Annotated in this window: 42 protein-coding genes; 32 read left to right on the top strand and 10 right to left on the bottom strand. The window is 40.6% G+C overall.

Annotation, left to right across the window (positions count from 1 at the left end; all coding sequences use genetic code 11):
* Positions 1-185 precede the first annotated feature (185 nt).
* Positions 186-941 carry an SDR family oxidoreductase gene (locus tag JWR87_RS19290; RefSeq protein WP_297823356.1) on the bottom strand — a complete coding sequence of 252 codons (756 nt, stop codon included), beginning with the start codon at positions 939-941 and terminating at the stop codon, positions 186-188.
* Positions 942-1,053: 112 nt separating this feature from the next.
* Positions 1,054-2,769 (bottom strand): IlvD/Edd family dehydratase, encoded by a 1,716-nt coding sequence (locus JWR87_RS19285; RefSeq protein WP_297823354.1) that lies wholly within the window; start codon positions 2,767-2,769, stop codon positions 1,054-1,056.
* Positions 2,770-3,154: 385 nt separating this feature from the next.
* On the opposite strand from JWR87_RS19285, the gene JWR87_RS19280 reads away from it, so the two are divergent.
* Together JWR87_RS19280 and JWR87_RS19275 are read left to right on the top strand one after the other, a co-directional pair.
* On the top strand, positions 3,155-3,955 hold the full coding sequence (locus tag JWR87_RS19280; RefSeq protein ID WP_297823352.1) for an alpha/beta hydrolase: 801 nt from the start codon (positions 3,155-3,157) through the stop codon (positions 3,953-3,955).
* A gap of 244 nt (positions 3,956-4,199) precedes the next feature.
* Positions 4,200-6,830 carry a PKD domain-containing protein gene (locus JWR87_RS19275; protein ID WP_297823349.1) on the top strand — a complete coding sequence of 877 codons (2,631 nt, stop codon included), beginning with the start codon at positions 4,200-4,202 and terminating at the stop codon, positions 6,828-6,830.
* 174 nt (positions 6,831-7,004) lie between these two features.
* Here the strand turns inward: JWR87_RS19275 and JWR87_RS19270 are convergent, their stop codons facing one another.
* The 3 genes from JWR87_RS19270 to JWR87_RS19260 form a co-directional block, all read right to left on the bottom strand.
* A complete protein-coding gene (locus JWR87_RS19270) occupies positions 7,005-8,033 on the bottom strand; it encodes a lysylphosphatidylglycerol synthase transmembrane domain-containing protein (RefSeq protein WP_297823347.1) in 1,029 nt (342 codons plus the stop codon).
* Positions 8,034-8,273: 240 nt separating this feature from the next.
* Positions 8,274-10,196: an acetate--CoA ligase gene (acs, locus tag JWR87_RS19265; RefSeq protein ID WP_297823345.1), complete on the bottom strand. Its 1,923-nt coding sequence runs from the start codon at positions 10,194-10,196 to the stop codon at positions 8,274-8,276.
* A 408-nt stretch (positions 10,197-10,604) separates the two neighbouring features.
* Complete coding sequence (locus JWR87_RS19260) at positions 10,605-10,739, bottom strand: hypothetical protein (RefSeq protein ID WP_297823343.1); 135 nt, start codon at positions 10,737-10,739, stop codon at positions 10,605-10,607.
* A 391-nt stretch (positions 10,740-11,130) separates the two neighbouring features.
* Here JWR87_RS19260 and JWR87_RS19255 point away from each other — a divergent pair, with 391 nt between their 5' ends.
* The 9 genes from JWR87_RS19255 (at position 11,131) to JWR87_RS19215 (ending at position 18,200) form a co-directional block, all read left to right on the top strand.
* Positions 11,131-12,702 carry an MFS transporter gene (locus tag JWR87_RS19255; RefSeq protein WP_297823341.1) on the top strand — a complete coding sequence of 524 codons (1,572 nt, stop codon included), beginning with the start codon at positions 11,131-11,133 and terminating at the stop codon, positions 12,700-12,702.
* Positions 12,703-12,721: 19 nt separating this feature from the next.
* Positions 12,722-12,940, top strand: coding sequence for a DUF6814 family protein (locus JWR87_RS19250; RefSeq protein WP_297823339.1), 219 nt, complete (start codon positions 12,722-12,724; stop codon positions 12,938-12,940).
* Positions 12,941-13,178: 238 nt separating this feature from the next.
* Positions 13,179-13,466, top strand: a complete 288-nt coding sequence (locus tag JWR87_RS19245) for a hypothetical protein (RefSeq protein WP_297823337.1) — start codon at positions 13,179-13,181, stop codon at positions 13,464-13,466.
* Between the two features lie 53 nt (positions 13,467-13,519).
* Positions 13,520-14,434: a gliding motility-associated ABC transporter ATP-binding subunit GldA gene (gldA, locus tag JWR87_RS19240; protein ID WP_297823335.1), complete on the top strand. Its 915-nt coding sequence runs from the start codon at positions 13,520-13,522 to the stop codon at positions 14,432-14,434.
* Between the two features lie 91 nt (positions 14,435-14,525).
* Complete coding sequence (gene eno, locus JWR87_RS19235; RefSeq protein WP_297823332.1) at positions 14,526-15,809, top strand: phosphopyruvate hydratase; 1,284 nt, start codon at positions 14,526-14,528, stop codon at positions 15,807-15,809.
* Between the two features lie 67 nt (positions 15,810-15,876).
* Positions 15,877-16,194 carry a septum formation initiator family protein gene (locus JWR87_RS19230; protein WP_297823329.1) on the top strand — a complete coding sequence of 106 codons (318 nt, stop codon included), beginning with the start codon at positions 15,877-15,879 and terminating at the stop codon, positions 16,192-16,194.
* Positions 16,195-16,272: 78 nt separating this feature from the next.
* Positions 16,273-16,506 (top strand): hypothetical protein, encoded by a 234-nt coding sequence (locus JWR87_RS19225; protein WP_297823327.1) that lies wholly within the window; start codon positions 16,273-16,275, stop codon positions 16,504-16,506.
* Positions 16,507-16,552: 46 nt separating this feature from the next.
* Positions 16,553-17,194, top strand: coding sequence for an endonuclease III (gene nth, locus JWR87_RS19220; protein ID WP_297823324.1), 642 nt, complete (start codon positions 16,553-16,555; stop codon positions 17,192-17,194).
* Between the two features lie 64 nt (positions 17,195-17,258).
* A complete protein-coding gene (locus JWR87_RS19215; protein ID WP_297823321.1) occupies positions 17,259-18,200 on the top strand; it encodes a DUF6089 family protein in 942 nt (313 codons plus the stop codon).
* Positions 18,201-18,222: 22 nt separating this feature from the next.
* Here JWR87_RS19215 and JWR87_RS19210 read toward each other — a convergent pair whose 3' ends face one another.
* A complete protein-coding gene (locus JWR87_RS19210; protein WP_297823319.1) occupies positions 18,223-19,458 on the bottom strand; it encodes an S-adenosylmethionine:tRNA ribosyltransferase-isomerase in 1,236 nt (411 codons plus the stop codon).
* 325 nt (positions 19,459-19,783) lie between these two features.
* Between JWR87_RS19210 and mraZ the strand changes: the two genes are divergently transcribed.
* From mraZ to ftsZ, 13 genes are all read left to right on the top strand, one after another.
* Positions 19,784-20,245: a division/cell wall cluster transcriptional repressor MraZ gene (gene mraZ, locus JWR87_RS19205; RefSeq protein ID WP_297823317.1), complete on the top strand. Its 462-nt coding sequence runs from the start codon at positions 19,784-19,786 to the stop codon at positions 20,243-20,245.
* A gap of 4 nt (positions 20,246-20,249) precedes the next feature.
* Positions 20,250-21,185 (top strand): 16S rRNA (cytosine(1402)-N(4))-methyltransferase RsmH, encoded by a 936-nt coding sequence (gene rsmH / locus JWR87_RS19200; protein WP_297823314.1) that lies wholly within the window; start codon positions 20,250-20,252, stop codon positions 21,183-21,185.
* A 600-nt stretch (positions 21,186-21,785) separates the two neighbouring features.
* Positions 21,786-22,142: an FtsL-like putative cell division protein gene (locus JWR87_RS19195; protein WP_297823312.1), complete on the top strand. Its 357-nt coding sequence runs from the start codon at positions 21,786-21,788 to the stop codon at positions 22,140-22,142.
* Positions 22,143-22,173: 31 nt separating this feature from the next.
* Complete coding sequence (locus JWR87_RS19190) at positions 22,174-24,276, top strand: penicillin-binding protein (RefSeq protein WP_297823310.1); 2,103 nt, start codon at positions 22,174-22,176, stop codon at positions 24,274-24,276.
* 48 nt (positions 24,277-24,324) lie between these two features.
* Positions 24,325-25,788 (top strand): UDP-N-acetylmuramoyl-L-alanyl-D-glutamate--2,6-diaminopimelate ligase, encoded by a 1,464-nt coding sequence (locus JWR87_RS19185; RefSeq protein ID WP_297823308.1) that lies wholly within the window; start codon positions 24,325-24,327, stop codon positions 25,786-25,788.
* Positions 25,789-25,974: 186 nt separating this feature from the next.
* A complete protein-coding gene (gene mraY / locus JWR87_RS19180; RefSeq protein ID WP_297823306.1) occupies positions 25,975-27,273 on the top strand; it encodes a phospho-N-acetylmuramoyl-pentapeptide-transferase in 1,299 nt (432 codons plus the stop codon).
* 305 nt (positions 27,274-27,578) lie between these two features.
* Positions 27,579-28,973, top strand: coding sequence for a UDP-N-acetylmuramoyl-L-alanine--D-glutamate ligase (murD, locus tag JWR87_RS19175; protein ID WP_297823304.1), 1,395 nt, complete (start codon positions 27,579-27,581; stop codon positions 28,971-28,973).
* Positions 28,974-29,048: 75 nt separating this feature from the next.
* A complete protein-coding gene (locus JWR87_RS19170) occupies positions 29,049-30,395 on the top strand; it encodes an FtsW/RodA/SpoVE family cell cycle protein (RefSeq protein WP_297823302.1) in 1,347 nt (448 codons plus the stop codon).
* Positions 30,396-30,537: 142 nt separating this feature from the next.
* On the top strand, positions 30,538-31,719 hold the full coding sequence (gene murG / locus JWR87_RS19165) for an undecaprenyldiphospho-muramoylpentapeptide beta-N-acetylglucosaminyltransferase (protein WP_297823300.1): 1,182 nt from the start codon (positions 30,538-30,540) through the stop codon (positions 31,717-31,719).
* Positions 31,720-31,790: 71 nt separating this feature from the next.
* A complete protein-coding gene (gene murC / locus JWR87_RS19160) occupies positions 31,791-33,179 on the top strand; it encodes a UDP-N-acetylmuramate--L-alanine ligase (protein WP_297823298.1) in 1,389 nt (462 codons plus the stop codon).
* A gap of 6 nt (positions 33,180-33,185) precedes the next feature.
* Positions 33,186-34,322, top strand: a complete 1,137-nt coding sequence (locus JWR87_RS19155) for a hypothetical protein (protein ID WP_297823296.1) — start codon at positions 33,186-33,188, stop codon at positions 34,320-34,322.
* Between the two features lie 221 nt (positions 34,323-34,543).
* Complete coding sequence (ftsA, locus tag JWR87_RS19150) at positions 34,544-35,929, top strand: cell division protein FtsA (protein ID WP_297823294.1); 1,386 nt, start codon at positions 34,544-34,546, stop codon at positions 35,927-35,929.
* Positions 35,930-36,080: 151 nt separating this feature from the next.
* Positions 36,081-37,913, top strand: a complete 1,833-nt coding sequence (gene ftsZ / locus JWR87_RS19145; protein ID WP_297823292.1) for a cell division protein FtsZ — start codon at positions 36,081-36,083, stop codon at positions 37,911-37,913.
* 118 nt (positions 37,914-38,031) lie between these two features.
* On the opposite strand, the gene JWR87_RS19140 is transcribed toward ftsZ, so the two are convergent.
* The gene (locus JWR87_RS19140; protein ID WP_297823289.1) at positions 38,032-38,523 is read right to left on the bottom strand and encodes a response regulator; all 492 of its coding nucleotides are present in this window, start codon (positions 38,521-38,523) and stop codon (positions 38,032-38,034) included.
* Positions 38,524-38,731: 208 nt separating this feature from the next.
* On the opposite strand from JWR87_RS19140, the gene JWR87_RS19135 reads away from it, so the two are divergent.
* The 3 genes from JWR87_RS19135 to JWR87_RS19125 all read left to right on the top strand — a co-directional run bounded on the left by JWR87_RS19135 (position 38,732) and on the right by JWR87_RS19125 (position 41,086).
* The gene (locus JWR87_RS19135) at positions 38,732-39,328 is read left to right on the top strand and encodes a GDSL-type esterase/lipase family protein (RefSeq protein WP_297823286.1); all 597 of its coding nucleotides are present in this window, start codon (positions 38,732-38,734) and stop codon (positions 39,326-39,328) included.
* Positions 39,329-39,366: 38 nt separating this feature from the next.
* A complete protein-coding gene (locus tag JWR87_RS19130) occupies positions 39,367-40,095 on the top strand; it encodes an alpha/beta hydrolase-fold protein (RefSeq protein WP_297823285.1) in 729 nt (242 codons plus the stop codon).
* A 199-nt stretch (positions 40,096-40,294) separates the two neighbouring features.
* Positions 40,295-41,086, top strand: coding sequence for a TIGR00266 family protein (locus JWR87_RS19125; protein WP_297823281.1), 792 nt, complete (start codon positions 40,295-40,297; stop codon positions 41,084-41,086).
* Positions 41,087-41,234: 148 nt separating this feature from the next.
* On the opposite strand, the gene JWR87_RS19120 is transcribed toward JWR87_RS19125, so the two are convergent.
* Positions 41,235-42,131 carry a TIM barrel protein gene (locus JWR87_RS19120; protein WP_297823278.1) on the bottom strand — a complete coding sequence of 299 codons (897 nt, stop codon included), beginning with the start codon at positions 42,129-42,131 and terminating at the stop codon, positions 41,235-41,237.
* A gap of 284 nt (positions 42,132-42,415) precedes the next feature.
* On the opposite strand from JWR87_RS19120, the gene JWR87_RS19115 reads away from it, so the two are divergent.
* From JWR87_RS19115 to JWR87_RS19095, 5 genes are all read left to right on the top strand, one after another.
* Positions 42,416-45,568, top strand: coding sequence for a PVC-type heme-binding CxxCH protein (locus tag JWR87_RS19115; protein WP_297823276.1), 3,153 nt, complete (start codon positions 42,416-42,418; stop codon positions 45,566-45,568).
* A gap of 248 nt (positions 45,569-45,816) precedes the next feature.
* Positions 45,817-49,359, top strand: coding sequence for a ThuA domain-containing protein (locus JWR87_RS19110; RefSeq protein ID WP_297823274.1), 3,543 nt, complete (start codon positions 45,817-45,819; stop codon positions 49,357-49,359).
* Positions 49,360-49,855: 496 nt separating this feature from the next.
* Positions 49,856-51,154: a sugar MFS transporter gene (locus tag JWR87_RS19105; protein ID WP_297823271.1), complete on the top strand. Its 1,299-nt coding sequence runs from the start codon at positions 49,856-49,858 to the stop codon at positions 51,152-51,154.
* A gap of 84 nt (positions 51,155-51,238) precedes the next feature.
* A complete protein-coding gene (locus JWR87_RS19100; protein WP_297823268.1) occupies positions 51,239-52,021 on the top strand; it encodes a PIG-L deacetylase family protein in 783 nt (260 codons plus the stop codon).
* A 166-nt stretch (positions 52,022-52,187) separates the two neighbouring features.
* On the top strand, positions 52,188-53,117 hold the full coding sequence (locus JWR87_RS19095; RefSeq protein WP_297823266.1) for a glucosamine-6-phosphate isomerase: 930 nt from the start codon (positions 52,188-52,190) through the stop codon (positions 53,115-53,117).
* Positions 53,118-53,284: 167 nt separating this feature from the next.
* Here JWR87_RS19095 and JWR87_RS19090 read toward each other — a convergent pair whose 3' ends face one another.
* Positions 53,285-53,476, bottom strand: coding sequence for a hypothetical protein (locus JWR87_RS19090; protein ID WP_297823264.1), 192 nt, complete (start codon positions 53,474-53,476; stop codon positions 53,285-53,287).
* A 157-nt stretch (positions 53,477-53,633) separates the two neighbouring features.
* A partial coding sequence (gene rpoC / locus JWR87_RS19085) for a DNA-directed RNA polymerase subunit beta' (protein ID WP_297823261.1) occupies positions 53,634-57,671 on the bottom strand: 4,038 nt, incomplete at its 5' end.

Genomic DNA, 57,671 nt, shown 5'->3' with positions numbered 1-57,671 from the left:
AGAAAAAAATCGATTCTTAAAACTTACTTCAATCATTTCATTTTAATGAACAATTTGCTTTTTTACTCTTTAGGGAAAGACAATGGTTTAAATAAGAATGCTGCAACGATCCGGGATTGTTTTATGTACCAGAACTAAAACTTTTTTTCTGCAGCCAGCTTAACTCGATTTAAAAAAGTAGCCGTCTAATAAGGTGAAGGGCTAACAGAGGTCCAGCCTCCATCCACGATTAAGGTCTGCCCGGTTATATGTCTTGAGAAAGGCGAAACTAAAAAAACAGCTGCGCGGGCAATATCCTCTACTGTAGCTGGTCGTCCCATCGGTGTTATTCTGGACCAGGTTTCGGTGTAAGAGGCATCTCCCAGGGTTCGTTCGGTAGCTGTGGCCCCAGGAGCTATGGCGTTTACAGAAATTCCGTACTCCGACAATTCTATCACAAGGCCTTTGGCAAGCATCTCCAGCCCTGCTTTTGTCATTCCATATGCAACCAGGTTTTTATGTGCCTGATGACCAGTTACAGAAGACATAAATAAAATACTACCTCCCGATTGTTGCCTTTTTATTTGTTTGGCAACTTCCTGTGCAAGAAAAAAACTTCCTCCAAGGTTCAGTTGCATCACTTTATATAAAGACTTGGGCTCGTACTCCAAAAACTCGTTGAAGAGCGTAATGCCGGCATTGGCAATAGCAATGGTAACCTGCCCCAATTCACTGGCAGTTCTTTGTACCATCTCTTTTATGAAAGCCACATCCGCGGCATCTCCAGGTATTGAAAGACATCGTCCTCCTGATTGATTTATTGCTGCGGCAGCTTCATTTGCAAGCCGTTCATCTAAGTCATTTAAGGCCACCTTCACGCCTTGTGAAGCCAGTTGTCTTGCGATTTCAAAACCTATGCCCTGTCCGGCACCGGTTATTATGGCAACCTGTTCGTTAAACATTGTTTCTGATTATAGTTATCGTGGTAAGTTGCGATTGGTGAGTTGTCAGTGGTAAGTAGCGCCTCAAAAAAGCTTTTTTCATTCACTACATACAACCCACCACTCAACAATATCAATGCGAATCCCTTGTAATTTCACTTCCCGATTTACCTCTTAAAAATTCAAAATCAGCACCCAGGTGTGCCTGCTGTACAGTGGAAGTATACAAACTAACATACCCCCTTTCGCTCGCCAATGCAGGTGCTTTCCATTGTTGTTTTCTTTCTGACAGCTCTTCGTCCGATACATGCAAATGCAAAGACCTGTTGGGAAGATCCAAGGTAATGAGGTCGCCGCTTCTTATAACACTAAAATTACCCCCTACGGCTGCTTCAGGAGAAACATGCAACACTACAGTTCCAAAGCCGGTCCCACTCATTCTGCCATCAGAAATACGAACCATATCAGTCACACCCTTCAACAATAGCTTTTTCGGCAAAGCCATATTGCCTACCTCTGGCATTCCCGGGTAACCCTTTGGACCCACATTTTTTAGCACCAATACCGATTCCTCATCAACCTCTAAGTCGTCATTATCAATTCTTTCTTTATAATCTTCAATGTCTTCAAAAACAACTGCTTTACCTGTATGCTGCAAAAGGTGTGATGAGGCGGCAGAAGGTTTTATCACAGCACCATTTTCGCACAGATTTCCATTTAAAACAACAATCCCTGAAATGGCATTAAACGGCTCATCAACAGAAGCAATAATCTCCCTGTTTACAAACTCACTCCGTTCAAAATTCTCCTTAATTGTTTTTGAGTTTACCGTTATACAGTCGGTATTTAAATGTTCTGCGAGTTCTTTTAAAACCGCCTGCAAACCACCCGCGTAGTAAAAGTCTTCCATAAAGAAATTACCAGAAGGTTGAAGATTGGCAAGAAGTGGAATTTTGGTAGAAAATGTGTCTATATCCTGCAAGGTCAAATCAACACCAACCCTACCGGCGATGGCTAACAAGTGCAGCACAAAATTGGTAGATCCGCCAATGGCTGCATTGGTAATAATTGCATTTTCAAAAGCCTTGCGGGTCAAAATATCCGACGGTTTCAAGTCTTGCTTTACCATTTCTACTATGCGTAATCCCGATAATTGCGCCAGTACTTTCCGTCGCGCATCAGCAGCGGGAATTGCAGCGTTATTTGGTAGCGAAAGTCCAAGCGCTTCAACCATACAAGCCATTGTAGAAGCTGTGCCCATCACCGCGCAGTGCCCCCGGCTGCGACACATACTTCCTTCCAGCGTTACAAATTCTTCCTGGCTCATTTTCTCTTCTTTTATGGCAGCCTGGTAGCGCCACAAATCGCTTGTACCTATTGATGTTCCTTTGTGCCTGCCCGTAAGCATTGCACCTCCGGAAACGACAATCGTTGGAATGTCTACACTGCATGCACCCATCACCAACGAAGGGGTAGTTTTATCGCAACCGCAGAGTAACACCACTCCATCCAAAGGGTTTGCCCTTATCGATTCTTCTACATCCATGCTGGCGAGGTTTCTATAAAGCATTGCGGTTGGCTTCATCAAAGTTTCGCCCAAAGACATCACAGGAAATTCTACAGGAAAACCACCAGCCTGGTAAATACCTCGTTTTACAGACTCTGCCAATTCACGAAAATGTGCGTTGCACGGCGTTAGTTCAGACCAGGTATTACAGATCCCTATAACCGGTTTACCATCAAATTCATAATCAGGAATACCCTGGTTTTTCATCCAGGCGCGGTACACAAAACCATCCTTGCCTTTACGGCCAAACCACTGTCTGCTTCTAAGATTTACTTCTTTCATTTAGTTTTAATTATGGCTGCAAATAGTTAAAGACTTCAAGATATTACAAAGAATGAAAGTAATGTGAATTTTTAAAATCGGACAACAAAAGGAAATTTTATCATTGTATATGAAAGCGTTTCTGACAACGATTAATATAGATACCAGCATTAGTATTATGTGGCAACATTGTTGCGTCGCAAGCACTTTATCTGCACCGCCATTATCAACAGCAGTTTCAATTTTACATCTCCACAAAACCTAATAATAAACGCTTAAACTTATACTTTTATAATCACGCCTGGCGAAAATTTGCGCTCTTGAAAAAGACAAAAAAATTCAGATACATATAAAAGGTATAATTTTTAGCCCTTTACCTGACTCAGGAAAAACTCAATTACAAAACATGGAAAAGCAATTTCAATATAAAGGATCAGAGATTTTTTACCAGGTATATGGAAATGGAAAACCCGTTGTGTTGTTACACGGTTTTGCAGAAGATAGCTCTATATGGGATCAGCAGGTTTCATTTCTTCAACATCACTGTTTACTCATTGTTCCCGACATCCCAGGTAGCGGCAGATCGCAATTACTGGCAAAAGAAAATGTTGGTATAGAAGACTACGCCAGGGTTGTAAAAACATTATTAGAACAGGAGAATATTAACCAATGCATTTTACTCGGGCATAGTATGGGCGGTTACATTACGCTTGCTTTTGCAGAATTATTTCCGGAAAAATTAACTGCATTTGGCTTCGTTCATTCAACAGCCTTTGCAGATAACGAAGAAAAAAAGAATACGAGAAGAAAAGCGATTAAGCTGATGGAAGAATATGGAGTATACCCTTTTCTAAAAAACAGCACTCCAAACCTTTTTTCTGAAGTATATAAAAGAGAACAACCTCAAAGAGTTTCAAATTTAATAGAGCAAGGAAGAAAGTTTTCAAAGGAAGCACTCGTTCAATATTATGCGGCCATGATCAGCCGGCCAGACCGAACAAGCATTCTTGAAAAAGCGAATGTTCCTGTATTATTCATAATAGGGTCGGAAGATGTTGCAGCTCCTTTAGAAGATTTATTAAAACAAGTGCATCTTCCTAAAATTTCATATGTGCATATTATGCAGAACGTAGGTCATATGAGTATGTGGGAGAAACCTTCAGAATTAAACAAGTACTTAATTGAATTTATTGAACATCCTTTTTAGTCTGACAAAAGATTAGTGACATTTTTTATTTAAAAAAGTAGAATTGCCATTTAAAAAGGTTGCCGGCACTTCAATAACTAACGACCTCACCAAACTCCTTCCGCCTTTTTTGCTCTATCTATTAACACACTATTATGACTACGCCACATAGATTAAATAGCTGAACCTTTCGTACTTTCACTTGCCTAACCATGCAGCATTTTTTATCGACCTGCTGTTCTGTTTTGATTAGGATAAAGCTGACATGAAGAAAATTTCGATACTTATAATTACACTCTTTTCATTTTTGCAAACTTTTGCCAGTCACATTGCTGGTGGTGAATTGTTTTATGAATACCTCGGCCCTGGCAACGGTGCAAATACAAACAAGTATAAAGTAACGATGCGGCTTTTTAGAGATTGCCACTCTGTAGGGCAAACACTGGCGACGGAAAGGGTTGTGATAGGAATTTACCGATCAAACGAACTTTCCTTGTTTACAAAACTCGACCTGGCGCTTCAATCACCGGCGCCGGTAATAGAGCTGAATACTAAAGCAATTCCCTGCCTCCTAAACGCACCAGAAGTGTGTTTTCAAATTGGCATTTTTACCGGAACCATCGACCTGCCATCTACACCCGGTGGCTTTACACTGTCGTGGATACGTTGCTGCCGGATTGAAGATATCGGGAACGTGGTAGGTGCCGGAATTGGAGGCACGTTTGTAACAAAAATACCGGGTACCGCTTTACTGTCTTCAGGAAATAACAGTAGCCCTCAATTTGCAATAAAAGACACAGCTTTGGTATGCCAGAATAAAAGTTTTGTTCTTGACTTTGGTGCATCCGATCCAGATAGTGACTTGCTCACATATTCGTTTTGCGATGCCTACTCGGGCGGTAGTTCTAACAATCCTAACCCCGGCACTTCACCGGGCGGGGTTCCATCAAGTCTCTCACTAAGCCCGTTACCTTATGGATCCACTTTTAACGGCCAAAATCCATTGGGAGCAGGGGTAAAAATTAATTCACAAACAGGTAAAATAACCGGCATTGCACCATCAGCGGGAAGGTATGTAATAAACGTTTGTGTTACTGAATGGAGAAACGGTGTGGCAATTAATGAACACCGTAAAGATTTTATTTTACAGGTGGGTAATTGTGATTATACAGCAGCAGAACCTATTCCATTCAGCGGCGCATATTGCAAAGATTTTAAAGTGACTTTTAGTAATAATAGCTTGTCTGCAGGTATACGGGGCTATTCGTGGGATTTTGGAGTACCCGGTAGCACTACTGATACCTCTTCGCTGGCACAGCCTGTTTTTACGTTTCCAGATACCGGCTTATATAAGGTACGGCTTATAGTGAGAGCTGAGGCTGGATGCGTAGATACAGGGATGACAACATTAGGCGTTTATCCAGGTTTTAAACCTGATTTTGACATAACAGGAAGTTGCTTTGAGGCACCATTTGAGTTTAAAGACAAAAGCACGGCAAACTATGGAGTTATTAATAGCTGGAGCTGGAATTTTGGCAATTTATTAACTTTGGCTGATTCCTCTGCTTTAAAAAACCCAACTTACAAATATGCTGATACAGGAAGGAGGAATGTTTCACTCATCGTAACCAGCAGCAAAGGTTGCACCGAAAGTATTACTAAAACTGTAACTGTTTTAAACAAACCTTACCTGGCTCTTTCATTTAAAGACACATTGATCTGCAGTATTGATACCCTGCAATTAAAAGCTGAGGGAACAGGCGCTTTTGCATGGAAACCTGCAAATAATATTCTTAATGCAAATACGGCTAACCCCCTGGTTTACCCCAAAAACCCTACAACGTATACAGTTACGTTAACAGAAAATGGATGCGTTGCTACGGATACAGTTAGGGTGAATGTGCTTAATTTTCTTAGCGTCAAAGCAGGTAACGATACCAGTATCTGCAGTAATGACACTGTTAGGTTGAATTCTGTAAGCGAGGCTTTGCAATATCAGTGGTCACCAACATCAGGAATATCAGGTATTGCCACTAGTAGGAACGTAGTAGCAAAACCCGCTGCAACTACAACTTATGTTATAACGGCCAATCTCGGAAATTGCCAGGCCAAAGATTCAGTCAAAATAACTGTCGTTCCTTACCCGGCAGCAAATGCAGGAGCCGATGCTACAATTTGTTTTGGGAAAGACGCACCGTTAGCGGCTAACATTACCGGCTCATCTTTTAATTGGTCACCCTCTAATTCACTTACTAATGCAACTACACTAACCCCAATAGCAAAGCCTACCCAAACTACTACGTACCTTCTTACAGTTACAGATACGGCGGGTTGCGGCAGGCCTGTGTATGATACTGTTACCATTAAAGTAGTACCGAAAGTAAATGCGTTTGCAGGTAATGATACCATTATTCTTGCCAACCAGCCTTTACAGCTAAATGCAAGTGGCGGTACTGTTTATTCGTGGAGTCCTTCAATTGGGATGAACAATCCATCTATAGCAAATCCTGTTGTTTTTTTAAGTGCGTCGTACGATTCTATAACTTATAAAGTAAGGGTGGGTGTACCGGAAGGATGTATTGAAGAAGATGAGTTAAAAGTAAAGTTATTTAAAACAGGACCCGACATTTTTGTGCCTACTGCATTTACTCCCAATCATGATGGTAGAAATGATTTTCTAAAGCCTATTGCCGTAGGAATGAAAGCCACGGGCTCCTTTAAAGTGTACAACCGCTGGGGCCAGCTAGTTTACAGTTCTGCTGTTGTTGGCCCCGGATGGGATGGAACGTTAGGTGGTAAAGAGCAGGCGCCAGGAACTTACGTATTCACTGCTGAGGGAACGGACTACCTTGGAAAATCAGTGATTAAAAAAGGAACAGTTGTACTGATCAGGTAAGGAGGTGCAGTAGCTTCAGACAAATGAAGTGGGGGCTGAATGGCCATACAAAGTAAAAAGAGTGCGACGCAACATAAGGCGAGGCGTATTTACAAGCTGGCTGCAACAAAATCTTTCTCATGTCACAACATCTCAGCAATAAACGGTGTGCTAAAAAGCTGAATTAAACTGCAATTACTTTTCCTTAAAAATAATCTTGTTGTTAGATTGGATAAATAAATGGCGAGCCTTGGAGGCATATAATAAAAGGCCAATGAAAAGCGGTAGCCAGAATTCGTAAAAGCGAAAGAGCAACATGGATTGAACAGCAATAACTGTTGGATAGTTATATTTCTGCAGAATGAAAGTAAGAGACAACTCTATGGCGCCCATTCCACGAAGAAAAGGAGAAATGATGAGGAAAATAGCAGCTACAATATAACCAATAATAGATGCTGTTAAAGAGGCATGAACACCCGAACCAAGTATAGAAATATACAGATGAACGATACCTACTACTTCAATAAGAACAGAAACTAATGTAGCTATCCAAAATTGTTTCATTGAAAGTGTAAAGGAAAAAGTGTCGGTAAGAAACTTCTCTATCTTAGGTCGTTCTTTTATAACCCATTTATATAAAGAACCTTTAGTTTGAATGGATGTGACCAATAAAACCATTACAATTAAAATAACCAAAACCGATATAAAAGCCGCCCCTGTTCCCGGAACAGTTGCATCTTGAATCCACAGATAAAAAAGAACGGGAACAGCCACGATGAAAACCGAAAAAATACCAATAAACCCGTACACCACTGAAGCATGGTGCACTTGCTGAACATCGTTTTGACTGTTGCGGATATTTGAAGGTAAATAGGCCAAAGCCGTAATACCACCTGCTGGTAGAAATACGGCAATAACATTCCGTTTTAAATATAATTCGATCGCATGGAGCAAAGAAATATGCCCGCCGATAGCCCTGAAACTGTATACATACATACCTGCCTGGGACAGGATATAGACAACTGTACCTGCAATTCCCAGCCATAACCAAAATGGATTGGTATTGAGCAACGAAGTTCCTAAAGACTGTAGCTCTCCCCTTTGTTTCCAAAAAAAGTAACAGGCAATTATTATAAAAACAATTGCAAGAAATTCTTTCCAACCGGCTTTGCGAAAAAACGCTTTGATTTTATGAGGAGCACTGGGTTCTGGTATTTTTTTCATCCTCATTACATTTTCTAAATAGAAGCCGATGATGAGTAACAACAGTAAAGTTTTGCCTGCTGGGTTATGTTCATCTAATTAAGCCCGCCGGTAAAGGCAATATTACACCTTGCACTCCAAGGCTTTTTAACTCCTGTTTTCAACATTTCCGGTATCCTATACAACGTACAAGATTTCGGCTTTTTGGTTTTACCGTATTTGCCTGTGGCAACGTAAAGAAACAGGAAACATCATTTCTTCTTATAATTTACCACTCTTAATATCTTCAACCACGGCTGGATCTAACAACGTTGAAGTGTCACCTAAATTACTCATTTCACCCTCTGCTATCTTTCTCAATATCCGGCGCATTATCTTTCCACTCCGGGTCTTAGGTAAGCCGGTTACAAACTGAATTTTGTCTGGCTTTGCAATAGCGCCGATAATACGGGTAACCGTAGCCAGAATATCTTTCCTATTGCGTTCATCACTATCCTCGCGACCATTATAAATTACGAAGGCATAAATACCTTGCCCTTTTATATCATGCGAATAACCAACTACTGCACTTTCTATTACACCAGCGTGCATATTGATGGCGTTCTCTACCTCTGCCGTTCCAATTCTATGTCCACTTACATTTAATACATCATCTACCCTGCCTGTTATTCTATAAAACCCTTCCGCATCACGTAAAGCGCCGTCTCCGGTAAAATACAAACCAGGATAGGCAGAAAAATAGGCTTGCCGACAACGTTCGTGATCATTGTACGTTGTACGCAAAATACCTGGCCACGGAAATTTTATACAAAGGTTTCCTGATGCTGCTTCTCCCTCTTTATGTACTATTTCCTCTCCTTTTTCGTCTACCAATATAGGCTGTATTCCGGGCAGTGGCAGTGTTGCCCAACTTGCCCGTGCAGGAGTAATGCCTGCAATATTTGATATTAATATACCCCCGTTTTCTGTTTGCCACCAGGTATCAACAATAGGGCATTTCCCTCTGCCAATCTTCTCGTCGTACCAATGCCATGCTTCCTCATTTATTGGCTCTCCCACTGTTCCTAAAACCCTCAGGCTACTTAAATCCGCGTCTTGCAAAGGCGTGTCTCCGTAACTCATTAAGCTTCGCAGCGCCGTTGGGGCGGTGTACAAAATGTTTACCTTAAACTTGTCAACTATTTTCCAAAACCTGCTTGCATCAGGAAACGTTGGAATGCCCTCAAACATTAGCGAACTGGCGCCGGCACTTAAAGGGCCGTATATAATATAGCTGTGGCCGGTTATCCATCCTATATCTGCAGTACAAAAATGAACTTCACGCGGCCGATATTGGAAAACGTTTATAAAAGAATAATTTGTATACACCATATATCCGCCACATGTGTGAACGACCCCTTTAGGTTTACCTGTACTACCCGACGTGTACAAAATAAAAAGAGGGTCTTCAGCATCCATTACTTCCGGCTCAAAATCATGAAGCCCTAAAGTTTCCACTTTTTTAATCTCGTCGTCCCACCATACATCTCTTCCTTTAATCATACTTACCGGCGTGTGTGTGCGGGTATACACAATCACCTTTTTCACAAATCGAATTCCAATTAATGCATCGTCGATAACACCTTTCAGCGTAATATCTTTTGCCCCTCTATAAGCTCCGTCGCAGGTAATAATATATTCAGCTTGGGCGTCTATTAGCCTGTCTGCAATACTTTGCGCGCTAAATCCTCCAAATATCACACTGTGTATTGCCCCTATCCGCGCACAGGCTAAAACAGCAATTGGCAGTTCAGGTATCATTCCCATGTATATGCACACGCGATCCCCTTTCTTAACTCCATTGTTTTTTAAGACGTGCGCAAACATGCACACTTTCTCATACAAGCGTTTATAAGTTAAAACCCTGTGATGCTCCTCAGGATCATTAGCCTCCCACAACAATGCCGGCTGATCGCCCTTTGTTTCCAGGTGTCTGTCTAAACAATTTTCTGTGATATTTAATTTTGCACCTTTAAACCATTCAATCTTAGGTTCTGTAAAATTCCAATTCAGCACACTGTCCCATTTTTTTTTCCAGGTAAAATGCTGCGCCACATCGGCCCAAAAACCTTCGGGATCTTCAATACTTTTTTTATAGTGGCTTTTATACTCGTCTAAGCTGGTAATCTGGTGGGGATATGACATAACAATAATTATAAATGAGAGACTTTAGCAAACGTATGAAAAGAGAATTTTACGAGCAAACATAATATACAACTGAAGAACTAGCCGCCTGTTTTTAGTTGGTCGGCTTTTAGTTTCCATAGCAACACCGTTGCGACGCTCCTTTTGACGGTTTGAATAAAGAGCAACGATACAACTTTTCGAAGTGCATCAACTATTCCATTCAATCGGTTTATTTAAAATATAGCCATCCGAAGCTTTTTGTATACTTGCCTTCAATTGACTATCAATTAACTTTTTTCTTCCCACAATTAAAGATCCTTTTGCGACTATTGCTACAGTATCACTATGCCTTTTAGAGCGGAAAGCAACAGATACTCTTTTTGAAGAAAAATTTCGTACACAGCTTTAATTGGAGGTACAAGGTCGCTATACCCACTTATTAATTAGCCATATCATACTTGCCCGGTAAGCGTCGACAATAAGTTGAGTTGCGATGTCAAAACTTGCAGCCACCTCAAGAGCGATTATTTCTATAGGATATTGGTAACGCTGTATCAGCATTCTTACAAATAATTGTGTACTATTTACCTTACTCTCTCTGACTACTATTGAGGTATAAAATTCTTCTCTCTCACCGGCTTTAAATTGGGTAAGGGCTTAATTGGAGTGTTTAAGAATACCGGCAATGTGGAAGGTAAAAAGGGTATTACTTATCATTGTAAGGTTTTAGAAAGGATTTAAACCTAATGATTAAAGGAAAGCTGCCGAAGGTTGTAGATAGTTTTAAAAATCAAAAGAAAGTTAGGTTGCCCCATAGTAGTATATCAAATGTTTGTATCAACCGTCTTAAAAAACATTTACTATTTTCTTAGTATTGTCTTATTACAGCTGACCACTTTAAAACTTCTATTTTTTAAACAAACTCCTATATTTATGCTTTGCGAAAATAACCATGACTAACAACAACGAAAAAAAAGGGCTTGTTTCTATCATTGCGGCATCTTCATTAGGAACACTAATAGAGTGGTATGACTTTTACATTTTTGGAAGCCTTGCTACAATTATTTCAACCAAATTCTTCCCATCCACTAACCCCACCGCTGCCTTGCTTAGCACCTTAGCAACGTTTGCGGCCGGCTTTGTTGTACGTCCTTTTGGTGCGCTTTTTTTTGGCAGACTTGGCGATCTTATTGGCAGAAAATATACTTTCCTTGTAACCCTTGTCATCATGGGGCTTTCCACCTTTTTAATTGGCTGTGTACCTGCTTATGAAACCATTGGCTTTTTAGCTCCCGTCCTTGTCTTACTACTTCGCCTGTTACAAGGCCTCGCTTTAGGCGGAGAATATGGTGGTGCAGCTACTTATGTGGCCGAACATTCTCCGGTCAATCAAAGAGGCTTTTATACCTCCTGGATTCAGACAACGGCAACCCTTGGTTTATTCATTTCGCTTTTTGTAATTATTATCACAAAAAGCTCGATGGATGACACCGCTTTTAATAACTGGGGATGGAGAATACCTTTTTGGATCTCTATATTAATGGTAGCCGTTTCTGTATTGATCAGAATGAAAATGCAGGAATCGCCCGTTTTTGCGAAAGCAAAAGCAGAAGGCAAAACTTCCACGAATCCGTTAAAAGAGAGCTTTGGAAATAAAATGAATTTCAAATTTGTTTTACTGGCGTTGTTTGGAGCTACAATGGGGCAGGGCGTTGTATGGTATACAGGACAGTTTTATGCCCTTAGTTTTATTCAGAACACGTTAAGTATAGATATTTCGCAGGCTAGTAAAATAATGATGTGGGGGTTGGGTTTAGGCACACCCTTCTTTTTAGTGTTTGGTGCTTTATCGGACAAGATTGGCAGAAAATGGATAATGCTTGTGGGAATGTTGATAGCAATTTTTAGTTACCGACCTATTTATTCAGCAATGTACGACGCCGCTAGCTTAACAGACAAACAGGAAAATGCCTCCCTGCAAAGAATTGAATCAACTGAGGAGCCCGATGCAACTAAAAGTGGGCAGACTTTAAAAACAACGGTTACAACGAAAGTTTATACAGACGGAACAAAACAAAAAGAAACCAGGAAAGAAACAATTTTTGCAGGTGTATCGGAAGTGGTTCCTGCGACAGATATAAAAACAACTAAGGCAGTTGAAGTTAATTCGGATAGTTTTTGGTTATTGGTACTACTTGTATTTGTGCAGGTAATATTTGTAACCATGGTATATGGGCCGATAGCTGCTTTTCTGGTCGAAATGTTTCCTGTAAAGATCCGGTACACCTCAATGTCTCTTCCCTACCATATTGGAAATGGAATTTTTGGAGGATTACTGCCAGCCATTGCCACCTTTCTTGCCCTTAGAGCCACTCAGGCAAATGAGGCGGCAGCAAAAGCTGGAACTACATTACCTTACGACAAACCTTTTCTTGAGGGACTTTGGTATCCCATTATAATTGCCGCTATTTGTTTTGTTATAGGAGCACTATACATACATGGAAAAGGAAAAAGGGAAGATTAAACTTTACAAAGAATAAAAAATGAATAAGCTTAGAAGAATACTTGGAATATTATGGATATTGGTGGGACTTGCGGGTGGCTATTATTTGATAATTAACCAGGCAATACCAAAATTTTACAGTGACAAAAGCGAAGACTTAATTCCAGCAATAATTTATGCTTTTATTCTAACCCCGATAATAGTAGGTGGCCTTCTTATTTTTGGGAAGTATGCCTTGCAGGGAGAATACGATCAGTAAAGCCGGGTTAGATCGAAATGAATTGCAAAACGAGTCTTTATCTCTTACTAATTGTATGCCTTTTGTATACACTAAAATGCTTTGGCACTACTACTTGCACCCTGACTTACTTTACATATTATTTAAAGTTCAAAAACAGTTTTAAGAATGACGCTAAACATCAAATAGAATTATAAACAGTAAATTTGCGAACATTATTCAACTTAAAACTTCCTCGTGAGATTGCTCACACAAGAAGATGCTGCTAGAACTGATAGCCCGATATTACACCCTTTTATGGTTAGCATTTGCTGCCATCGCTTTTATAAAAATAGTTTTGTCATATTCCTTTCATGGAACGCTTGAAGGAGTTAATGGTATTTTATACGCATTATTCAAATGGTATGGGGAGGAAGAACAGGAAATGGAAGATTTTGGACCACGAAGAACAACAATGCGTTTTCATAATATCGTGACTTTAATGTTATATGGAATGCTTTTAGTGATCCTTGTGGCTACTTTACTTCCAAAAATTTTAGGACGATAATATGAGTTAGCCTGATAAGGAGCTGAATAACTTCTACCAGAAATAAAGTAATAATGTCTATTGTAGTAAGTGAATTAACGAAAATGTATGGGGAACAAAAAGCTGTTGACAAAATAACATTTTCAGTTCAAAAAGGTGAGATTGTTGGTTTTCTTGGACCGAATGGAGCAGGCAAATCGACAACGATGAAAATGATAACCGGCTATCTTTCTCCCGACAGTGGTATTGCCACTGTTAGTAACATAAATGTATCTGCAGATCCTATTGCTGCAAAGAAGAGGATTGGTTACCTACCTGAAGCCAATCCTTTGTACTACGATATGTATATTAAAGAGTACCTGGAATTTACAGCAGGAGTTCATCAAATTAAAAATAAGAACCAACGGGTAAAGGAAGTAATTGAACTTACCGGCCTGGGTATAGAACAAAGAAAAAAAATAAGCCAGTTATCAAAAGGCTATAAGCAAAGAACCGGCCTTGCAGCCGCCCTTATTCATGATCCGGAGGTGCTGATACTGGATGAACCAACGAGCGGGCTTGACCCAAACCAGATTATAGAAATTCGAAATGTAATAAAGGAGCAGGGCCGTAACAAGACGGTTCTGTTCTCGTCGCATATTTTGCAGGAAGTAGAAGCTATTTGCGACAGGGTAATCATTATTAATAAAGGAGTGCTGGTAGCGGATGACAAACTTGCAAACCTGTACCAGAAAGGAAACAACGACCAGGTGAGAGTTTCATTTAAAGAGCCGTTAGAAGCTGAATGGCTTAAAAGATTACCTGGCGTTAGCTCTGTAAATAAGGTTGATACTTTTACATGGAAAATTTTGGGGACGGACACTAATGAGGTAAAAAAGCAATTACTGGAACTGAGTTTGCAACATAATCTTAATATCGTTTCTTTGCAAACCGAAGGCGGAAGCCTTGAAGAAATTTTTCGTTCGCTTACCAGGTCAAATAAAGAATAAACAGTACAAGAGTGCGACGCAACAGTGCTTAAAAATGATATAAAGCTGACCTCGAAAAATCAAATTTTTATATTAACACAACCAACCAGATATGAGCTACATTTCAGACATTCATGCCAGACAAATTTTAGACAGCCGTGGTAATCCAACAGTTGAAGTAGATGTAACTACCGACAATGGTATTATTGGACGTGCAGCAGTACCGAGTGGTGCATCTACAGGTATACATGAGGCGGTAGAGCTACGTGACAACGACAAAAGTATTTACTTAGGTAAAGGGGTTTTACAAGCAGTAAAAAATGTAAATGATGTAATTGCTGACCCACTTTTAGGTTGGGCGGTGAATGATCAGGCTGGTATTGATAGTAAACTGATAGAATTAGACGGCACCGAAAATAAAGGAAACCTTGGCGCCAATGCAATGCTTGCGGTAAGTATGGCTGTAGCAAAAGCGGCTGCGCAGGAGAGTAACCTGCCTTTATTTAAATATATTGGTGGAGTAAATAGCAGTGTGTTGCCAATTCCTTTGATGAACATTTTGAATGGCGGAGCACATGCGGACAACAAAATAGATTACCAGGAATTTATGATTGTTCCCGTTGGGGCTGACACTTTTAGCGAGGGTCTTCGTTGGGGAGTTGAAATTTTTCACCACCTGAAAACGGTACTGAAAAAGAAAGGTTACAGCACAAACGTTGGCGACGAAGGTGGTTTTGCGCCTAACATTCAAAGTAACGAAGAAGCTATTGAAACTGTTTTGATGGCGATTGAGTCTGCGGGTTATAAGCCAGGCGAACAAATAGGTATTGCAATTGACGCGGCATCTTCTGAAATGTTTAAAAATGGTGTTTACGAGTTCCATAAGAGTGATGGAAAAAGATTAGGCATTGATGAAATGGTAAATTATTGGGTAGAATGGGCTAACAAATATCCTATTATCAGCATTGAAGATGGTATGGCTGAGGAAGATTGGGAGGGCTGGAAGAAATTGACAGACGCATTAGGCAAAAAAGTACAATTGGTTGGCGACGATCTTTTTGTAACCAATACAAAAATTTTACAAAGAGGTATCAACGAAGGTATCGCAAACAGCATCCTGATTAAGGTAAACCAGATTGGTACATTAACCGAAACAATTAACGCGGTACAACTTGCACAAATGAACAGTTATACTACTATTATGAGTCATCGTAGTGGCGAAACTGAGGATACGACTATTGCTGACCTTGCCGTTGCTTTAAACTGTGGACAAATTAAAACAGGTAGCGCCAGCCGGACAGACAGAATGGCAAAATATAACCAGCTAATTAGAATTGAAGAAATGCTGGGTGACAGCGCGATCTATCCAAAAGGCCGCTTTAAGTTTATAAAATAATTTTCACTTTTTTATTACCTAGTCGTTAGCTGTTCGTATAACTTTACAGCTAACGATTTTTTTTATTATGTTTTTGCAAAAATTTGGAACGGTTTTTAAGGTCTTACGAAACAAGTACGTTGCTTCTGTCATCGTTTTTGTTGTTTGGATTTTGTTTTTTGACCGGAACGATTTGTGGACGCAGTGGGATAGAAAACACGAACTACAGAAACTGGAAACAAGTAAGACTTTTTACGAAAAAGAAATTGCTACTACAAAGAAAGATTTGATGGAGCTGAACAACAACCCATTCATTCTGGAAAAGTTTGCGCGAGAAAAATTCTACTTAAAAAAACCAAACGAAGAAATCTTTATAATAGATGATAGTACCCAAGAAAAAAAATGATTTAATGCAATATTTAAGTTTTAAAGCCGTTTTTAATCTTAGGCAATAAAACATAAACCGGAAAACACTTCTTTAAGCATGCCAAATTATTCAACAGAGGAACTGATACAGTACGTGTATCAAGAAACATCACCAGAAAAAACACAGGCAATAGAGAAGGCATTAGAAAATGACTGGAACCTGAAAGAGAAACTTGGTGCTTTAAAAGAATCGATGCAACAATTAGATACGGTTATTACAAGTCCTCGCGAACAGTCAATAACCGCTATTCTTAATTATGCAAAAAGAACATCAGTAGTAGAACAGCCCTAAACCCCTTTTTTACTTTTTTACCGGCCCGTATCTTTGTTCTTAATCTATGACTAAGAAAGAGAGATACGGGTTTGTTATTTCATATTTTAGCGAACACGCCCCAAATGCAGAAACCGAGCTTGTCTACGATAATCCATTTCAATTATTAGTTGCCGTTATTCTTTCTGCTCAATGCACTGACAAACGGGTTAACCTGACCACTCCTGCCCTATTTGAAAAATACCCTACTGTTTATGAGTTGTCCAATGCAACATACGAGGAGCTTTTTAATATTATTAAGAGTATCTCATATCCGGGTAATAAGACAAGGCATTTAATTGGGATGGCAAATATGCTGATTGAAAAATTTGGTGGAGAAATTCCGCTGTCAGTTGAGGAGTTGATGCAACTGCCCGGTGTTGGTCGTAAAACTGCAAACGTGATCACTTCAGTTGTAGATAACCAGCCGAATATGGCTGTTGATACCCACGTTTTTAGAGTGGCTGCCCGTATTGGTCTTACAAACAATGCAAAAACTCCTCTCGCTGCCGAATTGCAATTAATCAAACACCTGCCTAAAGATCTTATATACATCGCACACCATTGGCTGATACTACACGGACGCTACATATGTATTGCGAGAACGCCAAAATGTGAAGAATGTGGATTGAAAAGTGCCTGTAAGTACTACCAATTAATAAACAAATAACGTAAGAGGCAAATAAAACTTTCAAAATAACGTTCTTTTTAAGGACTATTTGAGACGTAATCTTATGAAAGCCTTAAAAACTATTTTTTTATTAATAGTATGTATCTTCCTTTCCAACCATTCATTCAGCCAATACTATTATTTCAACGACAAATACTATAACACCGACCTTTTATACGAGTTTGGAATTGGTGTTGGTGCAATGAACAGCATAACTGATATTGGTGGTGCAAATACAGATAACACCACTTACCTTAATGAAATCAATAAGAAAAATAACCGCTTTAGCAAGAGTATCTACGCAGGGGTGCTTTACCAGGGGCTGTTAGGTGCGAGAATTGAGGGCACTCTTGGCGAGGTTAGGTCGGATGATAGTTCGATAACAGGTAAATCGAATAATATTTACTCGAAACATGTACGAAATTTAAGCTTCAGAAGCAAGATCGCAGAAGTAAGTCTATTGTTAGAATTTCATCCATTTCTCCTACTTGATTTTCAATTAGCACCAAATGTTTCGCCGTATGTTCTTACAGGCCTGGGCTGGTATCACTTCAATCCGCAGGCAGAGTTGAAAGGTAAGTGGATGAATTTGCAACCTTTACATACCGAAGGCCAGGGGTTCTTAGAATACCCCGACCGGCAGCCTTACGCTTTATCACAATTTAACATACCAATGGGTGTGGGGCTAAAATTTGAAAGCGGTTTGTTTAATGTAAGAGTTGAATATGTGCACCGTCGGCTTTTTACAGACTATCTTGATGATGCAAGTACAAAAGTCTATATCCGTCCAGACCTTTTTGCAAAATACCTTCCTCCTGCCGATGCAGCGAATGCAAGAGCGCTATTCAACAGAACCAAAGATGGCTCTATCCCAATTTACCGGGGTCATTCAAAAAACAACGATGCCTTCATGACTTTATCTGTAAAGGTGGGGGTAGTGCTGGGTAGAGAAAGAACGGGTAACAGTACGGGTACCAGGCAATTAAGATGCGCGTTTAAATTTTAAAAGGTTTAAAAGTAAATACAGTTTATTCCCCATCAGGCCATAGTAAACAACCGTCGCCATAGCTTAAAAATCGAAAGTCATTATCCAAAGCATATTGATAAATTTCTTTCCATTTCCGGCCAACAACCGCCGAAACAAGAAGTAATAATGTTGATTGAGGTTGGTGAAAATTTGTAATTATCCCCTTTGCAATTTGTAGCTGATACGCTGGGGCAATCAATATTTGCGTTTTTGTAATTAACCTTGTCAATCCTTTTTTTAACATCCAGTCAATCAGCCCCTGCAGCGCCTCTGCAGCAGTTATACCTGCCGGGTAGACATCGTAAGGATCCCATTGATGTATTACAAGTTCGTCGAGTGTAATGTCTTTTTGAACGCAGACCTTTACGCCCATCCAGTACAGGCTTTCAATTGTTCGTAGCGACGTTGTGCCTACAGCCACTATTGTCTTGTCTAAAAAGGCAATTAACTTTTGAATGGCTTCAGCAGTCACGTCTATAAACTCTGCATGCATTTCATGCGCCTCCATCGTTGCCGCTTTTACCGGCTTAAATGTCCCGGCTCCAACATGAAGCGTCACAAATTCTTTTTGAATGTTTTTAGCAGCTAATTTTTTAAATATAGAATCCGTGAAATGAAGGCCTGCGGTTGGAGCAGCTACCGAACCGTCATTTTTCGCATAGATGGTTTGGTACCGGTTTTTATCTTCTTCTTCTACTTCGCGGTGTAGGTATGGCGGTAATGGAATAAAACCCGCCAGGTGAAGCACCTCGGCAAATGTCAGATCTTGAGGTTGCCAGCTCAGTTCAATTATAAAACAATCGCTTAACCTGCCTGCAATAGATGCTTCTAAAACAATTTTCCCGCGGTCTTCATTAACTATCTTTTGGAGCTTCATTCCGTGTTTCCATTTGCTAGCTCCGCCTACAAAGCATTTCCATCGCACTGGTCCTTTCTGCAACATTGCCGAAGCAATGTCTTTGTATTGGTCCTCCGGCTCCAGGCAGAATATTTCGATTACCCCGCCCGTAGGTTTCTGAAAAAGCAATCGCGCTTCTACAACTTTGGTGTTATTAAATATCAATAACGATCCCTCCGGAAGAAATTCCGATACATTTTTATAAGTCGAGTTAATTATGCTCCCACTTTTATACACCAGCAACTTGCTGTTATCCCGCTCTTCTAATGGGTGCTTTGCGATGCTTTCGTTTGGCAAGTGGTATGTAAAATCAGCAATCGAAAGATTTCTTGGGTGCATAAGTGGTAAAATTTTTTAAAAATAAGAAGTTTGCCGATTCAAACATTTATTGCCTACATATACTTCTTCGGGACCCCTTATCCACAAATTTCTTTTTTAAAACATCCTCTATCTATTTGATTATTAATTCCATTAACAGCTTATCCACCGCTATTCACACAAAACTGACAGAATACTAACAGAAACAGGCCAAAGCTGGTACCACAGCAGTTTTAAACACAAGGGTGCCTGTGGATAAAAAGAATAGATTATTATTTGTAATAGAAGTGGGAAAAAGTGTTATTTTGTGGTAATAAATGGTAAGACTGATAAAATTTTTCAACAAATGCCCACTTTTCTAGGTGAATACGAAGCAACTCTCGACACAAAAGGTCGCTTCCTTTTACCTGCTGGCTTTAAAAAGCAGCTTAAGGAAGGGGAAAACACTTTTGTGTTAAGCCGCGGTATTGAAAAATGCCTGACGCTATATCCTATGAGTAGTTGGCAGCCCATTGTTGACAGAATTAATGCTTTAAATGATTTTGACCCAAAAGTACGTGCATTTAGGCGTCAGTTTTTGGGCGGGGCAACAGAGGTAGAACTAGATTCGGCGGGACGGATGTTGCTTCCTCCTACATTGAAAGAGTATGCTGGCCTATCAAAGGACATCATACTGGTAGCGGCTCTTGACAAGATTGAAATTTGGGATTCACCAAAATACAAGAAGCTCTTTGACGATATGGCTCCGGAAGATTTTAGCAGCCTGGCAGCCGAAGTAATGGCAGATAAACCGGTTAATAACCCGTAAGAACATGAAAGATAACAACCCACCCGTTGATCATCATTCATCGCCTTACCACGTGCCTGTTTTGTTTTATGAAACAATGGAGGCATTACAAATAAAGCCGGAAGGAGTTTATGTTGATTGCACATTTGGTGGAGGCGGACACAGCCGTGGCATTCTTGATAAGCTTGGCCCTGAAGGAAAGTTGGTTGCTTTTGACCAGGACGCTGATGCGGTCAGCAATATTCCCGAAGACGAGCGGGTGATATTTGTGCCTAATAACTTTCGCCACTTACAGCGCTTTCTGAAGTTGCATGGTTTACCAAAGGTGGATGGAGTACTGGCCGATTTGGGTGTAAGCAGCCACCAGTTCGACGAAGGTGAAAGAGGTTTTTCTACCCGCTTTGAAGGTCCGCTTGATATGCGGATGGATCAGCGCCAGGAAAACACTGCCTCAATGGCCCTTAAGAAGTACACAGAGCAACAGTTGCACAAATTATTTGAGCAATATGGCGAAGTGACCAATTCAAAAACGCTGGCAAAACAAATCGTACAACAACGAAATAGCAGCCCGCTTCAAACCATTGCGCAGTTAAAGGCTTTGATTAGCCCGGTTGTAAAAGGAAACCCTAATAAATATTTAGCCCAGGTTTTCCAGGCGCTTAGAATTGAGGTGAATGATGAAATGGGTGCTTTAAAAGAAATGCTTGAACAAATACCTTCTATTTTGAAACCAGGGGGGCGGGCGGCAATCATTACGTTCCATTCATTGGAAGACAGGCTGGTGAAGAACTTCTTTAAAAAGGGAGCTTTTAATGAGCAGGACGAGAATCCTTTGTCAAACGAAGAACGTGAAGTGGATTTAAAAATTATTACAAAGAAGCCAATCACCGCTGGTACTGACGAGGTAAAAAGAAACCCAAGAAGCAGAAGCGCAAAGCTGCGGGTAGCGGAGAGAAAGTAGCGGGATCTGCAGCTTCTTATGGAAGCATAGAGATAAATGAATAGAAAAGTAGAAAAAGAACAATAAGGCATTCATAACGGATAGAAGCTGGGAATAATAAGAAATAGGCAAAAAATTAAAGAAAGAAAGGAAGGTGGTATAAAAAGTAAGAACTGAAGCTGCAACCAAAGCTAACGGCAGGTAGAAAAATCAGAGGGAAGGAAGAAGGATGTAACAGGCAGGAGAAGGAAAATTAGAACATCGTTGCGTCGCACTCTTGTAGGATTGGAACTAAAATGGGCAGAAATACAAAAGGCAGGAAAAAGCAAAGAATTACGAAAAATGAATGGAATGTGACGCAACGAATACTTACCCTAAACCCCTGGAGGGGTCTGGTTTAAGATCAGGAATTTGGTGAGTAGTTATAAACGGTACAAGTGTGCGACGCAACAATGTTTAATAGAAGGACAATGGCCCGGACCAAAAAAAGTAGAAAAAGACAAGGTCGAAGACAAAGTAAAAAAGATGAAGGCCTGCAATTCTAACTAAGCTTAACCCTTAGAAACTAAAACAAAACAGCTGGCAGCTAAAGGCTCGAAGCTAAAATGAGTAGCTCAATAAATGTCTGAACAAAACAACACAGGAAAAAAGAATGCGGCATTTCGTGCAGTTGGAGACTTTTTTAACTATAGCTGGATACTAAGAAATATTGGTTTTTTTCTTTTCCTGGCGGTCCTCGCGGTGGTTTATATCGCAAATGGTCATATGAGCGACAACAGGATAAGGAAGATAAATGAGACAGCAAGAAAGCTGAAAGATTTGCAATACGAGTACAAGACTCTGAAGGGCGAAATGATGTTTAAAAGCAGGGAAAGCGAAATGGTAAAAGCTGCCGAACCAATGGGTTTAATGATGGACACAACATCGCCGTCGAGGATAAAATTAATCAGCAGGAAAAAAGTTATAGAGAATAACTAGAAGCTATCGTCTTTAAAAAGTTGTAAGAAAAGTGGATGTAAAAAAAGACATACTGTGGCGGGTGTACCTGGGATTTATTCTTATGGCTATTGTAGGTACGTGCATTTTAGGAAAAGCAGTTTACATACAACAGGTTCAGGGTGCGTATTGGAGGGGAATGAGTGACAGTCTTCATCAAAGAATTATTTCGCTTGACGCAGAAAGAGGTACAATATATAGCGAGGATGGTAGCATGTTAAGTACAAGCATTCCACAGTTCGACATCTATATAGACTTTATGGCTGAGGGTTTAAGGGATAAAAACGGGAAGCGGTTTAAGGAAAATATAGACTCTCTGAGTATTTGTCTTGCAAACCTTTTTCATGATAAATCCAGTGCTGAGTATAAATACCTTTTGCAAACAGGCTATCGTGAAAAAGACAGGTATTTTTTATTGAGAAAGAAGATGTCGTTTAAGGAATACCAGCAGCTAAGAAACTTTCCGTTAGTGCGCCTTGGAAGAAATAAGAGCGGTTTTATTCCTGACAAAAGAATTATTCGGCTTAATCCATATAAGATGCTTGCTTATCGTACCATAGGATTGTTAAGAGACAGCAACAAAGTGGGCCTGGAGCTTACTTACGATAAGTATCTGCAAGGTACTGCCGGCAAAAGATTGGTTCGTTTTATTGCAGGTGGTGTAAGTGTGCCGGTAGACGATTATGAAGTAGAGGCTGAAAACGGAAAGGATGTGATTACAACATTGGATGTAAACATTCAGGACGTGACGGAGAATGCATTGATGAAGATGATGGTGAAGAATAAAGCAGACCACGGCTGTGCTATTGTAATGGAAGTAAAGACGGGCAAGATAAAAGCTATTGCAAACCTTGGCCATGAGAGAGATAGCTTGTACTGGGAAGATTACAATTATGCCATTACTCCAACAGAACCTGGTTCAACTTTCAAGTTGGCTACAATGCTTTCGCTGCTCGAAGACCGGAAGATAAATTTAAATACCAATGTAGATTTAAATGGTGGCAAGTGGCAGATTTATAAACGTACAGTGTACGATGCTGAAGAACATGGGTTGTTTAACGTAACTGCAAAGCAGGCATTTGAACACAGCAGCAATGTAGCTATGGCAAAGCTGGCGGTAACTCACTACAGCAATAACCCTAACCAGTTTGTAAATCATTTAAGAAAACTTGGACTTGATACCTTGACTGGCATTGACCTTAATGGTGAAATAAAACCTACCATATATAAACCCGGCAGCAAGCGCTGGAGCAATACAACCTTACCCTGGATGGCGTTTGGTTATAACCTAACAGTAAGCCCGCTGCAAATGCTAACCCTTTACAATGCCGTTGCTAACCAGGGCAGAATGATGAAACCTTATCTCGTAAATGAGATCAGGGAAGACGGAAGACCAATTCAGCAATTTCAACCCATTGCTTTAAAAGACAGTATTTGTACTAAATCCACTTTGCAACAATTGCAGGAATGCCTGGAAGGCGTTGTTTTAGAAGGCACAGGTAAAGGTTTAAAAAGCAATTATTACAGGATAGCAGGAAAGACAGGAACTGCACTTGTTGCAAATGGTAACCGCGGTTATGATGATAAGATTTACCAATCCACCTTCGTTGGTTATTTCCCGGCCGATAACCCTCAATATACTATAATAGTTACCATTAAAAATAAACCTCATGCTGCCAATTATTTTGGAGCCTCTGTTGCCGGGCCAGTCTTCAAAGAAATCTCCGACCAGATATTTCTTTTAAAAGTCAATCAAAAACACAATGTCATTGACACTTTTCCAAAAAATGATAGCAGTTGGTACAGCTATGCAGGCTATACAAAAGACATTAAAAAAATAGCAGAGAATTTAGGAGTAAACATAGCTGCAAATGAAGCAAAAGGCAATTACAGCAGGATATATAAGCAAGGTGGAAACAATGTATTGTCAAGCCAGCAAATTAGTATGAAAAGAATGCCCATACTATTAGGCATGGGGCTTAAAGATGTCGTTTACCTCTGTGAAAATTTAGGGTTAAAAGTGGTCGTAAAAGGACGAGGTAAGGTGACAACCCAAACTATACCGGCAGGACAAAATATTACAAAAGGGCAAACAGTAAATATTCAACTCAATTAAGCTTTCTTCTCCCTCTTCACTGTATGGAGAGGGTTGGGGGCGAGGATCATGGCAAAACTGCAAGACATATTATACAACGTACGGTTAAAAGCTGTTACCGGCATTACCAATATGGATGTAAAAGACATTCAGATTGATAGCCGAAAGGTTACGGCCGGTTCTGTATTTGTCGCCTTAACCGGCACTGTTAGTAACGGTCATAATTTCATTGATACTGCAGTTGAAAAAGGTGCAACAGTAATTGTTTGCGAAGTGATGCCTGCCAGTTTAAAAGAAGACATTACTTACCTGCAGGTAAACAACAGCGCCGAAGCAGTGGCAAATATGGCCCACCACTTCTATGGTGAGCCCTCCACCAAACTAAAGTTGGTTGGGGTAACGGGTACCAATGGAAAAACGACTATTGCTACGCTTTTATATAAGCTCTTTACAAAACTGGGGTATAAGTGTGGCCTCATAAGTACTGTGCAGAACCAGGTTGGTAACACTATCATTCCGGCTACACATACAACACCCGATGCTATCAGCCTTCAGGGGCTGTTACATACAATGGTAGAAGCAGGATGCTCACATGTATTTATGGAAGTTAGCAGTCATGCAATTCATCAACATAGAGTAACTGCGGTTGAGTTTGTCGGTGGCATATTTAGTAACATCACACACGACCACCTGGATTATCATAAAACGTTTGATGAATACATACGGGTGAAGAAAAAGTTCTTTGACGGCCTTCCCGCTGCGGCTTTTGCCATCTCAAATCTTGATGATAAAAGAGGGCAGGTAATGTTGCAAAACACCGCTGCCAAAAAGCACTTTTACAGTCTTCAAACGCTTGCAGAATTCAAAGGCAAAATTCTTGAAAACCTGCTTACCGGTCTGGTGATGACAGTTAATGACAAGGAGGTTCACTTTAGGCTTATTGGAGAATTTAATGCTTATAACATTCTTGCTGTTTACGGAGCTGCAATTTGCCTTGGCGAAAACAGTGAAGAGGTGCTTACAATAATGAGTTTACTGACCAGCGCAGAAGGCCGCTTCGACTACGTAATAAGTAACACGAAAATAATAGGCATTATCGACTATGCACATACCCCCGATGCTCTTGAAAATGTCCTTTTTACAATTAAAAAGCTTCGCCAGGGAAATGAGCAGGTAATTACGGTAATTGGTTGTGGCGGCGACCGTGACAAAACGAAAAGACCCGAGATGGGAGAGATTGCATGTGAGTTAAGTGATCGCGTAATTTTTACCAGCGACAATCCCAGGAGTGAAGATCCTAATGAGATTATAAAAGAAATGGAGCAGGGCCTGGGAAGTGCAGCAAAAAGAAAGTTCATGTCGGTAACAGACCGAAAGGATGCAATAAAAATGGCCGTAAGCCTTGCAAAACCATTTGACATTTTACTGGTTGCAGGAAAAGGCCACGAAAAGTACCAGGACATTAAAGGCGTAAAACATCCGTTTGATGATAAAGAGGTGTTGAGGGAGATGTTTGAAATGTTTGAGAAGTAAGTGAGGAAGGTGAAAGGTAGAGGGTGGAAGGTAGAGGGTTTGAGGTGGAAGAAAGAAGAATTGGTGTAATGGTTTTTTTGACCTGGCTAAAGTTTACCATGAAACTTTTGTTGCGTCGCACTCGTGTACTGAATAATAACAATGAGCAATAATCAAATTTTAATAAATACCCTTTAGGGCTAGGGCATGCTGTACTACATTTATCAATGGCTGGCTAAAGCAGGAATTAAGTTTCCGGGAAGCGGACTGTTTCAGTTCATTACTTTCCGTATGCTGTTGGCTGTATTGCTATCGCTGATAATTACTACGGTATATGGTAAAAGATTGATAAGGTTTCTACTTAAAAAACAGGTTGGTGAAACCGTAAGAGATTTAGGACTCGCAGGAGAGCAGCAAAAAAAAGGAACCCCAACCATGGGTGGAATTATTATCCTGCTTGCCATCATCATCCCTACCCTATTATTCGGAAACCTTGATAAGGTCTACGTAAGACTGATGCTGCTGAGTACAGTTTGGTTAGGTATCATCGGTTTCATAGATGACTATTTGAAATTAAGATCTAAGCGCGTTGCGAAAGAACAAGGCGTTAATTATAAAAAGTCGGATAGCGACGGACTCGCAGGAAGGTTTAAAATATTCGGGCAGGTTGTTTTAGGAATTATAGTTGGAGCAACTTTATACTTTAATAGCAGTGTAAACGTTGAACGTGAAATAATGCCCCGGCAAGGAACTGCAACGATACATGCCGGTGAGAGAAAAGTGAATGAAGTAACACGCATGATTGGTGGAAGGCTGCACCGTTTTGCAGTAGTGCAAACACCCATCACCACTATTCCATTTGTAAGAAATCACGAGTTTAATTATTCAAAGCTACTGCCGGCAGCACTGCAAAGTTTTACGTGGGTCTTATATATCCTCATCGTCATATTTATTATAACCGCCGTCTCAAATGGCGCCAATATAACCGATGGACTGGATGGTTTAGCCACCGGTGTATCGGCAATTATAGGTGTATGTCTTGGAGTATTTGCATATGTAAGTGGTAACATAAGACTAGCCGAGTATCTCAACATTATGTACATCCCAAACCTGGGAGAACTAAGCATTTTTATTGGAGCTTTCATAGGTGCATGCGTCGGCTTCTTATGGTACAATGCTTTTCCGGCCCAGGTATTTATGGGCGATACCGGAAGCCTTGCCCTGGGCGGTATCATTGCATCACTGGCAATCATTATCCGAAAAGAACTAATGATACCGATTATTTGCGGGGTGTTCCTCATCGAATTGGTAAGTGTAATACTGCAGGTATCCTACTTTAAATACACAAAGAAGAAATATGGCGAAGGGCGGCGGATTTTTCAAATGAGCCCGCTGCACCACCACTACCAGAAGCTGGGTTACCATGAAAGTAAAATAGCAGTGAGGTTTTGGATTGTAACGATATTATGTGTCGTGTTTTCGATAATGAGTTTAAAGATCAGGTAGAACCGGGATTTGTTGGATTAGGAGGATTGAACGGACATGTGGAATAGATGATTGGTTCTGGCGTTGAGAAAGAGATAGGGAGCGAGTGAAACATTTTGATAGCGACGGATAGGTGGTCGAAGAAGCTCTGAAGTATAAAGCTTGAATTCTAAAAGATGAGTAAACAATAACTACCTGGTCTCCCTCTCCTCAAGAAGAGGAACGGAGGGTGAGGTTGCTGAGGAAAGAACAACCAGTACAAGAGTGCGACGCAACAAGGTTGACAAATGAACAGATGCGGATAAAAAAAGTAGAAATAGCAAGAAGTGAATAACAGTGAAAAGGATATGAGTTTGAGTAGCAGTAGTGCTTCAAGTGGCAACGCCCATCGGCTTGTTATTCTTGGTGGTGGTGAAAGCGGTGTAGGTGCAGCACTATTGGGAAAGCAAAAAGGTTACAACGTTTTTCTTAGTGATGGAGGACCATTGAAAGACAGTTATAAGCAGGAGCTGGTTTTAAATGGGATAGAATTTGAAGAAGGCGGGCACACAGAAGAAAGGATTTTAAGTGCGGATGAAATTGTGAAAAGTCCTGGCATTCCTGAGAAAAATGAGTTGGTTAAAAAGATACGAGCAAAGGGAATTTCGGTGATTAGTGAAATTGAATTAGGATATAGGTTCAAGGGCGACAGTAAGATTGTGGCGATCACGGGCAGTAATGGTAAGAGTACAACGACCTCTCTGATTTATCATATCTGTAAAGTTGCGGGTTTAGATGCTGCACTGGTCGGAAATATAGGTTACTCGTTTGCAAAGCAGGTGGCAGAAGATCCAAAGCCTTTATATGTTGCCGAAATAAGTTCTTTTCAATTAGACGATATAAAAGAATTCAGACCTGATGTTGCGGTGCTACTGAACATAACCGAAGATCATTTGGACAGGTACGAATACAAGTTTGAGAATTATATAAACAGCAAGTTCAGGATTATAGAAAATCAAACGGAACAGGACCACTTCATCTACAACCTGGACGATGAAGTGATCGCGAAAAAATTGGAGACTTTAACCCTACATATAAACCAACTGCCATTTTCCATGAGACAAGAAGTAAAGAAAGGAGCATACATCAAAGCGGAACAGATGATGCTTAAGATACAGGAAGAACGAGTGAGCATGAGTATTTACGACTTTGCTCTGAAAGGAATACACAATCAACACAACACAATGGCAGCAGGTATTGCAGCGTCTACCCTTGGCATACGCAAGGAGAAAATAAGGGAGGCAGTAAAAACTTTTGAGAGCCTTGAACACCGGATGGAATATGTAGCAACTGTACGTGGGGTAGACTTTATAAACGATAGCAAGGCAACAAACGTTAACAGCACCTGGTATGCACTAGAAAGTTTAAAAAAGCCCGCTGTCCTTATACTTGGTGGCGTTGATAAAGGCAACGATTACACGCTGATTGAAGACCTGGTGAAGGAAAGGGTTAAAGCAATTGTATGTATGGGTGTTGATAACAAAAAAATTCATGCAGCTTTTAAAGATGTGGTAAAAACAATCGTCGATACACAAAGCGCACACGACGCAGTAACGTCAGCATTTAATCTTGCAGCAAAAGGCGAAGCAGTATTACTAAGCCCTGCCTGTTCAAGTTTTGATTTGTTTAAAAACTACGAGGAAAGAGGAAAGAAGTTTAAGGAAGCAGTGAAGGAGTTGTAACAAAAAGGTGAAAGGTATAGGGTGCTGGGTTTAAGGCCTTACACCCTACACCTTCCTACTTTAACCTGATTTAATATGAGTAAATTCTTCGATAAGCCATTTTCAGAAATGCCTCCTGTAGCAGGAGTAGGCGGAGGCTTGTTGAAAAAAACCAAGGGTGATAAATATATCTGGGGTATTGTTATACTGCTGGCTATTACGTCGTTATTGGTAGTGTACAGTGCAACAGGTTCGTTGGCTTATAAAATGTACAAAGGCAATACCGAGGTGTACCTGTTTAAGCAGTTTGCATTTATAGTAATTGGTATAATAGTAATCTATTTTGCCCATCGCATTAACTATACGCTGTACTCGCGCATTGCATTGTACATGTTTCTTGCGGCAATACCGCTGATGATTTTTACCTACTTCTTTGGAGCTACCATTAATGATGGAAGTCGCTGGATAAAACTTCCCATCATCAATATGACCTTCCAAACCAGCGACCTGGCGAAGCTCGGCTTATTTATGTATCTAAGCCGCCAGCTTAGCCGCAAACAAGAAGTGATAAAGGACTTCAAAAAAGGCTTTTTACCCCTGATTATTCCGATAGGAATAATTTGCTTGCTGATTGCCCCAGCCAACTTATCAACTGCTTTGCTAACAGGCGCAACAGGTTTGTTGCTCATGTTTATCGGTCGGGCCCAGGTAAAACATATTCTCGCTACAATCGGTATCGCCTTAATACCTGTTCTTGTGCTTATAGCAATAGCATTAGGCACTTATGATAAAAGTTCAGAAAAGCAAACAAAGAGTGTAGCAATAACAGAATTAAAATCTCATGGTAGAATCGGAACATGGATTAAGCGTGTACAGGATTTTGCGTATGCAAGCGCCGATGAAATGCCGTACCAGGTACAACAGGCAAAAATCGCCATTGCAAAAGGTGGAATAATCGGCGTAGGCCCGGGAAACAGCGAAGCCAAAAACTTTATGCCCCATCCCTATTCCGATATGATTTATGCAGTAATACTTGAGGAGTACGGACTGATTGGAGGCGCCATCATAATTTTCATGTACCTCATTTTTCTATTAAGATGTATCAGGTTATTTAGAAAGTGTCCATTTGCTTTTGGTGCCTTCCTTGCTTTGGGGCTAAGTTTTACGTTGGTAATTCAGGCAATGGCAAACATGGCAGTAGCGGTAAACCTGGTACCAGTTACCGGTGTTACACTGCCGCTGGTGAGTATGGGAGGAAGCTCATTTCTATTTACATGTGCATCTATAGGAATTGTGTTGAGTGTTGCACGCAACGTGGAGCAATTAGAAGGTAAAACCCCTTCAACCTCCCCCGAAGGGGAGACTTCAAAGCCGGCGGATGAAGGTACAGAGGCATTGAAAAGAAAGAACGTGGAAGCAGCAGTTGAAGAAGTTGTGGACTAAGCAGATGGCTAACTATTAAACATCTGTTGCGTCGCACTCTTGTACCAAATAACATTAAGAAGCAGGAAGAAAGAAGTAAGCAGATAGAAACCAGAAGTAAGAGAAACAGGAGTAAAACGCAAAATAACAAGAACGAATATCGATGACTAAACCAACCCCAAATAATCATGGTGCTGCAAGTCCCCCTTCAGGGGCGGCGGGGTATCATGGTGCTGTAAGTTCCCCTTTAGCGGGGCGGGGGGCGCGTCTTATCATTGCCGGGGGTGGAACTGGCGGACACATCTTTCCCGCAATTGCCATTGCAAATGCAATAAAGCATGTCGCACCCGAAACAGAAATTTTATTTGTAGGGGCGAAAGGGAAAATGGAAATGGAAAAGGTGCCGCAGGCAGGATATAAAATAGAAGGTTTAGACATCGCGGGATTTAACAGAAGTTCTTTGATAAAAAATATAGGATTGCCTTTAAAGCTTATTAAAAGCTTTTTTCAGGTAAGGAAAATTATTGCTGAATTTAAACCTGATGCAGTAGTTGGTGTAGGAGGATATTCGAGCTTTCCGGTTCTAAAGCAGGCGCAGCTCAAAGGAATAGCAACGTTTATTCACGAGAGCAACTCGTTCGCAGGCAAAACAAACATTTTACTTGGAAAGAAAGCAACCGGCGTATTTGTTGCCTCAGACGGAATGGAAAAATTTTTTCCGGCTGAAAAAATTTTAATAACAGGTAATCCTGTAAGAAAATCAATTGCTCAGTCAACCGTAACTCGTTCCCAGGCATTTCGTTTTTTCAATCTCGATGAAACTAAAACTACGGTTTTAGCTATTGGGGGAAGCCTTGGAGCAAGAAGTATAAACGAAGCTTTGGCAAATAAGTTAGATGCATTTAAAACACGTAACCTGCAACTAATATGGCAAACAGGTAAAACAACGGCCGAAGTATATAAAGAAAAAGCAAAAGGACATCAAAACATTTGGGTAGCTGAGTTTATAACACAAATGGAAATGGCTTATGCAGCAGCAGATATTGTTATTAGCAGATCAGGAGCCATGGCTGTAACAGAGTTATGTGTAGCCAAAAAGCCAACGATTTTTGTTCCGTTTCCATTTGCTGCTGAAGATCACCAGGCAGTAAATGCACAAACCCTGGTAAATAAAAAATCAGCGCTGATGATAAAGGATAGCGAAGCAAATGAAAAGCTGGTGGGAATGACAATATCTCTTGCAGAAAACAAAGACCTGCAAAGAGAACTAAGCGACAACATAGCGAAGCTGGCAATAACGAATGCAGACGAGGTAATAGCAAGGGCGATATTGAAAACCCTCTAAATCTTCCTAAAGGGAGAGTTTAAGAACAGTGCGGATCGAAAGGTCAGTAGTACAAATAGGAGCAACAATTAATGGATGAATTTAAAAATACAACAGGTATACAAAAAGCCCCTTTAGGGGTTGGGACTCTCTATTTCATTGGAATTGGTGGAATTGGGATGAGTGCAATAGCTCGTTATTTTAATACACAAGGAGCTAGGGTTAGCGGGTATGATAAAACGCCGACAGTTCTTACAAGACAACTGGAAGCAGAAGGAATCGAAATTCATTATGAAGAAGATCTTTTATTAATTCCTAAAGAAGTTGACCTGGTTGTGTATACACCTGCTATTCCGGCGAGTCATGCCGAGTTACAGTTTTATCAAAACAACAATTATAAGGTTGTAAAGAGAAGTGATGTTTTAAAGATAATAACAGAAAGTTCTTTTAATATCTGTGTTGCTGGTACCCATGGCAAGACAACGGTAAGCACGATGATCGCTCACATTTTACGTCATTCTGGTTATGGCTGTAATGCTTTTTTAGGCGGCATTTCTGCCAACTACCAAACAAATTTTTGGAGTAACGAAAAGAATGTATGTGTGATTGAAGCTGACGAATATGATAGAAGCTTTTTAAAGCTATCGCCAAATGTTGCTGTGATAACTGCAATGGATCCTGATCACCTTGATATTTACGGTACTGCTGAAGAATTTGAAAATGCCTTTATCGAATTTGCAAAAAAAGTAAAAAAGGGAGGCGAACTGGTAACGAGGTTTGGATTAACCAGGAGCAATGAATTTGAAGCCGAAAAACAGTGTACCTATAGCTTAAACAGTAATGATGCAAATGTGTACGCAAGTGAAATAAAGGTTGAGAAAGGATCTTATGTTTTTGATGTGGTTGCCAAAGCATGGACGATGAAGGAAGTGACGTTACATATGGGCGGGCTTCACAACATAGAAAACATGGTGGCGGCCATAATCGTAGCAAAAGACTTGGAAATAGCTGACCAAAAAATAAAAGATGCAGTAGCTGACTTTAAAGGTGTAAGAAGAAGGTTTGAATATGTTGTTAAAAACAAAGAGCACATATTAATTGATGATTACGCTCACCATCCGGAAGAACTAAGAGCTTTGATAAGTGGTGTGAGAAGTTTGTTTAAACAGAAATTAGTGCTGGTATTTCAGCCACACTTGTTTAGCCGTACAAAAGACCAGGCAGATGGTTTTGCAGAAGTGTTGGATTTATGTGATGAGGTTATTCTTTTACCTGTTTATGCTGCGCGTGAATTACCGATGGAAGGCGTAAGCAGTGAGATGATTTTAGAAAAAATGATTATACCTAACAAAAAGGTTTTAAGTAAAGAAGAGGTAAAAAATTGGGTAAAAGAAAGTAGTCCAAAACTTTTGGTAATGGCAGGGGCAGGCGACATCGATGTTCTAATTCAGGAGGTTAAGGTATTATTAGAAATTCAATAAAAAGTTATGCAACAAGTGTGGAGAAAAAGATGGAGAGCTACTGGTTGGATTGCACTTGGAGCGATTACTTTAGTGCTACTTGTATCAGCAGTTCGTAGTAAAAATCATAAGGAGTGCACAGGGATCGAAGTATCCTTTAATAAGGATGGAAACAACTTTTTTGTTGATGAAAAAGGAGTTGTTGCAGTTTTAAAAGCATATGGTTCAATTAAGGGCGAAGCGATAGAAAACATCAACTTAAAGGCGCTTGAAGAAAGACTAACAAGTAACAGTTGGATACAGAGTGCAGAGTTGTTTTTTGACAATAAACAAGTGCTGCAGGTGATAGTGGAAGAGAAGGAACCGGTTGCAAGAATATTTACAGTTGAAGGAAGTTCTTTTTATATAGATAGTTTTTGCAGAAGGTTACCGCTAAGTGAAAAGTTGAGTGCGAGAATACCAATGTTTACCAGCTTTCCATCTTCCAGAAGCACTTTGTCGAGGCCCGATAGCCAGCTGTTGGCATCAGTAAAAGAACTGGCCATTTTTATACAAGCTGATGATTTTTGGAAAGCACAGGTAGCTCAATTAGACATTACCCCGGAAGGGTTTGAAATGATACCGACGGTAGGTAGCCATATTGTTGAACTGGGTAAAGATGGTAACTGGCAACAAAAGTTTGACAGGTTGTTTAGTTTTTATAAGCAGGTATGGACACAAGTAGGTTTTGAAAAATATGAGAAGCTGGATGTTCAGTTTGATGGGCAGGTAGTAGCTACCGTAAAAGGTGCAAAGCCGGCAAAAGTAGATAGTGTTAAAGCCAGAATGGCTTATGAAACCTTGCTTGCCGAAGTAAAAAAGGCCGCTGCCGATACCACTAGTCTGATATCTAACGCTGCAAATAGAAAGATATTGCCTGTAAATCAAAATGTGCTAAAAACAACAGCAAAAGCGAATGTGCCGAAACCTACAACTGCAACGGTAAATAATGTAAAGAACAATGCAGTAAAGCCTGGAACGGCTACGCTAACGGTAAAACCCGTAACAGTAAAAGTAGTACCGGCGAAACAAGTAGCGGTTAAGAAAAAAGCAGATAAAAAGAAAGCGCCGAAAGCTGTAATGCAGAAGACATTAAAACCGGTTGTACAGCAGAATAAGAAATAGAGAAAATACGGGGGTGTTAGTATTAGAAGGAAGTCGCCAATAAAAAGGCGAATAAAGAAAAAGCAGTACAAGTGAGTGACACAACGATGGCGATGAAAGAAATACTGCTAAGCCCTAACTCTTAAGGGGATAAAATATAAGAGAAGAATTGGTGTAAACATAAAAACAACAAATGCTTTAAGCCTCATGAGAGGCTTGAGGCAAAACAAAAACACATATATATGAACGTCAACGAAGCGCCCATCATTGTAGGTCTTGACATCGGCACAACTAAAATTGCTGCCATTGCAGGACGGAAGAATGAATACGGTAAGCTGGAGATCCTTGGCTTTGGCCGTGCTAACAGCACCGGCGTGCAACATGGCCAGGTTCTAAACATTGAGCAAACGATTAAAGCAATTCAGCAGGCTTTGAAGAATTGTTATGAATCAAATCCTGATCTTGAGATTAGCGAAGTTTACGTCGGTATTGCTGGTCATCACATCAAGAGTTTGCAGACACGCGGCGATATTGTGCGGCAGGACTCTGAAAATGAAATCACCATCGCTGAAATAGAACAGTTGATCGATAATCAAAAGAAGACGTTCATACCAGCGGGCGATCAGATCATCGATGTGATACCGCAGGAATTTACCGTTGATAATATTCAAAATATACCTAATCCAATTGGTTATAACGGGGTAAAGGTTGGTGCAAATTTTCACATCATTACCGGCGATAGAAATGCAATTCGCAACATCAATCGTGCTGTTGATAAAAGCGGTTTAAAAACCAAAGACCTTGTTCTGCAACCGCTTGCTTCTGCTTCAGCGGTCATGAGCGAATTGGATATGGAAGCCGGCGTTGCCATCCTGGATATTGGTGGTGGCACAAGTGACCTTGCCGTTTTTTATGAAGGTATATTAAAGCACACGGCTGTCATTCCTTTTGGCGGAGAGAACATCACGAACGACATTAAAACCGGTCTTGGTGTGTTGAAGCAACAGGCCGAAGCAATGAAAGTTCAGTTTGGTAGCGCTTTAGCGGACGAAGCAAAAGCAAACGCTTTTATAACTATTCCTGGAATGAATGGTATGCCTGCCAAAGAAATTAGTGTTAAAAACCTTGCTAACATTATACAGGCAAGAATGGGTGAGATACTAGACTTTGTTACTTATCACTTAAAGCAGGTTGGCCTTGATACACGAATGTTGAATGGTGGTATCATTTTAACCGGTGGTGGTTCTCAATTAAAACACCTTATTCAATTAACCGAATATTCTACTGGTTTATACGCACGTATTGGTTTCCCTAATGGTCACCTTGCTGCTAACCATATTGACGAATTGAAGAAACCAATGTACAGCACTTGTATTGGTTTAATTCTAAAAGGTTACAGCGATTACGAGCACAAATACAAAGAATTCGAGAAATCTTTCAAGAAAGTTATCGTTCCCGAAACGCTGGTAAAAGAAGATGAGCCCGAAGTAAGGCCACTGGAGGTACCTGTTGCAGAAGCAAAAGAAACTGTAAATACGAGAGGAAGAAAAGGAATGACAAAATTCTGGGAGAAGTTTAAGAACAACTTGCTGGAACTGTTTAAAGAAGAGGGAGACAAGGACCTTTAAGAAAGTCAGTTAGTCAATAAATGCATTGAGTCAGAAAGGAGGAGAATATTCAATTATCAATATTCAATTCAAAATGTTCAATGGTTTTCCTTATTGACCAATGACTAAATGACTAAAAAAAAACAAAAACATAATCTAAAAATTTCCTACTATGATTCACTTTGATTTGCCGAAGCAGAAATCATCTATCTTAAAGGTGATAGGTGTAGGTGGTGGCGGTGGAAATGCCGTAAACCACATGTACGGTCAAAATATCGACAGTGTCGATTTTATTATATGTAATACCGATGCGCAGGCATTAGCAAACAGTAAAGTTCCCAACAAGATTCAACTGGGACCACACCTTACCCAGGGGCTCGGTGCGGGTGCCAATCCGGAGATTGGTAAGCAGGCTACAGAAGAAAGCCTTGAAGAAATAAAGCGCATCTTAGAGGTTAATACTAAAATGGCTTTCATTACCGCTGGTATGGGTGGTGGTACAGGTACCGGAGGTGCTCCAATCATTGCCAAAATTTGCAAAGACCTTGGCGTGCTAACCGTGGGTATCGTTAGCACTCCCTTTACTAACGAAGGACCAAAACGTATGCGTCATGCAGAGGCAGGTATACAGCTGTTAAGAGACAACGTAGATACCTTGCTTGTTGTGAGCAACGACAAATTGCGTCATCAATACGGAAACCTGAAAGTGAGAGAAGCTTTTAGCAAAGCTGATGATATATTGGCTACCGCTGCAAAGTGTATTACTGATGTGATCACCAGCAACGGCCAGATAAACGTAGACTTTGCCGACGTTTGCACAGTTATGCGCAATGGCGGTGTAGCTATTTTAGGAAGCGCACAAGCCGATGGAGAAGACAGAGCTCAGCGTGCAATTGAAGACGCTGTTAACTCTCCCCTATTAAATGACAGTGAAATTCGTGGAGCTAAATGGATCCTGGTAAATATCACTTCTGCAGAAGGTGACTATGAGATAACCATGGATGAAGAAGATACGATTATGAGTTACCTACGTCAACAAGCGGGAGACGATGCAGACGTTATTAAAGGTATTGGTTTCGACGAGTCGCTTGGAGATAAAATAGGCGTAACCATTATTGCTACCGGTTTTGAACACAAAGATCCCTTTAAACCCAGGCCAAAACCAAAAGAAGAAAAAAAGCCGGAAGAAAAAATAGTGTTGCACCTGTCGGCAAGCGGGGTGGAGGAAAAAAAACAATATACGCAGCCTGCATTGGCTTTAGAAGATAAAGATCCTTACGCGCCCACCATGGTTGAGGTTACCAGTACTGCCCCTGCTGTTATTCAACCTTCGCAGCAGTATTACCAGGAGCAGCAACAACCCCAGGCAGTATCACAAGAGCCAAAAGTCGTTCAAACAAACGATGGCCCGGTATATCGCTTCGAGTTAAAACCAGAAGTTACAGAACCGGTAAAACCACAATTTATACAAGAACAGCCGCAACCAAACTACAACAACGCTAGTGAGAAAGCCGGTTCAAATTTTCTTTCCAGACCATCTAACATCTACGCAGAAGCGAAGTCTGGAGAATCTCAGGTCATAAATCCTATGGAAGCAAAACCGTCAAAACAACAGCTTCCTGAACAACCGGAGTTCGAGATGAAGTTAGTAATGAAGGAGGAAATGCCAGAACCGGCGGATGTACCCAAATCAATTCAAACCAGCAGCAACACATCTCAATCTGTAGAGGACCTTGCTATGCAAGACGATGCAGAAGACCAAAAACGCAGAGCACAGGAAAGGATTCAGAAGTTGAGAAACTTATCCTTTAATATGAATACTGCTGATGCAAGCACTGAGTTCGATTCCGTGCCGGCGTACATCCGTCGTAATATGGAGTTGTTTGGAAACACGCTTACATCAGTTGAAAACTTTTACAGCAAGTACACGGTAAAACCTGATGAGAATGACAAAGGGCAAATCAGTTCTATTAATACCTTTTTAGATGGCAAAAAACCTGACTAGTTCCCCTCAATTCGCACCGGCCGGTGAATTGTACGAGTTTTTTAGTTTTTGTTTTTAGTTTTTTTCCCTCCGTGAAAACGGAGGGATTTTTTTTCCCTGTTTGGGTAAGAAGAATGGTTTATAGAATTACGAACTCTTCGCGGGGCGGCACAGTCCGTAAGGTTTCCTTACCCATCGAAAGAAGCTTTTTGATGATCTTGGTAATATCATCTATTGCATTTGGCTTAACTATAAAATAGTTAGCCCCGTTTTTATAAGCGTTATCTATATCCGCTTTGCTAACAGAAGTTGAATAAATTAATATGGGAACCTCATCGTATTTTCTTTCTTTTCTCAACAGTTGCAAACACTCAATACCATCTTTAACCGGCATATTAATGTCAAGGAACAAAACATCAGGAAGGGTTTTTAATATAAACCGCCACAGCTCAAGCCAGTTTCCGGCATAAGAAAGCTGCAATTTTTCACCTGCTTTTTCAGCCGCTTCTTGTAAGATCAGGAATTCATCTTTATCATCGTCGGCCATTAAAATGTGCATAGCAAGGTCATTTGTCAAATTAACAGAAACATTACCGTACAAATAAAGACAAAAAATGAATGCTTTCGACATAAATATCCTCTTAACTAAATTCCGGTCTTATTTAGCCGAAAGCCCAAATACCACTGCTATTTCCTTAAAGTAATAAGAAAGATCTTCCAATACTTCTTCAGCTTATATTTTTTTTAATGCCCATCCAAATTCTTCATACCCATATTTATCCCATCACCCGGCATCTCTTTATGGTATTACTTTTGAAATAACAAAGTAAAATTTTTAGATGCATTGGTATGAAGAGGACGTTCAGGCAGCGATAGCAGAAAGGCAAGGCTGCAGGTACGATCCGAAAACAATATTTTACGGAAGTTCCTCTATAAGGCTGTGGAATAAATTGTATGAAGACTTTGACGGGTTTAAACCTATAAACCTCGGTTTTGGAGGTTCTACGCTTGCCGCCTGTGTATGGTTCTTCGATCGTATTGTTTCACCCTTGAAAAATCCTGATAAATTCATCCTGTACGCGGGCGATAATGATTTAGGCGATGGCCGACACCCCGAAGAGGTCTTGATCTTCTTCCGCGAGTTTATGATTAAACTACGTCAGCGCTATCCGGGCGTTATTTTCTATTATATTTCTATCAAGCCGAGTATAAGTCGCCTCCAAATAATCCAACAGATCGTTCATGCAAATAAATTGATAGAGGAAGAACTTAATTCAAGAAGTGGCAATGAGTATTTTATAGACATCTATTCTAAAATGATTGGAAAAGATGGCAAACCGATTGCTACTTATTTTGAGAATGATGGGCTTCATCTTAATAGAGACGGCTACATTTTATGGAGGGAGACCATACTAAATGAATGCTTGCTTACTTAGAAAAACTGTATTAGGGTAGCAAAATCTCCATTTTATAAATGAAACGGGAATATCACCATTGGCTTAGCCCACATCTTAAGAAAGATATGGAGTTGCTTGTATTCGGTCATGCAGGCACACCCGTCTTATTCTTCCCTACCCGCACGGCTCGTTTTTACGATTATGAAAATTGGAAGGTAATAGACGCAATTGCAGACAAAATAAATAACGGGTGGCTACAAGTCTATTGCGTTGACAGTATAGACCTCGAAAGTTTCTACTGTTCATGCAGCCATCCCAGTCAACGTATCATCAGGCATGCTCAATATGAAAAATACATACTCCATGAAGTGATGCCCCTGATAAGATTTAAAAACAGCAACAACTACATCGTATCCGCCGGCTGTAGCCTGGGCGCATATCATGCAATAAATATAGCTTTCAGACATCCCCGGTTCTTCAGCAAAACAGTTGGAATGAGCGGTCGGTACGATTTAACATTACACGCCAAAAACTTCAATGACTTGTTTGATGGATACAAGGATGAAAATATTTATTTCAATATGCCATCGCAATTTATCCCAAATCTTACCGATGAGGATATTATAGGCAATTTAAAGAAATTACAAATCGTACTTGCTATAGGCAAAGAGGACCCTTTTTTACCCAACAACCAGTTCCTGCACAATGCGCTTTTAAGGAAAGGAATACCCAACACTTTGCATGTATGGGAAGGGGAAGCACATCGCCCAAGGTTTTGGCAGCAAATGGTACAGTACTTTCTTTAGTTTTATTTTGTTACAAGCCTCTATCCATTTTTCAACATCGTTGTGTCACTCTCTTGTACATCTTGTGCTTCCTTCAACCTATTAGCCTTTTCAAAAAACTGCCTAACTTTTCTTAGATCAATTAAAATTCGTTTTTACGAAATATCTATACTAAAATTAACTGCGTGAATAAATATATTTACGCTCTAAATTTAAAACCATGCGCAACGATCAGATAGACTATAAAATTATGGGAGAGGAAATGCAATATGTTGAGATAGAGCTCGACCCAAATGAAACAGCTATTGCAGAAAGTGGCAGTTTTATGATGATGGATGATGGAATACAAATGCAAACAATCTTTGGCGATGGCAGTCAGAATCAGAACAATGGCGGATTGTTGGGCAAATTATTAGGGGCCGGCAAAAGGCTCTTAATTGGAGAAAGCCTTTTTATGACTGCATTTACAAATACGGCCCGCGGCAAAAAAAGAGTAAGTTTTGCTTCACCTTATCCCGGCAAAATCATTCCGCTTGATCTGTTAAAATTGGGTGGAAAAGTAATTGCTCAAAAAGATGCATTTCTCTGTGCGGCGAAAGGTGTAAGTATTGGTATAGATTTCCAAAAAAGACTTGGTACAGGCATCTTTGGCGGCGAAGGTTTCATTATGGAAAAACTTGAAGGGGATGGAATGGCGTTTATGCACGCCGGAGGACACGTTTTTGAACGGGTTTTAGAACCAAATGAATTAATAAAAGTCGATACAGGTTGCCTGGTAGCATTAACTCAAACCGTTGATTACGACATTCAATTTATTGGAGGCATTAAAAATTCAATTTTTGGAGGGGAAGGTTTATTCTTTGCAACACTAAGAGGACCAGGTAAAGTATGGCTTCAAACCCTACCTGTTAGCAGGCTTGCAAGCCGCATTTTATCTTATGGCCGAAACAGAAAAGAAGAAGGGAGTGTTTTAGGTGGCATTGGCAATATGTTAGATGGCGATGGATATTAATAGTTGCTGGAAGAACACAACACAAGAAACGCAACTAACGGCATAATAAAGCGGAATATTTTAAAAATGATAAAGGCAGATGAACAGTTCATCTGCCTTTATCATTTTCGCTACATTTTTGTTCTAAAAAGCCGTTATTATACCCCGCTTAAATATCGCAAATCTTAACGCTTTGTCTCAATGAGTCAAGAACATCAGGTCTTTTTGGAACAAACTCTTGTCCGATATGCCCTTTGTAGCCAGTATCCAGAATTGCCTTAACTATGGCCGGATAATTTAATTCTTGTGTCTCATCAATTTCTGCACGCCCTGGCACACCGCCGGTATGATAGTGAGAAATGTATGGATGGTATTGTTTGATTGTTGCAATTACGTCTCCTTCCATTATTTGCATGTGGTAGATATCGTATAACAGTTTAAACCTTTCTGATCCGATCATTTTTGCAAGTTCTGCTCCCCATTTAGTATGATCGCACTGGTAATCTTTATGGTTTACTTTGCTGTTTAATAATTCCATTGTTACAGTTACCTTATACTTTTCCGCAGTCTTCATTAAACGCTTCAAACCTTTGGCGCAATTTTCTAACCCTTGCTCGTCACTTAATCCCTTTCTGTTACCCGAAAATGTAATAATCTTGTCTAATCCCGCTGCCGCCACTTTTGGAATTACATCTTCGAAACTGGCTAATAACTCATCATGCAATGCCGGATTGTTCCACCCATTCTCAATCCCCTTTCCCGCTCCCCAGGGCATAGCACAGGTAAGTCCGTACTTTTTTATTGTTGCCCACTCATCAGGACCTTGTAATTCAATGGATGACATTCCCATATCCTTAGCTGCCTTGCACAAGTCATCTAAACTAATTTTAGGATAGCACCATTTACACACCGAATGATTTACGTTGCCTTTTAATTTTAGATCGCCCCATTCTTCCTTAATCAGTTCCGCTTTTGCAGCAGAGGGAAGCACCATTGCAGCAGAAAAAAATGCAGCACTACCTGTTAGATTTTTTAAAGCGGTACGTCGCGAGAGTTGCTTTTTCATATAGTTGTTTAAGCTTAATCGTTAAAGTAGTAGTAATTAATAACATAAATGTAAGGGTTACATTTAAAAATCAGGGCAAATAGTTTGTCCCGCATCCTCTAAGTTACCTTATGCTATTAAAGCCCTAAACAACCTATTTCCTACAAACCTTTTATTTGAAACTTAAATTACTATTGTGATAGTAAATACCTTTATAATAGATATTAACAGCTAAAAGTATTTGCCCATCTCGCTATCTTCAAGTATAATTGTTATATCCACGATTAATTAAAGCCATTGAAATAATGAAACAACGTCTTGCCCGTTTTCAACTAAATACAAATTTTTTATTGAAGGCCTTTTTGTTCGTTAGTGTTCTTAGTGCAGCCGGTTGTACAAACTCCCGAAATTCTTCGAAGACAGCCACTACAACCGAAACAAAGTCTGAAACTGTAACAGTTACTAACGCCGAAACAAAGCCGGTAGTCCAAGAAACAAAAGTGCGCGAGCTAACGGAGCAGGAAAAGCGCGAGGCGGAAAATGCATTACAAGGACTGGTAGCGTTTAACGGCCTTGAAGTGCACACCATGGCTACCGAGCCAATGCTGAAAAATCCTACAAATATAGATGTAGATGATCGTGGAAGGGTTTGGGTAACAGAGGCCTATAATTATCGTCCTGACATCAACGGCAATCCAACAAATCCTAAGGGTGACCGGATAATGATATTGGAGGATAATAATGGCGATGGTAAGGCCGACACCGCAAAAGTATTTTACCAGGGCCCAGAGATAAATGCACCATTAGGAGTATGTGTTTTAGGAAACAGGGTTATAGTATCTCAAAGTCCCTACATCTGGGCATTTTATGATGATAATGGGGATGATAAAGCTGACAGAAAAGAAGTGCTTTTCCAGGGTATTGGTGGAGAACAGCACGATCACGGAGCCCATACCTTTACTTTTGGGCCGGATGGCAAGTTGTACTTTAACCTCGGTAACGAGGGAAGAACTTTGAAAGATAAAGACGGTAAAACGGTTCTCGACCAGGATGGCGTTGAAATAAGCGCTAAAAACTATAAAGAAGGTATGGTGCTCAGATGCGACCCTGATGGTTCTCACGTTGAAGTACTGGCTCAGAATTTCAGAAACCCTTATGAAGTTGCAGTAGATAGTTATGGCACTTTGTGGCAGAGCGATAATGATGATGATGGCAATCGCGGAGTTCGTATAAACTATGTAATGGAGTATGGCAACTATGGTTATAAAGATGAGATGACCGGTGCGGGATGGCAGGAAAACCGTACTAACATAGAAGACTCTACACCTCTTCGTCACTGGCACCTGAATGACCCCGGTGTGGTGCCTAACCTTTTGCAAACTTTTGCCGGCTCTCCAACAGGTATGGTGCTTTATGAAGGCTCTTTATTACCAGAGCAGTTTCAGAACCAGATGATCCATACTGATGCGGGACCTAATGTAGTACGCTCCTACCCGGTTAAGAAGAAGGGTGCTGGTTATACAGCAGACATGGTAAATATTTTGAAAGGCGATAAAGATCGTTGGTTTCGTCCTGCAGACATTTCAGTCGCTCCCGATGGTTCTCTTATTGTAGCTGACTGGTACGATCCGGGAGTTGGGGGTCACCAGGCTGGCGACCAATCAAAAGGAAGAATATATAGAATCGCTCCTCCAAGTTCAAGTTATATAATTCGTAAAGAAGATTATTCTACTCCTGCCGGAGCTGTTCTGGCCCTACAAAATCCAAACTTATCTACCCGCTTTAAAGCGTGGACAGCATTGCAAACAATGGGACAAAAGGCTGTACCCGAACTTGAGAAACTTTGGAGCACCGCCACTAATCCAAAAATGAAGGCGCGCGGTTTTTGGGCGCTGGTAAAAAGACCGGGTGCAAATGCACAGCAATATATTCAGCAAGCACTTCAATCAAATATACCAGAATTACGAATTGTTGCTCTAAGAGCTGCCAGAGAATTAAACGCTGATGTAACAGGAGTTGTACGCCAATTGGTGAATGACCCTGATATTCATGTAAGACGCGAATGCCTGATTGCACTGCATCACAACAAATCACCAGAAGCACCCGAGCTATGGGCCAATTTGGCAAGTCAACATGACGGCGATCGCTGGTATCTGGAAGCTGCGGGAGTTGGAGCAGACAAACAGTGGGATCGATTTTTTGCAGCTTATGTAGCGAAAGTGAAAGATCCCATTCAAAATGCAAATACCCAGGATATTGTTTGGCGGGCACGAACAGATGTAGCTGTTCCTTATATTGCTAAGTTGGCCGCGCAGCAGGATGTAGCGGTGAATAACAGGCTGCGGTATTTCAGAGCATTTGATTTTAACAAAGGACCATTAAAATCAAAGCTGCTGCTTGCAATGATAAAAAACAACAGCGCTAATGACCTTACCCTTAACAAGCTTGTCTTGCGTCACCTTGATGTAAACACAGTTAAGAATTCAGTACCTGCAAAAAAAGCGCTAAACGAGCTTTTGAAAACTTTATCAGGAACCCCGGAGTATATCGAGTTAGTAAGAAGGTATGAATTGACCGACCAAAACAGAGCCTTGGTTGATTTAGCAATTTCGAAATACCGGCAGCCAATGGGTAGAGATGCAGCCGGATTATTATTAAAAGCTGGTGGAAGTTCGATGGCGTGGCAGGTACTGGTTGGAAAGGATAGTGCCAGAGCGAACGCTTTATTAACATCGCTAAGCAGAGTGGGTAGCAAGGAGTCTTTGGATATGTTACAGTCTATTGTAGTGTCGACTAAGTATCCAATGGAATTACGTGAACAGGCAGCAAGAAGAATCGGCAGAAGCGGAGGAGGCGAAGACCTTGTACTTACGTTATTAAAAAATAAAAAAATACCCGAACCACTAATACCCGGCGCAGTTTCAAGCGTGCAGGGAGCATGGCGAAAAGCTGTAAGAAATGAAGCCTCATCCTATTTGTCAGATGCAGTAGCTAAGACAGAAAAGAAAGTGCCTGTAATAGAGGATCTGGGTTCGTTGAAAGCAAATATTGCGGGAGGTAAAGGAGTGTTTACTAATAGTTGTGCTGTTTGCCACCAGGTGAGTAATGAAGGATTTGACTTTGGACCAAAGTTGACTGAAATTGGTGCAAAGTACCCAAGAGAAGGCTTGCTTGAAGCGATTGTGCATCCTTCAAAAGGTATTAGTTTTGGTTACGAAGGTTGGGAAATTAAACTAAAAGACGGATCAACACTTACAGGAATAATCTCAAGTAAAACCGAAACAGACATCGACTTAAAGTTACCAGGTGGTGCCAAGCAGCACATTAAAACCAGGGATGTAAAATCGATGAAGGAGTTGAAAGAATCAATGATGCCCGAAGGTTTACATGAAAGCATGTCGAAACAAGAATTGGTAAACCTCTTAGGCTACCTTGAGAATTTGAAAAAGAAAATATAACATCGGAAGGAGCGCTTTATTATAATTAGCCTAATTGTCGATTATTTATCTAAAGTACAAGAGTGCGACGCAACGATGTTTATTATAGATCGTTTGCCGGCTACCATAAATAATCGCCGCGAAAACAGATGAGACCTAAAGGTTATCGAACAAATTTTATTGTTTTAAAGAATTCTCCTTTTCCTATATCGCTAAGTCTTTTAAATAAAACGTTTTTTTATTGCTCAATTTTAGAAAGTATAAAATACATGTTACCCCAAAAAAATTTACTTTTTGCGCTAGCCGCAACGCTGTGTTCGTTTAGCATTTTTTATGCGTGCAAAACTTCTAAAACAAACAATAGCGCCTCCACCGCTACTGCGCGCAAGGCAAGAATTTTAGTCTTTACAAGAACCAAAGGTTATTTTCACGAGTCTATTCCTACAGGGGCAGCAGCTATTGTGCAGTTAGGAAAAGGAAACAACTTTATAGCCGACACAACTGCTGATCCTGGTTATTTTATAGAGGATAGTCTTAAACACTATAGCGCAGTTGTTTTCTTAAGTACCACAGGCAATGTCTTAAATGCAGATCAGCAGGTGGCATTTGAAAGGTATATACAAGCAGGGGGAGGATTTTTAGGCGTTCATGCTGCGGCGGATACCGAGTATGAATGGCCGTGGTACAACAAATTGGTTGGCGCTTATTTTTTAAGCCATCCCAGGCAACAAAAAGCAACTATTACCATCCTCGATAAAACGCACTCATCTACCTCTATGCTACCCGAAAAATGGGAGCGGTTTGATGAATGGTATAATTACAAAAATGTTCAGCCAGATTTAAAAGTATTAGCCAACTTAGAAGAAACAACATATGAGGGAGGAGTAATGGGCGATGTTCATCCTTTCGTTTGGTATCACGACTTTGATGGAGGCAGGGCTTTTTATACAGGGGCCGGCCATACAAAGGAAAGTTATAGTGATTCCCTGTATCTAAGTCATCTTGCCGGTGGATTGAAATATGCAATTGGAACTGACAAGCCGCTGGACTATTCGAAATCATATGCAGTAAAAGCACCGGAAGAGAACCGCTTTACAAAAACTGTTCTATCTAATGATTTGAATGAACCAATGGAATTGGCAGTAGCTCCTGATGGCCGTGTATTTTTTACTGAGAGGAGTGGAAAATTTTACATGTACGATCCTGTTGCCAAAAAAACAAAACTCGTTCGCGACTTTCCCGTTAAAGCAGTTGAGAAATATCTTAACGGATTGATTGGTGTTACACTCGATCCTGATTTTAAACAAAACAATTTTATCTATTTTTTCAATACTGCTAATACTGGGGAACAATACCACCAGAACGTTTCGCGCTTCGTCATTTCGCAAGACGGAACCCTTGATACCGCTACTGAAAAGGTAATTATTAAAATACCTATTGACCTTGAAGTAAGCGCGCATACCGGCGGATCTTTAGCCTGGGATAAAGACAAGAATTTATTTATTTCTACAGGCGACAACACCGTTCCTTTTCAATCGGATGGCTATGCACCGATTGATGAAAGAAAAGACAGGCATACTTTCGATGCTCAGCGTTCTTCCGGCAATCCAAACGATTTACGAGGAAAAATTCTACGTATTCATCCTCAGCCAGATGGTTCTTATACTATTCCTGATGGTAACTTATTTTCAAAAGGTACGGCCGGTACGCGTCCTGAAATTTATGTGATGGGTTGTAGAAATCCGTACAGAATATCAGTAGACCAGGAGACCTCCTATTTGTACTGGGGTGAGATTGGACCTGATGCGGGACAGGACAGCCGACATGGTCCGCGCGGTTATGACGAATTTAACCAGGCACGAAAACCCGGTAATTTCGGTTGGCCGTATTTTGTAGGTAATACCATTGCTTACCATGATTCTGACTTTGCCACCAAAGCTATTGGTCCTTTATTCGACAAAAATGGTCCAACCAATTATTCACCTAATAATACCGGGGCTCAAATACTGCCTCCTCCCACAGATCCCTTAATCTGGTACCCATATGCATTGTCTACAGAATTTCCTGCACTGGGTGTAGGCGGGCGATGTGCTATGGGCGGACCTATTTATAATTTCAATGCGAATTTAAATTCCCCCACAAAACTTCCTGCGTATTATGATAAGGCATTCTTCATATACGACTGGATGCGCAACTGGGTGTTTGCAGTTCGTATGGATGAAAATTACAACTATAAGAGAATGGAAGCTTTTATGCCTGGTAACGGTGATTTCCGCCGGCCGGCAGACATGGAAATTGGACCAGATGGTTCTATTTACATGCTGGAGTATGGTTCTGTTTATGGCATAGATAACGTAGATGCGCGCCTGGTACGAATAGATTATAACGGGGGAAACCGCTCGCCGGTTGCAAAAGTTACCACAAAAGATACCATTGGTTTGGCTCCTTTTAAAGTTGCCTTTAGCAGCAGAAACACGGTTGACTACGATGAGGAAGACAAGCTATCTTACCAGTGGACCGTAAACGGGCAACCTATTTCTTCAGATCCAAATCCAACATATACGTTTACTAACAATGGCATTTATAAAGCAGTTCTAAAAGTAACTGATGCTGCAGGTTTAAACAGCAATGATACAATTGAAATAAAAGTTGGAAACACTTTGCCGCTGGTAGCTATCCAAACAACAGACAACAGCAGTTTCTACTTTCCTAAAAGCACCGGACTTAATTATGCGGTGGACATAAAGGACAAAGAAGATCCGGAAATTGATAAAGGCAACGTGAGGGTTTCATTGAAATATCTACCAAAAGTTGCCAATACACAGGCCACAGTTGGACACCAGGAAATAAATGAGAATTACAACTATGGTAAAAATTTAATCAATAACAGCGATTGTAAAGCCTGCCACCAGGTAAATGCAAAATCTGTTGGACCTTCTTTTATGGCCATTTCTAAAAAATATATCAACGATAAAAATGCAATTGGTTATTTAGCCAATAAGGTGATCACAGGTGGTGGTGGCGTTTGGGGCGAACATGCAATGAGTGCCCATCCCCAGTTTTCGAAGGAAGACGCTACCGAAATTGTGAAATACGTTGTTTCGCTCAGTAATATAAGAGAAGAAAAACCGCTGGCACAAACAGGCGAAGTAATTTTAAACGAGCACATTGGCAGCACAGACGAAGGTCGGTACATTTTAACTGCTTCTTATACTGATAAAGGTGGCGCTATCTCCCCCCTTACTAATAAGGATGTGTTGGTTCTACGCCCGGCAAAAGTGCAGGTAGAGAACGCAGATGTAACTTACAATCTCAGAAACACTGAAAGAAATTTAGGTGGCATTAACAACGGTTCTTACTTCGTATTAAAAAACATAGATTTAAAGGATATTACCAGTATTACTTACCGGTTAGCTTCTCTGGATAAAGACGGATCTATCGAAGTGCACGCCAATACTTTAAAGGGAGAAATAGTTAGTAAACTAACCTATCAACCAACAGGGGCATGGAATAAATTTGCAGAGTTAAGCGCGCCTGTAACTAACCCGTTGGCAGGCAAACGTGATCTGTACTTTGTATTTGTAAAACCTGCCACACCTAATAAAAACATAGCTACCGTAGACTGGGTAAATTTTGAGGGAGGAAGAGAAGCGATTGCAAAGCCGCCAATGGCATTGGAGGGCAACACTAAGTTTACTCCACCAATGCGCAAAAAAGTAGTGCCCAAGGCAGCGTCACCAAGAACTCCGGTAAGAAAGCTACCGGGCGAGAATATCAAAAAATCTTCAGCCGGCTTACAAAATAAAATTTAACCAAAGGCATTTGATTCTTTCAGGTTCAGATAGTGAGTGTGATATTAAAGGTGTTGTAAGTGGGGTAAGAATTGGTTGTACTTATATGCAGTGCTACTACAGTACATTGTTGCGTCGCACCCTTGTACTGTAGTAGTCGCTTCGAAAAGATTCATTAGGCCATAAATTTCAAAAAGCAGCAGGCACGTATTAAGAGGTTGCCCCTCATCATTTACCTGCTGCTTTTTATTGAAAATAAAAAGTTCCACCAGGGCTTTCAACCGGTCTTAAACTCCTCGCCCACCAATTGTTAATTTTTATCTTTCAGAAGGTTTACAAGTTGATATCAGTTTTTCAGTATCTTTTGCTTTTCAAAGCAGTGCTTATGAACCGACCTTGTTTTTATGGAGTGCCCCGAAATTTAATTTCAAAGTACATAACCTCTATTCTACCTTTTTAAATTAACAAAGTCCATTAACATACATTTGAGCTTCTTCTTATTAACTAAACCAAAACAATGAGCAACAACACTTCTAAGAACAATTACGGCCCCATGATCATTATTGGATCACTGTTTTTTGTATTTGGGTTTGTAACCTGGGTTAATTCTATATTGATCCCATATTTCAAATTGACCTGTGAGTTAACCGTAAAGGAGTCTATGCTTGTTGCCTTTGCTTTTTATATCAGCTATTTTGTAATGGCTTTCCCTTCATCTTTCATCCTGAAAAAAACGGGTTATAAAAATGGAATGATGCTTGGCTTATTTGTTATGGCAGCCGGGGCCCTGGTTTTTATTCCTGCAGCCAATTCAAGACAATATGTAATCTTCCTTGTTGGATTGTTTATAGAAGCTACAGGATTAACCCTTTTGCAAACTGCATCTAATCCATACGTCACTATTCTTGGACCTATAGAAAGTGCAGCCTCCCGCATCAGCATCATGGGTGTTTGCAATAAACTTGCAGGTGCAATTGCTCCATTATTGCTAATTGGTGCTATTGTAAAAAACCCGAACGAGATCGACGAAGTAAAGGCACAGTTGGTAAATATGTCCACCTTGCAGCAGAATGAGGTGTTGGACGGATTATCTGCCCGCCTTATTTTTCCCTACATTATTATGGCTGCTGTTTTAGTTGCCCTCGGTTTATTAATAAAATTTACCAGCCTTCCTGATATTCATGATGAAAATACAGAACCGGGGCAGCCGGTAAAAGCAGCCCAACCTGAAAAAAGCTTCTTTCAGCATCATCATATGATCTTTGGGGCTCTTGCAATATTCTGCGCCGTAAGTGTAGAAGTATTAGCCGTAGACACCATTATTAATTATGCTCAGTACACAGGTTTATCATTTCGTGAAGCCAAGTACTTTGCTACTTATACCTTGCTTATCATGATCATTAGTTACATCATTGGCATTTTTACCATTCCCAAGATAATAAGCCAAAGGAAAGCCTTAATTGCCTCTGCTGTCATTGGTGTTGTCTTCACCATTTTAGCAGTAGTTATTAAAGGGCCCACATCGGTATGGTTCATATCATTGCTTGGCTTAGGCAATGCGTTGCTATGGCCCGCCATTTGGCCGCTTTCTTTGGATGGCTTGGGTAAATCTACCAGTAAAGGTTCTGCATTACTAATTATGGGAGTTGTAGGTGGAGCGTTAGGACCTGTGCTGTATGGTGCCGTAAGCGATTCAAGTAATCCGCAAACTGCATATTGGGTGCTTATTCCTTTTTACTTGTTTATTCTTTATTTCGCCACTGTAGGTTATAAAGCCGGAAAAAAGCAAGTGAGTCCTGCACTTCAGCCGGCTTAAGCATAAGTGAAATACCGGGCGAATTTTGTGTAAGATGAATTTCTCAATCTATGAGCTAGTCTTCAATATGTAAGTTGTTAAGTGATGAAAACTGCTATCGCTATTGCTGCGCATCCTGATGATATTGAGCTAATGATGGCAGGGACGTTGCTAATGCTAAAAAAAACAGGATATGAAATTCATTATTTAAATCTTTCGTCTGGTAATGTTGGCAGTCTTCAATATGACTCTCAAACTACTGCAAAAATCAGGTTAGAAGAGGCGAGAAAAGCTGCTGAAATTTTAGGTGCTCATTTCCATCCTCCATTTTGCAATGACCTCGAAATTTTCTATGACCTTCCGACACTTAAAAGGCTTGCAGGAATTGTTCGCGAAGTGAAGCCTTCTGTTGTTTTAACGCATTCGACAAGTGATTATATGGAAGACCATACAAACACTTGTCGTTTGGCTGTTACGGCTACGTTTGCACGTGGCATGCCTAACTTTACAACCATTCCCCCAGAACAAACAGAAAATTATAACACTACTATTTACCATGCTTTGCCACATACGCTAAGCGACAATTTGCGTAAAAAAATAACTGCAGGTGCATTTGTAAATACAACCTCAGTGCACGCAATAAAGCTGGAAGCATTGAACGCACATAGAAGCCAGAAAAACTGGTTAGATGTAAGCCAGAAAATGAATTCTTACCTTCAGACGATGGATGATATTTCCGTTGAAGTGGGCAAGATGTCAAAAAGATTTATACGTGCAGAAGGTTGGCGACGGCATTTACATTTTGGTTTTTGTAATTATGATACCGACCCTTTAAACGATTTAGGAAAGGATTATGTAATTAACGAAGAATATGAAAATAACTTGTAAAATAAGTCATAAGAAAAGAACCCGTGTGTAGTGCAAACGGAAGATGCAATTCGATATGCAGAAGAACGTAATGCGACGCAACGGTGAAGCCATGAAAAACGAATGTTCGTACTAAAAAGCTACCTTATTTTACTTTAAGAGAATTTTACTCTAATACACATTGTCTATGCCTCGAAAAATAAGTTCGATTGCGCCGGATTGGTGGGATTATACTACTCTGGATAATGACATTATAAAAGAAGTTGCTGATTTAACCGCAGAGAAGATGCTGCAACTTTCACGACCAGGGTTTAAAGTCATCTTTTATGAGAGCTTGGAAGACTTTTACCTTGCAGAAGCACTTGAATACGTTACTGCGTGGCGACAATCAACGGATGACAATCCGGTAGGAGTATGTGGACCTATTGGTCCTACAGAGCACCTGCCCCTGGTTGCCCGAATAGTAAACGAACTGGGGCTATCTCTAAAATCAGCTCATTTTTGGGGCATGGATGAATGGTTTTTAGATGGCAAAGAAGTGTCGCCGGATCACCCACTTTCATTTGAAAGAGCAGACAGAGAAATGTGTTTTAACCGCATTCGCAAAGACCTTGTTATGCCTGACAAAAACTTACATTTTCCAAAGGCAGATACTGCTGATTTTATTAAGAGCTGGGATGGTATTCGTTGTGCTGTTATGCAGGGTGGACAGGGAGATATTAAGCACTGGGCTTTTAATGATCCACCAAAGCGTGAAGGTGAATTTAAAGACGCCCCTCCCCCACCTGAAAAATACCGTAAGCTCACCACTCGTGTCGTTGACTTACATCCCATCACTATTGCTCAAAATGCCCGCACTTCAGGCGGTGGAAATATTACCCTCGTTCCGACTCAGGCAATCACGGTTGGCCCTGTAGAGACATGGAAAGCGGACAAGGTTTCCATCTGGCATGCCGGAACTCATGATAACGCTTTTGGCCAGAGGCTAACAACTTATATGATTTCCAAAAAGATTGCTGATACCTCTGTTCCTATGTCGCTTTTAGCAGATCATCCTAATGTGCAGTTTAATTTTTACCGTGGAGGTTTAGGAAGTTGTTCTGTAGAAATGCACTAATGCCTGTTATACTTTTTACCTGTTTCGTGCTTTTTTAAATTTACTGCAATATGAGAAAGGTTATTTTTTTAGCCCTTATATCTTAGCCTATTACCCTTCGAACTTTACGTTCAAAAAAAAGAAGGCTGAATAAAACACGTTTTAATTGCTTCATTCAGCCTTCGACATTAAATACTGTTTTCCTGTTTTTTAGTAGTGTTATGGGCTGCTCCGCCAGATTCATCTTTTGTATGCTTTCCGGTATCGTGTTTACTAACACTCTTAGCTCCCTTTTGATGGCTCTGTTGGCTTTCCCCCTTATTCTTGGTTGTAGTACCATCGTTTCCTTTGCTTCCTGCGTGGTCTTTACTATTGCTCATGAGATTGAGTTTAAAAATTAAAAGATAAGATTTATAGGTTTTACAGGTAACCAAGGTTAAAAGATTATGCCAAAACCTCCACCGGAAGCTTAATGATAAAAAAAGCAGGAAACTTTCGCTTCCTGCTTTTTTAAGTAATTCTAATAACTAATAAAAACTACTCATCATCATCAAAGTTCATCGCCTCACGTGCTGTAGCCAACAATTCGTATTCTTCTTTGCTACCTACAATCATGTTATCAAACTCTCTTAAACCTGTACCTGCAGGAATTGGATGACCAGTAATTACGTTCTCTTTCAATCCAAGCATATCATCCGTTTTACCCATGATAGCAGCAGAACTTAATACCTTAGTCGTTTCCTGGAACGATGCAGCAGAGATCCAGCTTTGAACACCTAATGATGCTTTTGTGATACCAAGCAACAACGGAGAAGATGTTGCAGATGAAGCGTCCCTGAATTCGATCAGCTTCCTGTCGCTTCTGCGAAGGATAGAATTTTCTTCTCTCACTTCTCTTAAGCTAACGATCTGTCCGGCCTTTAACTTAGTACTTTCGCCTGCATCCACCACCACCTTCTTGTCGAAGATGTAATCGTTTTCTTCGTTGAATTCAATACGGTCAACAGTATCACCTTCAAGGAATCTTGTATCTCCCGGATCCTGTATCTCAACCTTCTTCATCATTTGTCTAACGATCACTTCAATGTGCTTATCGTTGATACGTACACCTTGTAAACGGTAAACTTCCTGAATCTCGTTCACCACATACTCCTGAACCGCAAATGGTCCACGAATAGCCAAAATATCAGCAGGAGCAGTTGAACCATCAGACAAAGGGGTACCAGCTTTTACGAAGTCACCATCTTGTGCAAGGATTTGACGGGTAAGAGGTACTAGATACTTCTTAACAACACCATCTCTTGCTTCAACAATGATCTCACGGTTACCACGTTTAATGTTACCGAAACTAACCACACCATCAATTTCAGATACCACAGCAGGGTTGCTAGGATTTCTTGCCTCGAATAACTCAGTTACTCTTGGAAGACCTCCCGTAATATCTCTCAACTTACCTAAGACCCTTGGAATTTTCACAAGTACCTGTCCTTGCTTCACTTCTTCACCTTCCTCTAGCACAATATGACTTCCTACAGGCAGATTATACATTTTTGTGTCTTTTACACCCTGTACAATCAAACCAGGTATTTTAGTCTTATCCTTTGTTTCAATTACTACTTTCTCACGGTGACCTGTTTGCTCGTCCGCTTCTTCACGGTAAGTAACGCTATCAATAATGTTTTCAAACTTAATAGAACCCGAAATCTCAGAAACAACTACGTTGTTAAATGGATCCCACGAACAAATTGGTTGCCCTTTTGTTACAGTTTGACCATCTTTTACCAACAAGCTAGCTCCATAAGGAACGTTACTGGTAATTAACAGGCGATCGTTCTTCACGTCCATAATCCTTACTTCACCTGTACGACCAATAACCACTTTCACTTTATCACCTTCGTTGTTTACAGTGTCAACCGTTCTTAAGCCGTCGAACTGAACTGTACCATCAAACTTAGCATTTAATGTACTTTCTACAGAAGCTGATCCGGCCACACCACCCACGTGGAATGTACGAAGTGTTAACTGAGTACCTGGCTCACCAATTGACTGAGCTGCAATGATACCAACAGCATCACCACGTTGAGCAGTGTAACCAGTTGCAAGGTTTTTACCATAGCAACGTACGCATACACCACGCTTAGCTTCGCAAGTCAAAACCGAACGAATTTCTACAGTTTCGATTCCGGCTTCTTCGATCGCTTTTGCAATGTCCTCATCTATTTGCTGACCAGCTTCTACAAGCAATTCGTCAGTTACAGGATTCAGCACAGTGTGCAAAGAAGTACGACCTAATATTCTATCAAACAATGGTTCAACTACATCCTCGTTATCTTTCAATGCACTTGTAGCGGTTCCACGTAAAGTACCACAATCTTCAAGGGTAATAACAACGTCTTGAGCAACGTCAACCAGACGACGGGTTAAGTAACCGGCATCCGCAGTTTTCAACGCCGTATCCGCAAGACCTTTACGAGCACCGTGCGTAGATATGAAGTAGTCCAATACATTCAATCCACCTTTAAAGTTGGAAAGAATTGGATTTTCAATGATCTCGTTTCCACTGCTACCACTCTTACGAGGTTTAGCCATCAGACCCCTGATACCAGCCAGCTGTTTTACCTGCTGCTTACTACCACGAGCTCCCGAGTCAAGCATCATGTAAACTGAGTTGAAACCTTTCTTATCACTTGCCATCTCACGAATGAGGGTTTCAGTGATGCGGGTATCCACACGGCTCCAGATGTCAATAATACCGTTATAACGCTCGTTATTGGTAATCAGACCCATGTTGTAGTTATCCCAAACTTCCTCAACTTCAGCTTTCGCATTGTCAAGTAGCTGGTTCTTAATTTCCGGAATGATTAGGTCATTGATGTTGAACGACAGCCCGCCTTTAAACGCCATACGGAAACCCAGGGTCTTGATGTCATCAAGGAACTTAGCTGTCTTAGGAACGTCAGTTATTTTGATGATATCCCCAATGATCTCACGAAGACTTTTTTTGGTAAGAAGCGCATTGATGTAACCAACCTCTTTAGGAACAAACTGGTTAAATAACACCCGACCAGTTGTTGTCTCAATTAATTTTTGGTACAATTCACCTTTACTAGTTCTTACTAAAGTTTTCACCCTAATATGAGCATGTAGGTCGAGTTGTTTTTCGTTATAAGCAATAATGACTTCCTCCATCGAGTAGAACGCTCTACCCTCACCTTGTACCTTATCATCGTCAGAACTCTTTCTGCCCTTGGTAATGTAATACAGACCCAATACCATGTCCTGGGAAGGAAGGGTGATAGGCGTACCGTTTTGCGGGTTTAAGATGTTGTGAGAAGAAAGCATTAGTAACTGCGCTTCAAGGATGGCAGCATGGCTAAGTGGTACGTGTACCGCCATCTGATCACCGTCAAAGTCAGCGTTGAATGAAGTGGTAACCAGCGGATGAAGCTGGATGGCCTTTCCTTCAATTAATTTTGGTTGGAAAGCCTGAATTGATAAACGGTGCAAGGTTGGGGCACGGTTTAGCATAATCGGATGGCCTTTCAATATATTTTCAAGAATATCCCAAATAACTGCTTCTTTCTTGTCAACTAATTTCTTAGCCGACTTTACAGTTTTTACGATACCTCTTTCAATCAGCTTACGAATAATAAATGGTTTGAAAAGCTCGGCAGCCATATCTTTTGGAAGACCGCACTCATGCATTTTCATTTCAGGTCCTACCACGATAACCGAACGACCAGAATAGTCAACACGCTTACCAAGTAAGTTCTGACGGAAACGACCTTGCTTACCTTTCAAAACATCAGAAAGAGATTTCAAAGCGCGTCCGCCTTCAGCTTTAACAGCGTTTGATTTTCTTGAGTTATCAAACAAGCTGTCAATAGCTTCCTGCAACATCCTCTTCTCGTTACGTAAGATTACCTCAGGTGCTTTAATCTCTAACAAACGCTTCAAACGGTTGTTACGAATAATCACACGACGGTAAAGGTCATTTAAGTCAGAAGACGCGAAACGACCACCATCCAAAGGAACCAACGGACGAAGTTCAGGAGGAATAACAGGAATATACTGCATCACCATCCACTCAGGGCGATTGGTAATACGTGTATTAGCATCACGGAAACTTTCCACAACACTTAAACGCTTAAGCGCATCCGCCTTACGTTGTTGTGATGTCTCATTTGCCGCGGCATTTCTTAAATCAAACGACAATTGGTCCAAATCTATTCTTTGCAACAAATCATGAACTGCTTCCGCACCCATTTTTGCTACAAATTTGTTTGGGTCTTCGTCAGGAAGATATTGGTTGTCTTTTGGTAAAGCATCTAAAATATCCAGGTATTCCTCTTCTGTAAGCAAGTCACCGAAGTTCTGACCTTTATCAGCACGGATACCAGATTGAATAACCACAAAACGCTCATAATAAACAATGGTCTCTAATTTCTTAGAGCTCATTCCCAACAAATAACCAATCTTGTTAGGCAAAGATTTAAAGTACCAGATGTGAACTACAGGAACCACCAGTTTAATGTGTCCCATTCTTTCACGACGTACTTTCTTTTCAGTAACCTC

Source organism: Segetibacter sp. (assembly GCF_025963695.1).
Classification (GTDB): domain Bacteria; phylum Bacteroidota; class Bacteroidia; order Chitinophagales; family Chitinophagaceae; genus Segetibacter.
Note: the sequence above shows the minus strand (reverse complement) of the source record. Positions and strands in the feature narration are given on the sequence as shown.

Excerpts from the sequence above, each read along its gene's own strand:
- JWR87_RS19290 (WP_297823356.1), bottom strand. The coding sequence starts at position 941 with ATGTTTAACGAACAGGTTGCCATAATAACCGGTGCCGGACAGGGCATA.
- JWR87_RS19285 (WP_297823354.1), bottom strand. The coding sequence starts at position 2,769 with ATGAAAGAAGTAAATCTTAGAAGCAGACAGTGGTTTGGCCGTAAAGGC.
- JWR87_RS19280 (WP_297823352.1), top strand. The coding sequence starts at position 3,155 with ATGGAAAAGCAATTTCAATATAAAGGATCAGAGATTTTTTACCAGGTA.
- JWR87_RS19275 (WP_297823349.1), top strand. The coding sequence starts at position 4,200 with ATGAAGAAAATTTCGATACTTATAATTACACTCTTTTCATTTTTGCAA.
- JWR87_RS19270 (WP_297823347.1), bottom strand. The coding sequence starts at position 8,033 with ATGAAAAAAATACCAGAACCCAGTGCTCCTCATAAAATCAAAGCGTTT.
- acs (WP_297823345.1), bottom strand. The coding sequence starts at position 10,196 with ATGTCATATCCCCACCAGATTACCAGCTTAGACGAGTATAAAAGCCAC.
- JWR87_RS19260 (WP_297823343.1), bottom strand. The coding sequence starts at position 10,739 with ATGCTGATACAGCGTTACCAATATCCTATAGAAATAATCGCTCTTGAG.
- JWR87_RS19255 (WP_297823341.1), top strand. The coding sequence starts at position 11,131 with ATGACTAACAACAACGAAAAAAAAGGGCTTGTTTCTATCATTGCGGCA.
- JWR87_RS19250 (WP_297823339.1), top strand. The coding sequence starts at position 12,722 with ATGAATAAGCTTAGAAGAATACTTGGAATATTATGGATATTGGTGGGA.
- JWR87_RS19245 (WP_297823337.1), top strand. The coding sequence starts at position 13,179 with ATGCTGCTAGAACTGATAGCCCGATATTACACCCTTTTATGGTTAGCA.
- gldA (WP_297823335.1), top strand. The coding sequence starts at position 13,520 with ATGTCTATTGTAGTAAGTGAATTAACGAAAATGTATGGGGAACAAAAA.
- eno (WP_297823332.1), top strand. The coding sequence starts at position 14,526 with ATGAGCTACATTTCAGACATTCATGCCAGACAAATTTTAGACAGCCGT.
- JWR87_RS19230 (WP_297823329.1), top strand. The coding sequence starts at position 15,877 with ATGTTTTTGCAAAAATTTGGAACGGTTTTTAAGGTCTTACGAAACAAG.
- JWR87_RS19225 (WP_297823327.1), top strand. The coding sequence starts at position 16,273 with ATGCCAAATTATTCAACAGAGGAACTGATACAGTACGTGTATCAAGAA.
- nth (WP_297823324.1), top strand. The coding sequence starts at position 16,553 with ATGACTAAGAAAGAGAGATACGGGTTTGTTATTTCATATTTTAGCGAA.
- JWR87_RS19215 (WP_297823321.1), top strand. The coding sequence starts at position 17,259 with ATGAAAGCCTTAAAAACTATTTTTTTATTAATAGTATGTATCTTCCTT.
- JWR87_RS19210 (WP_297823319.1), bottom strand. The coding sequence starts at position 19,458 with ATGCACCCAAGAAATCTTTCGATTGCTGATTTTACATACCACTTGCCA.
- mraZ (WP_297823317.1), top strand. The coding sequence starts at position 19,784 with ATGCCCACTTTTCTAGGTGAATACGAAGCAACTCTCGACACAAAAGGT.
- rsmH (WP_297823314.1), top strand. The coding sequence starts at position 20,250 with ATGAAAGATAACAACCCACCCGTTGATCATCATTCATCGCCTTACCAC.
- JWR87_RS19195 (WP_297823312.1), top strand. The coding sequence starts at position 21,786 with ATGTCTGAACAAAACAACACAGGAAAAAAGAATGCGGCATTTCGTGCA.
- JWR87_RS19185 (WP_297823308.1), top strand. The coding sequence starts at position 24,325 with ATGGCAAAACTGCAAGACATATTATACAACGTACGGTTAAAAGCTGTT.
- mraY (WP_297823306.1), top strand. The coding sequence starts at position 25,975 with ATGCTGTACTACATTTATCAATGGCTGGCTAAAGCAGGAATTAAGTTT.
- JWR87_RS19170 (WP_297823302.1), top strand. The coding sequence starts at position 29,049 with ATGAGTAAATTCTTCGATAAGCCATTTTCAGAAATGCCTCCTGTAGCA.
- murG (WP_297823300.1), top strand. The coding sequence starts at position 30,538 with ATGACTAAACCAACCCCAAATAATCATGGTGCTGCAAGTCCCCCTTCA.
- murC (WP_297823298.1), top strand. The coding sequence starts at position 31,791 with ATGGATGAATTTAAAAATACAACAGGTATACAAAAAGCCCCTTTAGGG.
- JWR87_RS19155 (WP_297823296.1), top strand. The coding sequence starts at position 33,186 with ATGCAACAAGTGTGGAGAAAAAGATGGAGAGCTACTGGTTGGATTGCA.
- ftsA (WP_297823294.1), top strand. The coding sequence starts at position 34,544 with ATGAACGTCAACGAAGCGCCCATCATTGTAGGTCTTGACATCGGCACA.
- ftsZ (WP_297823292.1), top strand. The coding sequence starts at position 36,081 with ATGATTCACTTTGATTTGCCGAAGCAGAAATCATCTATCTTAAAGGTG.
- JWR87_RS19140 (WP_297823289.1), bottom strand. The coding sequence starts at position 38,523 with ATGTCGAAAGCATTCATTTTTTGTCTTTATTTGTACGGTAATGTTTCT.
- JWR87_RS19135 (WP_297823286.1), top strand. The coding sequence starts at position 38,732 with ATGCATTGGTATGAAGAGGACGTTCAGGCAGCGATAGCAGAAAGGCAA.
- JWR87_RS19130 (WP_297823285.1), top strand. The coding sequence starts at position 39,367 with ATGAAACGGGAATATCACCATTGGCTTAGCCCACATCTTAAGAAAGAT.
- JWR87_RS19125 (WP_297823281.1), top strand. The coding sequence starts at position 40,295 with ATGCGCAACGATCAGATAGACTATAAAATTATGGGAGAGGAAATGCAA.
- JWR87_RS19120 (WP_297823278.1), bottom strand. The coding sequence starts at position 42,131 with ATGAAAAAGCAACTCTCGCGACGTACCGCTTTAAAAAATCTAACAGGT.
- JWR87_RS19115 (WP_297823276.1), top strand. The coding sequence starts at position 42,416 with ATGAAACAACGTCTTGCCCGTTTTCAACTAAATACAAATTTTTTATTG.
- JWR87_RS19110 (WP_297823274.1), top strand. The coding sequence starts at position 45,817 with ATGTTACCCCAAAAAAATTTACTTTTTGCGCTAGCCGCAACGCTGTGT.
- JWR87_RS19105 (WP_297823271.1), top strand. The coding sequence starts at position 49,856 with ATGAGCAACAACACTTCTAAGAACAATTACGGCCCCATGATCATTATT.
- JWR87_RS19100 (WP_297823268.1), top strand. The coding sequence starts at position 51,239 with ATGAAAACTGCTATCGCTATTGCTGCGCATCCTGATGATATTGAGCTA.
- JWR87_RS19095 (WP_297823266.1), top strand. The coding sequence starts at position 52,188 with ATGCCTCGAAAAATAAGTTCGATTGCGCCGGATTGGTGGGATTATACT.
- JWR87_RS19090 (WP_297823264.1), bottom strand. The coding sequence starts at position 53,476 with ATGAGCAATAGTAAAGACCACGCAGGAAGCAAAGGAAACGATGGTACT.